Source organism: Chryseobacterium antibioticum (genome assembly GCF_012927325.1).
In the GTDB taxonomy this organism is placed as follows: Bacteria; Bacteroidota; Bacteroidia; order Flavobacteriales; family Weeksellaceae; genus Chryseobacterium; species Chryseobacterium antibioticum.
The window spans coordinates 112,683-154,990 of record NZ_JABBGI010000010.1 but is presented as its reverse complement, the minus strand read 5'-3'; the positions used below and the strand labels follow the sequence as shown (position 1 = coordinate 154,990).

Genomic DNA, 42,308 nt, shown 5'->3' with positions numbered 1-42,308 from the left:
CTTTTTCTTGGTTTGATAATGACAGAAGACTTTGCCGAAATTATGAATTGCTAATGGAAAATTCTGAAAATATGGTCAAACTATCAGCTATAAAAATAGTATTGAACAAAATTTAAACAGGCTCTAAAAATTGAGCAAATAAAAATGGTTAATTCAACAATATGCTATAGGTTTAATAATCAGCTAAAACAGAAATTACTTTTCTGCTGAAGCAAAAGATAAAAACTGAGAAGGGGAAATACCTGTAATTTCTTTAAATTTTGTGGAAAATGCGCTATGAGATACAAATCCACAGTCTTCAGCCAGAAAACTAATTTTATAATTACGGTAAACAGGATTTTCAGCTATCTTTTTGGTTATGTAGTTAATTCTTAGCTCATTAATGTAGCTGTTAAAATTTTTACTGTAATGGTCATTTATAATTCTTGAAAGATAGTTGGTATTAGTATTTAGTAAAGCTGCCAGAGCAGGCAAAGATATCTCCTTATCGCGAAATTTTTCTTCCTTTTCAAATATTTTCAGCTTTTGTAGAATTTCAATTTCCAGTTCAGAATTTATTTCCGGAGTTACAGCACTTAGATTTTCTATGGCTATCTCAGAAGGAGTTGATGTAGAATTATTGAGATTTTCAATATAATTTTGAAACTTCTTTTTTTGCTTTTTCAGATTCAGATAATAAAAAATAGTTATCAAAATAAAAATACCAATAAGTACAGGAATGATAATAGATAATAATGATATTTGTTTTTCTTTATTTTCTATTGTTTTTATTTTATTATTGTTTGTTTCGTTCAAAGCTTCTAGTAAATGTTTTTCACCTTTTTCTTCAAAAATAGTTGCACTATCGGAATATATCTGGGCTTCTTTCGTTTTATTTGCTTCAAGGTATAATTTTGAAATGCTTTTAAAAATAAAAACCTTTTCATAGTCCGAATTATGTTTAATTTTCAAAGCTATATGGCAAAGGTCTATCCCTTTATTATATTCTTTTTTGTGTGCAAAAGCTTCAGCGAGACCAATGTAAAATTTATATAAGTTGATTTTATCAGGGCTTTTCAGCACAATATTTAATCCTTTCTCGTAAAAATAAATGGCGCTATCTGCTTTTTTAGTCCCTCTATTATATATATCTCCTAATCCTAAATAACTAAGGGTGAGTGTTTTATTGTAATTAGACACATTTTTTATATTTTTTAAAAGGCTCAAGTTTTTTAAAATGTATTTTTTTGCCAGAGTATGTTTATCTTGATTAACATACATATTGGCTTTTATAGTATTGATTTTAGTTATGGCAGTATAATAATTATCTCCATTTAAAAGGCGAGATAGTTTAAGGGCTCTGGAAAGATCATGATCCATTTCAGAGTAAAGCCCTAACATTCCGTTCCATTCCCCCATACTGCAAGTAGTTTTTATTTTACATAAAGTGTCGCCTGATTCATTAGCAACATCATATGCTTTTTGTATATATTCTTGTGCTGTTGAATATTTACCTATTGAAATATTTGCGTAACCTAATGCTCGGTAGACATAAGCTTGATCTCTTAGAGATAGCTTTTCTTTTAATAATTTACTAGAAATTGATATTGTAAGAGAAGGGTTTGTTGTTTTAATCTCATCCAGTTGATTGATAATTGCTTCATTTTTAGAAACTTGGGAAAAAGTTAATTGGAAAATGATAACTAAGAAGAGGGAAATATAAAATCGCATCATATTATGTTTTTGTAAATGTATGTAATTTTGGAAAAATGAGATTTAAATAATTTGGACATCTAAATTTTAAGTTTAATTTTTTTCCCAATAAAATTGATAATTTTTTTCTTTAGAAGGATAAATTTAAATTAATTTTGAAAAATGATGAATTTAAACCAGATTTATACGAATCAGCGTACAGGGAACAATCCGCATACTAAAGCTTCAAGAACTGATTTTCAGAGAGATTTCGACAGAATTATCTTCTCGTCAGCGTTCAGAAGACTCCAAAATAAGACCCAGGTTTTTCCTCTTCCCGGAAGTGTTTTTGTACACAACAGGCTGACGCACTCGCTGGAAGTTTCGTCAGTAGGCCGAAGTTTGGGGAGTATTATCGGGGAATTTATCTTTGATGTCTATAAAAATGACCTTACGGAAGATTCAAAAAACTTCTATCTTCATAATTTAGGAAACGTTATTGCTGCCGCTTGCTTATGTCATGATGTTGGAAATCCGGCGTTCGGACATTCAGGGGAAGACGCGATTGCGAGCTATTTTGAACGAAATGAAAAGGACCTGAAGCAAAAGTTCAATGAAAAAGAATGGGCAGATCTGGTGAATTTTGAAGGGAATGCCAATGCCATAAGAGTGCTGGCGCAACGTCAGCAGGGAAAAGATGAAGGAGGAATTCAGCTCACCTTTTCTACACTCGCCAGTATTGCAAAATATCCGTGTGAAGCTGTTGCCAAGAAAAAAGGAATTATCCACAGAAAGAAATTCGGTTTTTTTCAGAATGAGAAAGATATCTTCCTTGAAATTGCAAAGGCTACAAATTTAATTGTAGAAAACGAAGAACCTTATATATTCAAAAGACATCCTTTCGTTTGGCTTGTAGAAGCTGCAGATGATATCTGTTATAATATTATTGATATGGAAGATGCCCATAGATTGGGGATCGTATCCACTTCAGACTGTGAAAACCTGTTTTTTGAACTGATCAGATCTGAAAGCAGTGATATGGAAAAGGTGAAAAATAAGCTGGCTTCCATCTCCAATGAAAATGAGAAAATCTCATACCTTCGTGCTAAAGCGATCAATGCTCTGATCAATAAATCGCTTGAGATCTACAAACATAATTTTGAAAACATTCTTCAGGGAAATCTGGACAATGGACTTCTTGATATCTACAAATCTGAAAACCGTGCTCTGCAGGATATCGAAGCATTCTCTATTGAAAAGATCTACAACCATAAGGCCGTGGTGGAAATAGAAAATGCTGGATATAACGTAATGTATGAGCTTCTTGATCATTTCATTCCTTCTATTCTGAAACCGGAGGATGACAGAAAATCGTATGATAAAAAAGCGCTGAAGCTACTTCCGAGACAGTTTGTTTATGAGGAAGGGACTGATTACCAGAAAGTGTTGGGGGTAGTCGATTTTGTTTCAGGGATGACGGACAATTTTGCTACCGATCTTTATAGAAAAATCAAAGGAATTGATATCGGAATGACGGTTTAATTTTAAATAAATCACTTGGTTTTAAATTTTTTTAACCACAAATTCCACTATTTTGCCCAATATATTAATGTCATTCGTGTAAAAATTATTGCAATTTGTGTTTTAGTAAACGCAAAGTTTTATTTTAATATCGGATAGTTTTAGTAATGTAAAGATCAAAATCAATCGAAGATTGATTCGATGAAGCAGTCGTTTTATGTAGTTGCTTCATCAATGGCAAAGCCATACTCCTTTGCTTATCTTAAAGTGAGAAGCTTTTTGTCTTAAAATTTTGCATCAAAAAAAGGGTTGATTTTTATACCCACAAATACCACAAATTCTTTCACCAATATCACTAATGTGCTCGAGATATTGGTGAAATTCGTGAAAATATTAGTGCAATTCGTGTTTTAATAATTTAAGGCAAAATAAGAAAGAATAGACATCATTACTGGCAGTTCGGACAAATTCCGGATACTGTCAGATTGATTTTGTGAACTTTGTAGGTTACAGGTAATTTAATCTTGGGTTCAACATCTTCCACACACGTCACCGTTTTACACTGCTCACAACTGAAATGCAAATGGTCGTGATGATGAATTTCTGTTGTACAGGTATGACATTCTGCATACTTTATGGTACCGTCAATATCTACCACTTTATGGATGATACCTTCATCCATCAATCTTTCAAGTACTCTGTAAGTCGTTACACGGTCGCAGAGTCCATCCAATAGAACCTGCAATTCCGCATGGGACAACGCTATTCCGGATTCGTGGATAAGCCTTGTTATTTCCTTTCTTGCTATTGTATTTCTCGACTGTTTCATGTTTTCTGAATAAATTTCAATATAATTAATGCCATATTGTTGCAGTAACAAATATAATCTTTATTTTTGAAACAATATTGCATTAATATGACTCATCAGGTCCTTAAATCAAATACAATAAAGAATATGATCAAGATTGAAAACGTAAGTAAATCGTATAATGGAAAAGAGGCTGTCAGAGGGCTGTCTTTATCAGTAAAAGGAGGCGAGATCTATGGCCTGCTTGGTCCGAATGGTGCAGGGAAATCAACCACGCTGAGTATGCTGTTGGGCTTCTTAAAACCAGATTCCGGGATAACATGTCTCAACAGTATTGATACCAGTACACATGCAAAAGAAGCAAGGAAGATCATCGGTTATATTCCCGAAAATGTCAATCTGTATCCTTATTTAAAGGGTATCGAAAATCTGTATTATTTCTGCAAACTGGCTGGGAAAAATTACAGTACAGAAGAACTCTCCGATATTCTTAGTATGTGCGGACTGCAAAGAGATTCACACCAAAAGAAAACCGGAACTTACTCCAAAGGCATGAGACAGAAAGTGGGAATTGCCATAGCGTATGCGAAAAAAGCAAAGGTGTATTTACTGGATGAACCTGCCAGTGGTCTGGACCCTTTGGCCAGTAATGAACTTTCCTCTTTGCTTAAAAAGCTCGCTGAAGAAGGAGCTGCGATATTAATGGCTTCCCACGATATTTTCAGGGTCAGAGAAACATGCAGCCGTATCGGAATTCTTAAAAGTGGAGTATTGGTCAGGGAAATGAATACTTCCGGGGTAACCGCCAATGAGCTGGAGAGAATATACCTGGATTATATGCAAAGCTGATTCAGCTTAAAAAGCAAAGATACATTCTGCCAGATTCATGATGAACCCTACTCCCGAGATTCAGACAAAAAAATTTTACTAAATAATTTAATGCAACAATAGTGCGTTATTGGAATTAATTGTTATTTTTGCTACAATGTTGCAATAGTAATTTGCGAAATACTTCATTCCGGTTCCATCATCCATAGGAATTGGTGTAAAGTTTAATCAGATACAGCTATTCATAGCTGAAAAGATCAAAAGTGAATGAATGACGAATTTAAAAATGACATTTTTAGTAGCTAGGCATGAATTTAGGGCATTCCAGGAAAACGGACTGAAAATATTCGCCCTGTTTTATATTCTTGTCTTATTGGGAGTCTGGGTAAGCAATTACGCACAGCTTAGGACAACTTCGGCTAAAAACAGGGAAGCTAAAGAAGTCGTGGACAGAGAATGGAAAGGCCAGGACCGCAGCAATCACAGTGCGGCGCATTGGGGAACTTTCCTTTTTAAACCTGTAAGTTATCTTTCCCTTCTGGAATCGGGGACTGCTGTTTATTCTGAAAATTATTATAGAGTTGAGGCGCACAAACGCCCACAGATACATTCTAACAGACTGCCGGATCTGGAAGCCTTTATGAGAAGACCGGACCTTAATACTGCATTCTTTTTTCAGTGGCTGATGCCGTTATTTGTTATTGGTTTAGGATTTTCGTGCATCTCTTCCGAACGTGAGAACGGTTTTTTGAAACTTCTGTCCGTACAGGACGCTACGTTGGGACATCTGGTTACCGGAAAATTCATGGCCCTTTATCTGGCAGTTCTGTTATTTACTGTTCCTCCATTGGTCATCATCATGGCGGGTTTTATATTTGAAAGTGAACCTGTCAGTCATTTGATAAGGGCACTATGCTGGTTCGGTTTATATGCGGTTTATTTCTTTTTGATTTCCGGGGCTGTTCTGATGATCTCTGCATTCAGTCGCTCGTCCTGGTCCTCACTCATGACCGGTATCACGCTATGGATCCTGTGTGTTCTGCTTATTCCAAAATTCAGCAGTTCGGCAGCAGACGGTCAATATCCTCTTCCGTCTTATCACGAGTTTGAGCATAACATCAAAACAGGATTTGATAAAGGATTGGGTAATGACGGACCGTATCCCGAAAGATCAGAAACCTATCTGAAACAATATCTCAATCAGTTTAATGTAAACAATACCAGCCAGCTGCCTGAAAAAATACGTTTTGCTCTTGATCTTATCCAGGCCGAAGCTTATGAAAATAAAGTGAACCGATTTTATTCCCGGCAAGTAGAAGAGCAATTTGAGGAGCAGCAACAGTTGATGGATTATATGGGAATTATCAATCCGTTTATTGCAGTACGTCAATTATCTATGGGCCTTTCCGGAACTGATGTATACCATCATATTGATTTTTTCAACAAAGCTGAAGTCTACAGAAATGATATAATGAACAGGCTGAACAGAAGAGAGTTGCAACTTGCTATTTCTGACAAAGAACGAATAAGTAACCGCGATTTCTACCGCAGTCTTCCTGATTTTCAATATGAATATCCGTTTGTAGGATCTGTGATCAGGCAGCATATGACAGCGGTTTGGTCCCTGTTGTTTTGGATGATACTATTAATTCTATCCTTTAGATTGATTATTAAACGAAATAATTTTTTCAGCTATGAAGGATAAGATTATGCTGTTACTATACGAATGGAAACATATTTCCAGACAACCCGCCGTATGGATCCTGTTTTTCTTCTTCTTTGTGATTGGCGGCTACGCCATTTATTCAGGGAATGTCTTGACTACAAAGAAATTGGTGGCCATTGAAGAAGTGAGGAAAGAGTCTGTCAAAGATTATCATAATACACTGCTGGCTTTTACGGATACAGCAAGTGTTGAGAAAAAACAGCAGGCTGAAAATGCCGGAAATCCCTATGTCATGGATTACAGATACCCACGTATTGCTTATGATCATCCTTATCCTCTAACTGGTTTGGCTTCCGGAATAAAAGATCTCACTCCGGTTACAGAAAAGGTGAATTATTATACGGATTATGCTGCTGTTGACAGAGAAATGATCAATCCTTCCATACTTTTTGAGGGACGTTTGGATCTTGTATACGTCAATCTCTATTTGATTCCTCTCCTGATCATTGTTTTGGTTTACAACAGTATTTCTTCTGAAAAAGAAAAAGGAATCAGTAGTCTTTTGATCGTTCAGGGTGGGACATTGAAGCATGTACTGCTTGGAAAACTATTGATCCGTTTAGTAATAGTTTTTTTGGCAGCCTTAATCATGAACGCTTTAGGAATGGTTTTTTCTCCATCCGGACCTCCATCGGGGAATGATGCTTTTCTCTGGTTCTTTTTGCTTCTTTCATATGCTGTACTTTGGATATCCCTTTGTTTTGTGATTATTTCTCTGGATGGTAACAGTGTATTCAATCTATTTACAGGCATCGCATTCTGGGTTTTCCTGATGTTTTTGCTGCCGCTTGTCATCAATAAAACCGCTCAGCTGAAGCATCCTTCTGATCTTAAACTCCTGGACCTTGAAGAAAAAGACAGACAGATCAGTGATGAAGTCTGGGCAATGCAGTCTAAGGTGGTTGTCGACAGTTTTTACAGAAACTTTCCGAGATATGCTTCGGCCTATCGTTCTTCAGATACTCTAGATAATCAAAATGATGCTTTTTTTGCGGGCTATTATTATATCAAGCAAAACCACATGAAAGCGGTTATCGATTCTTTATGGGAGGGAGATAACAAAGCAAATCAAACGGCATACAGATTAATCAGATATAATCCTGTTCAAAATACAGAACATCTTTTTACTCTTTTAGCCAGAACAAGCCGCGCGGATTATTTGGATTATAAACAGGACGTTAAAAATTTCCGGCAGATATGGCAAACCTATTTCTATGACCGCGTTTTTTTTATGAAAAATGGTAAAAGAACACTGTCTAAACTCTCCCCCGAAGAGCTTAAAGCACTACCCACTTTTAAAGCTGAACATCATGAAGTAAACAGAGCAGATTTCATATACGGAATATCAGGACTGTGGATGATCAGTATGATTTGTTTCACCGGAGGATTATTAATGAACAGAAAATTTAAACAATAAATATTGAAAAAATGAAGAAAAATTACGTCATGCTGACCACTGTCCTTTTGGGTACGTTTTCTTTGATCCGAGCGCAGGAAAAGAAAGACTCCTTATCTGCTGAAAATATCGATGAAGTCGTATTAACCGCCATGAAGCAGATCAAAACAGACAGTCTTTCCGGAAATTTGAAACGGAATGATAAGCTGCTGGAGATTCCTCAGAATATAGTTAGTATCAAAAGCAATCTTCTTCATCTTCAGGGGGCATTTGATGTGCAGGATGCACTTAGGAATGTGAGTGGAATCTACATCGGGGATGCTACCGGAGCTGGGAATATTTTTGCAGGGACTTACAATGCGCAGTTGAGGGGTTTCAGCCCTGTCAGTACTTTCAGGAACGGACTTCCGTCTTTTGCGGGAGGGCTTTCACAGGAAGATGTAGCTTTAATAGAACAGGTGGATGTGATCAAAGGTCCTGCAGGCTTCATCAATTCAATGGGTACCGGAGGAGGGGCTTTAAATATCAATACCAAAGCTCCGCGCTCCAGCAGGATCGCTGAAGCCAATATAGCAGGTGGAAGTTTCGGATTCTACAGGGCTGCTGTGGACTTGGGAAGTGAGGTGAAAGAAAAAGGTTTTTCTTTTCGATTCAATGCGGCCTATGAGTCTCAGGGGTATTATGCTGATTATGCAAAACGCAGGAAATTTGTTGTGGCACCCGTAATTCAGTATAATATCAGTAAAAATACGTTCTTGCTTGCTGAATGGAATATGATCCGGGGAAGAGCACTGGAATCGAGCAACTTTATTCAGTATGAAACGGAGAAGACCGTACAGAAACATCCATGGAAAGCCAACTATCAGGGTGATCCGAACCTGCCGACATCTAAACTTGACGAGCATTACGGAAGATTGGTATTCAATCATCATTTTAATGATAAGTGGAAAATAGTTTCTCAATCTTCTATTAAAAGTACTCCATTGGATCAGTGGAGTATTTTGGGAGGAATGGCCAGCTACACGCCGCCTATGTTTGATGATGAAGGAAATGCTCTTCGTTCTAGCTTCAGAAATAAGCAAAAATATCTGACTTATAATACGCAGTTATTTGTAAGTGGAAGTTATAACATCAGTCCGAATATCATCCATACGGTACTTACCGGAATGGATTTTAACAGCAGTAAAAGCAATACGGAACATATTCAGGGCGCTAATGAATTTATTTTTAACCGTAACCAGCTGAACTATGGAATAGACCGCAAACTTCTTACCCAGCCTGAGGCAGATGGTCAGATTGATTACACAACGTCGAAGGACAAAACAGTGGGAGGTTACATTTACAATAGTTTTAAATTCTGGAACCGTTTGTTTATAGATGCCGGATTCCGGTATAGTAAAAATACACGGGAACGTTATCTGAAAGGCCCTTATACGCCTGACGGGGAAAATAAAACCTACAGACACCATGCATTCAATCCAAGGGTTGGAGCCACTTATCTGATTCGAAAGAATTTTGCTGCTTTCTTTTCCTACGACCAGAGCTTTGATCCTATGGCAGGAACAGATCCGCAGGGAAAAGAGTGGAAACCTCTGGAAAGTTATAACACAGAAATTGGATTAAAAAAGGACTGGTTTGATGGGCTGCTGTCTACTTCTGTAAGTGCGTACCGGATTATCAGGAACAATTCATTCTCTCAAAATCCGGCTACCGGCATTATGACTCAACTCAATCAGGTAAGAAATAAAGGAATCGAGATCGATGTGATCGGTTCTATTTATCCGAACATTACTTTGACGGCGAATTACTCATATATTAATTCAGTGTATTCAAAAGATCCTTATGCATCAGAGCTGGTGGGGAAGAGGTTTTCAAGTGTACCGAGACATCAGATCAATACCTGGGTGATGTACAAATTCCAGAAAGGAAAACTGAATGGACTTTCTTTTGCGCTGGGCGAAACTGCTGCCCTAGTACGCGAAACTGACGTTCCGGGAGTTCGTATCCCTGATTTTATAAAACTGGATGCCAGTATGATGTATCAATACAAAAAATGGTTTGTTCGCGGAATATTCGATAATCTTCTGAATAAGAGGTATATCACTGATGGAAATGTACAGACAAGATACAATTCCGACTGGACTTCAGTAGTAGGAGAAAACTGGATGTACAAAGAAAGCAATCCGTTCAATTTTAAATTGCAGTTTGGGATAAAATTTTAACCATTAAATGCAACTTTGTTGCAATAAAACACTTATCTTTACAACAAGGGAAAGCCGAAACCCTTAAACAGTAGGCCAAATTAAAAAAATGTTTTATTATGGAAAACAACAAAAAGTTGAAGCTAAACATCGACGATCTTAAGATCGAAAGCTTCGTAACAGCTCTGGACAAAGATCTGTCCAAAAAATTACAGGGTGGTTTAGGAATTTCTCCGGCAGGAGATCATGATCACCCGACTCATACTATAAAAACTCAGGACAGACTTCACGTTTGCGGAACTGTTCAGTGTTAATGAGACAAAGAAAATGTCAGGGCTGCTTTATCCGTAAAGCGGCCCTTTTTTATTGTATCCGAAAATCTTAAAACCTTTGAATGTTTAAATTTTTAACCACAAATGCCACCACTAAGCTCACGAATATCACAATTATGGTAAAGATATCATGCTTTAATAACGCAAAGATGAGAATCAATCCTTGATTGCTTCGATTAAGCTGCCGGATAAACTGCATGCCTGGTCCTTTCAATCAGAAAAACATTTTTAGTATTGTAGACTGTGATAGCGGCTTCGGAAGCTGTAGCGTTAGAAAAATAAATATTGTGAACGTTAAAAAAAATCTTCTGTTCGAAGCGCAAACTACTTTCGAATCGAATAACCCATATTGAATTCGCGCAAGTTTAGAATTTTTAGAGAACAAAATTTATTTTTAGCGGAAAATTCCAGCCTTGAATTTTTCGTTCTTTTGTTTCAAGACAAAGGGACATTAAAAAAAATTTTTTGTTTGTGAAATATTCTCCAATTTTTTGTCATTACACAATTCTTATAAAAAAACTTTTCAGCAACTCGTGAATCTGCTCCGATAACTTTTCTTGTATCCTCTCCTTTTCTCCTTTCGCATACTGAAAATATTCTGTCAATTCTTCTATGCTTAATGGGTTTTCCAACAGCTGAAGAATCGCCGCAGGAAAAGGCTCCGGCAGAAGATGAAACATTTCCTGATCGGTACTGTAAAAAACATTCATATATTTTCCAGCCTCAGAGTATTTGTTATTTTCTTCCTTCCAGTTTCGGTGGGTTTCATGCACATCAATAAAGGGATTTCTGACAAATCTCTTTTTCCTGAGATCACTTTCATTTTCCTGAAATTCTGTCAATTCCTTTTTCAATATCATCAGTCGTGTTTGAAAACACAGAGCTCCTTTCTGCCTCTTCCGGATATCAATTTGTACTGTTTCTAATTGATGAATGTCTGAAACATAAAAAGCATCCCCTTGCGGTAAACTGCCAATGATTTCCAGTAGGGTTTTTCCAAATTCTTCAATGGTCTGAGAATGATAAACGAATTCTCTCACTGACATGAAAGTCTTTAAAGTTTCAAGTGTTTTGGGGTAATAGCGTTCAAAAAATACCTTTTTGATTTTAAAATCTTTCAAAACTTTATCATTTGCAAGCTCTTCCTTATCCGCTGGGAGTTCCGGATGAAGAATGGAATTGAACGTTTTACCTTTTACTATAATCAATAAAGAAAGTCCAATGCCTGCTGTACCTGTCATCAGTCCGAGGTCTTCCGTATTTTGAATTCCCCATTCAGAATGGCCATGCGCTCTGCTTTTCTTTAAACCTTCAAAAACAATTTCCGTAGCAAGCTCTACAGCTTCTTTATCGTCAAATGCTTCGTGATACTGCAACAGAAAATCAGAGAGTCCGCCATAGCCGCTGAACAGAATATGATTCCGTTTAGACCTTGTTTGAATATCATTTTTACATCTTTCAAATATCTTTTTACAGTCCTGTTTATACATTGGATTTCCGGTCATCCTGAATGCTGAAATTCTTGCACTTCCGATCCCACAAGCTCCGTGCGCCCATGCATTGATGTCAAAATCTTCCTGAAGGAAAGTGTTTTTATCCCAATTGAAAAGATTGGATAGGCTGTTTTTAGATTCTTCCCATCTTAAATCCATCCAGTTGTTTTTGGACGGATCATAGTAGAGATCTTCGTACCGGAGCGCCTGTTCAGCCAGCCAAATGAATTCTTCATTCTTAAAGTATCTTCCAAGCTGGAGCAGACAGAAAGCAATTCCTGCATTACCATGCGAAAAGCCACATAAAGAATCCATTGAAAGATGATTACTTCCCCATCGAATTCCGGTTTCTGCAACGAAAGATTTTTCCACAAGGGTAGTGGCCAATATTCTAATGTCATCAATCAGTTTCTGATCTTTTGTAAAATCATAAAGAGTAACCACGGCAATTAAGATCCCGGAGATGCCGATCAGCATATCTTCCGTCTGTTCTGCCAGTATTTTAGGTCTGTACTTTTCATAAAGATCCGAAGTGTACTGAAGGTAAGAAGTTTTTCCTGTGACCCTAAACAGCTCTAAACCTAAGTAAGTAATGCCGCTTATTCCATCATAAAGACTGGGGTTTGAGATCTTGTGCTCTTTTAAATAATGATCTATTTTTGAAAAAGCACCTTCTGCTACAGCCAGGTATTTCTCCTTTCCGGTATTTTCATAGAGTGCTAGGAAAAACCAGGCAATCCCTCCGGTTCCATTCCATAAAGAAGGATTGAATATAAAAGAAAATGCTTGTTTATCGTGGTCACGGGAGATGGTATCCCAATAGAAACCATCTTTATCCTGCTTCATTCTTGACAGAAGGAATTCGCTTATTTCATCCAGTCCTGATTTCAGGGTATTAAATTCTTGGTTGTTGATCATAATCCTTGAGTAGAGGGAGGGTTTTCATGAGTAAAAAAAGCAGATAGGATTCTTCAGCATTGACGATTCCAATGCGGTTATTTGTCATATGAATAAAACTGAGCAGCGCTTCATCTACAGCATCTGATGGTAGCTGAGAGTGAGTGTATTCTTTCCAAACCCTATAATTTGTTTCCAGAAATTCTTGTACAAATGGACCTTCTGTGTTATCTAATGAGACCCAGAATGCTGAAAGGTTTTCACGTAATAAAGTTTGGTACGTCTCAAACTGCTGTTGAAAAGCTGATAGTATACTCTTTCTGTTTTTCTCCTGTTCCTCCGGATTTTCAGAGAAAGGTAGCGGAAGCCAGCTTTGAATAAACCTGTCACATAGCTGCTGGCTGTAGTGCGGAGATAATCTCATCCCTTTAAAAAATAGGAGATGGGTTTTCATGGCAAAAAGATATCTTTCAGAAGAGATCAAAGGACTGTTCTGTACTAAATTACCCAGAATAAACCGGGAGGATGCACAAAACTGACTTTCAGCATGTGCAATGGTATCTGCATTGCCGTATCTTTCTGTTTCCGGGATATATTGAGCTTCTTTCGATATCAGATGAATTCCGTTAAAGTCTTCATAAGCAGCGATGAAATGTTTTAAAATAGAAAGAAACGCCACAGATTCTTCGCCGGATAAAAGTATTCGCAAACGGATATGATATCCGTTTTCAAAGTACCGTATATAGAAAAATTTCACCTCTTTTTCCAATTTTTCCTGTATATCATGAACAGATGGGTGCACAACTTCCTTTAATAGAAGGTCTGCATCACCGGTATGATATATGTAATAAGAGTGCCAGCGTTCTTCCATTATTCTAAAAATTATACCATTGGATTAAATGTTCAGCCACCCTCTCTTGGGATCCGTCCACAGATGGTAGGACCTCTTCCATATAAATGTATGACCCGGCTCTGTTTAAAAGTTTGTTGAACAGATTAAAAAGTACTGGCTGTTCAAAGCCTATAAATTGAGGTTTGTAATCATCCCTGGTCCCTGCCATCTGCCCGGTAGATTGATCTTCAGGGATATATGGAGATTGTAAATAAAGAAATACAGAAGAAGGCAGTGCATTGTTCAAAAGCCATTGATGGAAACGTAAAAAATAGCTGCTGCTGTTTTCATCCTTATCTTGTCCGGGAATACTATTTAGATTTACCAGCCATCCTTTACGCCGGAGAACAAGCTTATTTTCAAAGATAATTCTTGGAAACATCCGGATACTTTCATCCGTAAACTGTTTCGGACAATGGTGGTCAATGACTTTAATGATGGGGAAGTAGCTCACATAAGTACAGGGATTGAAAAGTGACATAAGCTGGTAAAGATTGGACCTGTTGGTAATTGTTTCCAGGCACAGGTCAAATGCATAAATCTCTTTTTTTAGAACGGTGTCCATCAAACAGAGTGTGTCATTATATTCATTATAGCCTACAGATATCCGGTCTAAAGAAATCTGTTGAGACTTTTTCATCTGCGTGTTGGAAGCCGGCATTTTCACTTCATGATCAAGTAAGGGCGGATGAACATTGGCATTAAAACTGGAATCATCATTCAGTTCAATGAGCAATTGATCAGGAAATAACCGTTCGTTATATTTCCTTTGGATTTCGGAAATTTCAGCATGAAATAAATGAAGAAACCTGCCGCTCATTTTGCCCAATCCCTGCATCAGCCCGTTCACTACAGCTTTTGTACCTGTTTCTGAGTGTTCATCGAAAAATTGCAGAAATGAAGCACCAGCCGGAGATGAATGATTCGACACAGGGAGGTGAGCCAAATCCTTTATCTGAATTTTTATTTCGTCGGACTGCTGTTTTTCCTGCTGAAGATCTTTCCAAAAAGCTTCAGACCAAGAATCGCTTTTGTCCAGCTGACTTTGATCTTTTATTTCACTTTCAGATTCATTTTTGTGACGGTAATATTCATGATAAAAAGTCACCAGAGGAACGTATTGATCTTTGCTGTATCTGGAAATAAAGAAATTTTTAACACTGGTTTTTTCCTTCCCCCGGATATCGAAGACGGTCAGACGATTGGTGAGATCGGATAACAACTGGCCAAGCTCATTGACCGTATTTTCATTGACTTTATGGATTTGATCAGTATAGGTGTCCTCATAGATAAATCCTTCCTGACGGTAATCAACAGGGAGGTAAGGCAGCTTTTCAAAGCCTTCTCCGTTCCTGTATTTTTCAAGGATGTTATCAAGGATGTTTTGTATTTCATCTTTAGGGAGTTTAACGATCCCTGCTTGATTTTCAAGATCTGCAAGAGTCATGTCATAGAGGTTTGATGTTTTTTTCAGCAGAACTTCCCGTTGGGATATCTCTGCTGCTCCAAATTCTTTTTTTGCCTGTTGAAGGTTAAAAACAAGTTGGTAGAGTTGTCCGGCTGCCTCATTATTTTCTTTATGCTGACCAAGAAATGCTAAAAGGTGAACATCCCAATCAGGATCAATCTCGGAACACAGCAAAGTCAGTTCTAAAAATCCCGAATCAATCAGTTTTAAGAGATAATGCTGTAATTCTGAAACGTTTGTTTCGATATGGCCGGAGAGCAATTCAATGAATGAAAGGAGTGAAATATTTTCCTCCGACCCGTTGATCAATTCTTTGATGCATTGGTTAACGTTTGTTGCCTGAATTTCCTGAAAGACCTCAATATTCGCGCAATTCATCAGAAAACTGAAGCGGCCATCGCTTTCCGTTATGCTGCTGTTGGTATTGATGAGCAGTAAGCCTTGAAGGTCAGGATGTCTTTCCATCAGCTTTTTGATACGTTTCAACAGTTTATTATTCAGTCTTATTTTAGAGACTATGATTTCCTGAACTGCCGGAAGATGGGGCTGATCATCAGGAGTCATTTCGGTAATACCCAAATACGTAAATGTGCTGAACGGAGAGGTTTTATAAGCCATACGGGTAAGATAACGCAGGACACTGAATTCAATGCGCTCCGTATCTTTACTGATTGATTGCACGTTGGAATGGCTAAAACTGTCCAGTTGTTCATACAGATCTTTACTCGAAAGCAGAACCCCGTTTCTGAATGAATATTGTTCGGTTAATTTTCGAATATTCTCTCTGTGTGACCATAGATGCTCATTAAAACTTTTTTCCCAAGATTCACTGAATTCTTTATATTTCAAACCTGCATTCAGCCATTCTTCCCATGATTTTTTAATCATATTAAAAGTTTCTGCGGGTATTTTTTGTGCTAAAACCTTTGTGTTTTGCCGTCCGTTGTACACCGAGCGTTTCAGATTCAACAGCAGTTTCCGCTCCTGGTCATCAGAAGATTTTTTGATCAGTATGTAGAGTTCATCACATAGCTTTTCATTAGAGTTTTTAAGATGCCCGACAGCCATTTGCCTTTGATTCAGATGACTTCTGATTTCCGGGATTTTCAATGCATTTAAACTTTGTACGGGCAGTGCGGCAAACCGTGTAAAAATATAAGGTAAAATAGTCAGGCTCATGTTCAAAATTTATTTTCCGAGTTCAAGTTGATTTTTAACTAAATTGTAGTAAGCACCCTTTGATTGTGTTAAGGTTTCATGCGTGCCCTGTTCAACAATATGTCCTTTATGCAGAACTATAATATGGTCTGCATGAACTACCGTGCTCAGTCTGTGGGCCACGATGACAACCGTTCTGCCTTTGAAGAAGCTGTTGAGGTTTTCAACGATCATTCTTTCATTACTGGCATCAAGTGAATTGGTGGCTTCATCGAGAAATATATAATCCGGTTCGCGATAAATCAACCGGGCGATCAGCAGGCGCTGCTTCTGTCCTTCACTCAGACCAATTCCCTCACTTCCGATCTGGGTTTCATAAGAAAAAGGGAGACTTTCTATAAAATCCTGCATGTTGACCATGTGACAGGCTTTTTGTACACGAAGCATATCTTTTTCCTGACTTCCCAACCAGATATTTCCGGCTATTGTGTCTGTAAACAGAAAAGAATCCTGCATCACGGCTCCGCATTGCCTCCGTAAGCTTTTTGCATTGATCATTTTCAGATCCTGTCCGCTGAAAATAATGATTCCCTGTGTTGCATGGAAAAATTTCAGGAGCAGTTTCAGGAGCGTTGTTTTTCCGCTTCCGCTCATTCCTACAATAGCTGTTACTTTTCCCGCAGGAATTTTTAGTGATATATTGTTCAGTACATCAGGTGATAATTTCCCATAGCGGAAACTTACATCGAGTAATTCAATGGAGCCTGAATTTCCTTTGAGTACATTCAGGTTTGAATAAGCATCTTCCGTCTCTTCATTTTCTACTTCAGAAATACGCTGTAAACTGAATTTAGCGGTCTGCATGGAACGGATAAAATCTGACAGCTGGTTTACCGTACCGTTTAATGAACCGTACATATAGGTGATGGCAAGCATGGCCCCGAGGGTCAGACTTCCATTGATCACGAGAGAAGCGGTTAAAAAGGTGGTCAATACGCCTGTCGTTTCATTGATGAAAAGAGCGACACCCTGAATCCTCTGATCCAGTTTGAGGTTTTCCATTTTTACCTTATAGGTTTCTTCCTGCATGGTTTTCCATAGCTGGTTTTTTTCCTCTTCGGCTCCCGTTAGTCTTATTTCTGTCATGGCTTCAAACGTTTCTATCTGGTGGCGCTGAGCATTCGCAAGCAGGCTGAAAGTCCGCTGATCCAAACGTCTTCTTTTTTCTTCAAAAAGATGGGTCCAGAGCACGCTTACTGTACTGGCGGCCAGAAATAGCGTGAAAAGTTTCCAATTATAATAACATAATAATCCACCATTAACCATAAGAATGATGATGGAAAGCCCAGCACTTACACAGTTTTTGGTAAGAAATTCCTCTATACGCTGATTGTCATAGATCCTCTGTAAATTATCGCCGCTGCTTCTGTATTCAAAGAAAGAAAGCTTAAGCTGCATAAGCTTGTCTACAAATTCATAAATGAGTTTTATACTGATGGTCATCCCCAGTTTAAAAAGGATCCTGCTGCGAAAGAAGTCCGTTAAGATCCTGCCTGTAAATAAAACCAGCTGTCCTGCACAAATCAGGGATAATATCCCAACATCTTTTCTGGAAATGGCCCGGTCTACAACAGCCTGGGTTAATAATGGAATCGCCAATGTCAAAAGGGTAGCTGCTAAAAGAGCTCCGATCACGAATGAAATACTTTTGTGATCTTCTATCCTTTTTAATAATGAAAATAAGCTCACCGTTGGATCTGGCTGATCTTTTATATGGCTAAAAGTTTCAGTCTGTTCAGTAAAGATGGCGATACCTTTATTTCCTTGTCCGGGAGTGTTCCAATGCTCCATAAAATCATGGATGGTATAGCGCATATTTTTTCCCAGTGCGGGATTTCCAACGTAGGCATGTTTTTCGGTCAGATTCCACAGAACCACAAAATGATTATGATCCCAATGAAGGATACAGGGTAATGGGGCTTTTTCCAGCAATATGTCCAGGCTCAATTTTGCAGCGAGAGTTTTGAGACCTAGTTTTTCTGCCGCATGGGTAATTCCGGATACTGAGGTTCCCTGACTGCGTACATCACAGAGGTCACGTAAATGATTTAATGAGAGTTCTTTTCCATAATACGCCGTAAGCATTTTAAGGCAGGTTGGTCCACAGTCCATGGTGTCCAGCTGCCGGAAAAACGGGTACTGTTTTCCTGTAAAGTAATGGCTGATTCTTCTTATTGTTTTATTCTCCATTGTGGCTCATCGTACGTTGATGTCTGCTTGGGTATAAAATTAATAATTGCAGCGTTGTTGCTAATGCAATAATGTTGCAATTTATAAAAAAATAACGATACCCCGTTTGTGTTTTTTAAATTAATTCTGAAGATTGTGAGTCATTCAAGCGTAATGAGATAAGAATAGGATAAGAAAGAAGAATTTGTTTTAAAGCCCAAAAGGCTCAAAATGGGAAGGTAGAATAGTATAGACCAGCAACATAGAATAATGGCCCTTAAAAATCAGTAAGAATGCTGAATAGGGTTGCTCTGAAGGGTTTAAAATAAAAACTCCCGGAAATTTCCGGGAGTTTTTTGATATTATTTCTTGGTTTTGGAAACCTCTTTGATCAATGTGTATTTTATGGAAGATCCGTCAGCTGGTGGATTGGCGATCTTTTCTGTTTTTACTTTCAAAACATATTCATAGCCAGGCTCATATGTAAATCCTTCAATGTTCGTGTAGAAATTGGTCCAGCTTTCTGAGGCCTTTTCTTTTACCTGCAAACATTTCATGGGTGCTACTCCGGTACAGTCTGCGGTCTCAGGTCCTACGATGAACGTTTTTTCGTCAGCTCCGGCTGTGTTGGCCGTAGTGGTACATTGGGTCATTGCGAATAGTGCTACTGCAGGAACAGCTCCTTTTAGAATGGTTGCTATAATTTTCATAAACTTTATTTTAAAGCTTAGTTCGCAATTACTATGCCGAAGTTTTTGATGTAATTTATCTACTGTTTTTTAGTTTTTAATGATTTAATTTAAGCTCTTCTAAAAATTTAACGAAAGAGTCCAAAAATCAAGATAAATGATGAATAACCTTGGTCAAGATGAAAATTACAAAATCTAAAAACTTACCTTTTTTATTACAAATGCTTTGAGATTACCTATTCTATTGATCACTTCTTCTCAGACAAGCCTGAAGAATTCATCTATAAAAATCTTTGATTTTTTAAACTTAAGTGTACTTCTAAACGTTAATTATTCAACTTAAAAAACTCAAGTTTCAAAAAACTTTTGAGTCTTTTGTGGTTTAAAAAAGATATTAATTTGAGGCTTCAGGATTCTCAGTTTCCTTTGGTGCAGGAGCAATTCCTCTGAATTTCTGCTTACCAATCAACAGCTCAAAAAATAATCTGAAATCTGAGATCAGCGACCATAGAGGATACTTAAAAGTAGCGGGTTTATTTTTTTCAATAACTAGATGGCTGAACCATGCAAAGCCATATCCGAAGATGGGAATGTACCATAGAAACCTTTCCTTTCCAGAACTGATCACATACCAGATCACTAAAAATACCAGAAGAGTTCCGATAAAGTGAAAGATTCTGGTTCCTGTTTTACTGTGTTCCGTAAGATAGAACTGATAAAATTCTCCGTAGGTTTTTATTCTTTCAGACATGGCCAATTAGTTTATAGTTTCTGTTAAGATCTATGCAATAATGCTGCCGATTTGAAGAGAAGCGGAAAGGTAAAAAAGCAAAAAGGCAAATTGCTATTTGCGAATTTGCCTTTTAATATATTGTATCGTATGTAAATCACTATTTTGAAACCGTTTCTTGCCTAAGTTTACTGTTTCGGTATCCGTAGCAGAAATAGATGATAAGACCCAGAGCGAACCAAAGTCCGAACCAGAACCAGTTTTCATGGCTCATTCCTGTAAGAAGATATAAGCAAGAGCTTAAACCAATCAGAGGAATCAGAGAGAAGTTTTTAATAAAGGTAAAAATACATAGAACCAGATTGATCAGGATGAAAACCAAAATAGAAGCTCTGAATTCTCCTTCTTTAGGATCATTCCAGTCTATTAAATTATTGAAAAATTCCGGTTGCCAGATATAGAAACCGATTAATCCACCGATAAAAATAACCGGGAATATGATTTTACCATTAATATAAGGAAGGTGAAATCTGCCTTTGATCTTTTCTTTGGCAGGAAGCATTAAAACTCCGGCACAAACCAGTACGAAAGCGAAGATCGTTCCGATACTTGTAAAATCGAGAATAAACGTTTTATCTGTAAACAGGATAGGAACTCCCACGGCAATACCTGTAATAACGGTAGCAAATGAAGGGGTTTTATATTTCGGATGTACAGTCTTGAATTTCTCAGGCATCAGCCCGTCACGGCTCATCGCGTACCAGATTCTTGGCTGTCCCATCTGGAATACCAATAATACCGTAGTGATGGCCACAATAGCAACGAAAGAAACCACAAGTTCCATCCATGCTACGTTAGCATTTGATTTTTCGAATATGAATGAAAGCGGATCTCCGATACCGTCGAACTTCCTGTAATCAACCATTCCTGTCAGAACCAATGTTAAAGCAATATAAATTACCGTACAAAGAACCAGGGAAATGATCATTCCTTTCGGAAGTGTTTTCTGAGGATCTTTTGTTTCTTCAGAAAGGACACTTAAGGCATCAAACCCGATATAGGCAAAGAATACCCCGGAAACCGCACTCATAACTCCTGCAAAACCGTTAGGCATGAATGAAGCAACGTGTGTTTCTGGATTTACAGGCGTCCAGTTCTCTGTATTGATGTAAGCAAAGCCAATCAGAATCACTAAAACAATAACCGCCAATTTTAAAATAACTAAAGAATTGTTGAAGTTTTTACTTTCTTTTACTCCTACATAACAAAGCCATGTGATAAGACCGTTGATCACCAATGCAGGTAGGTCAAGAATGAACTTTAAATTACCGATTAAAGGTGCCGTATTCCATGCACTTAAAAGTTCTTTATTCTCCGAGCCGTTCTGGAAAGCTTTTCGGGCTTCTGTATAGCTGCAGGTAAGATAATCCGGAATATGCATTCCCAGACGTTCTAAAAAGCTGGTAAAATAATCCGACCAGGAAAAGGCCACGTAAATATTCCCGAAAGAATACTCCATGATCAGCGCCCATCCGATCACCCAGGCAATCAGCTCCCCGAAACTGGCATAGGCATACGTATACGCGGAACCGGCTGTAGGAATTCTGCTGGCAAACTCAGCATAGCATAATGCCGTAAAACCACAGGCAAAACCACAAATTAAATACAGGAGAATCACTCCGGGGCCACCTCTGAAAACTGCTTCACCTAAGCTGCTGAAACTTCCTGCTCCAATAATGGCCGCAATACCAAAAAAAACGATATCCCAAACACCTAAAACCCTTAAAAGGCTGGTAGATGTATCTGTTTCTGAATAGTTTTTCCTTCTGAAAAGTTGATTCATTCAATATTTATATTTGAGTTTGAAAAAAAGCAAATGTAATCATTTTTTATTTTGGTGTTGGCTGTAATCATAATATTTCGTTAAAAAGGCTGAGGTTCTCATGGCTAAATGCCTTTATTCTTGGTAAATAGGTATTTCCACATAGCTGTTGTTGTACCATTTTATCTCCAATGGCTCACTGGCATCTTTTATCGTTTCATCACTTACATCTTTTCCGGTTCCGCAGTTGATCTGCCAGCTTGGGTTTTTATTGACTCCGACCAATAGCACCAATTTGCTTCCTTTTTCTATTTTTTTGCTGATGAATATTGAATTTTTTATAGGAATCTGTTCTGTTTTACCAGGTTCAAGAAGCTGGCGCACGGCATTGTTTTTGGCATAGCTTGCTCTTACAATATGCGTTGATAATAAAAAGGTCTTGCCCTCTGGATTTACCTGATACAAATAGGTATCTGTATCAAAATCTTTCTTGTTAATGGAAACATTGAAGAATCCTGTCAGATTTCCGCTGATAATCAAATCTTTGCTTAAAACTTCGCTTTCAAAATAAACGGAATTAGTGGTTTTTACACTGTCAATTTTGCTTACCGAATGATAAGTCTCTTTTTGATCCCTGTTTTTAAAATCTACGGTCTGTTTAACAAAATTTCCCTGCGCAGGCTGATTGAAAACTGATGGAATGCCTTTATGATCCTGAAGATAGAATTTCATTGTCGAAGTATGCATTTTTTCCAGGGTTGGGACATGTTTCCATGTATTGGTGTTCATCACCTGGAAATTGATCCTGTCTTTTAAAAGATCGGGTTTCTTTCCATTCTTCAGAATATAGTCAAACCAGGAAAAAGCAAGATCATCGATACTTATCCTCGCTGCAGGATCGATCGGGTTACCATTCACGTAAGTAAATCCGAAACTTTGGGCACCACCATGGTCATAAGGACCCATCACCAGATAATGGTTTGCATTTTTGTTATATTGGTGATGTGCTTTGAAATAAGACAGCGCGCCTATCTGATCATCATCATAATATCCTGTAGTTGTCAGGATAGGAATGTTTATATTGGCAAAATCTTTTTTATAAGGAACCATTTTCTGCCAGTATTCATCATAACCGGGATGATCCAGCCATCTTTGAAAAATCTTATTCGGCTTACCGCTTATGGTATCCAAAGCCCTGAATGATTTTCCACTTTTGTACCATGCCGTATTAATAGAATCCCATTTTTTAGCATTGTTGAAGTCTGCTTCATCTGTAAGCTTATTGTTTGTCACATAATTGATCCACTGCAGCATATAGCTCATGAAAATATTGTTTTGGGCAGGGTAGTCTATTCCGACGCCTACCGCAACCTGCGGAACAATGGTTTTTAAGGCCGGATGCAGTTTCTTTACAGCCGCCCACTGGCTGAAGCCTAGATAACTTCCTCCGATCATCCCAACTTTACCGTTACTCCAGGGCTGTTTGCTAACCCAGTCGATCACTTCATAAATATCCTGTGATTCGTGTTCAAAAGGATTGTTTACATCATTGCTGTTTCTTTTGCCACGGGTATTCACCACAGCGCCCACATAATTGTAAATGGCCGCTCTTTTCCCGAATAAAGCATCAATGGGTCCGGCGTAGATATTATTGGTAAGAATAACAGGAAGGGGAGTGGTGTTTTCCTTTTTTCTGACAATAGTAATCGTCAGGGTATTTCCATTTTTTGTTTTCAGGTCCTTGGTTTCGGTAATGAATTTCTCCTGGTCTTTTAATTCTACCAATTGTACAATCTGAGGTTTGATGCCCGAAAAGGATTTATAATTCAGATAACTTTTACATAAAGCCAGAGCGGTTCCGTAGTCTATGCTGTCTTTATCTTTCTGCTTCTCCAGTGTTTCTTTTAGAAGTTTTCTGCTTCCGTTCACATCCCCGTCTACCGCGATCCCCACCTTAGTGATCAGCTTATCCGGAAGGCTTTCATACTTTTTATTGAATGCCTTTTGAAGAGCAACAGGAAACGTGATCTTTTCTTTTGCCTCCATCAGTTTGGCCATGCTATAAAATTCATAGGCGATAAACTTATTCCCGGCCATGTTATGAGCAGCAAATTCATTACGGTAATCCGATAGCGTGGTAATCGATTTTTTATAATCTTTGGCAACCATCTGTAAACGGAGAAGATTGTCTAAATAAGCTAATCTGTTGCTGTTTTTAAGTTTCAGAAACTGCGGTTGTGTCATCAATTTTGAGGCAAGCAAAGGCATTTGTTTCTCTAAAATGGTAGAGTCTGTGACTGCATTTTTTGGAAAGGAAAACTTCTGAGCCTGCATCAGGTTGACTAATATTAATGCTAAAAGTATTTTAATTTTCATGTAATGGTATGTTTTTAGCTGGTGTACAATGAGGATTTTATCAAAATATGTTTTTGATAATGTTCTATTGATATCTATTCACGTTTTATAATACTAAAGTAATCATTTTTTATCATCAAAGGGTGAAATGGAGTCAATTGTTAATTTATGTTATTAAACCTTTAAAACTTGCTTAAACAATAAGTTTTTAATATTTTCGTTAACTTATAAGACTAATCTTTTTATTCAGAAAAAGAATGAATTCAAAAAAAATACTTCTCTCAGCTGCAGTGCTTTATTTCGGGATTTCCGAAGCGCAACAGTCACAGTACTTTACACAGCAGGAAAATTACAGGTTCAATCTCGCAGAAAATCTTTATCAGACCAAAATATACAATGCTTCTCAGTTCGAATATGCAAGACAGTATTTCTATAATCAGAACTTGTCTAGATCGAGAAAAGAGGCAGCGCAGTTTTTTGATAATGTGATCGGGGTGATTCTTCAGAAAAACCATGCGGAGGAAGGACTGACTGCCTTCATGAAAGAATATCCAAATTCAGCTTATTTTGCTCAGGCTAATCTTCCGTTGGCAGATTATTATTTAGCTAAAAAAGATTTTGACAAAGCGTTGGAGACACTGAAAAAAGTGAACCAGTATCAGCTTTCGAAAGAAGAAAATACACAGTACATTCTGAAACTGGGGTATGCTAAATTTATGACCGGTGATACCAAAGGAGCTACGGATGCTCTGGAAGAGGCGTATAAAACGGCAGATGAATCCCAAAAAGGAGACATTGCTTATATGCTGGGGCATTTGTATTATTCAAGTGGTCAGAATGATAAAGCTTTTCAGTATTTCGATTCTGTAAAAGATCAGCCTAAATTTTCTAAACTGGTGCGTCCTTACTATGTACAGATGTATTATAATGACAAGAATTATGATCAGGCTATTTCTGAGGGAACTGCTTTATTGAACGAGGATCTTTCGGATTCTTATAAAGCAGAGGTTCATAAGATCATCGGAGAGAGTTATTTCATGAAAAATGATTATACTTCGGCTTATCCGCACCTGAAAGACTATTTAAGTGTACAGCAGAACCCGTCTGAAAATGACCTTTATGAAATGGGGTTTGTGGCGGCTCAGCTTAAAAAATATGATGAAGCGGTTTCTTATTACAACCAGCTTGTCAACAGCAATTCAGCGCTTGCTCAGAACGCTTATTATCAGTTAGGAAATGCATATCTGGCGGTGGATAAAAAACAGGAGGCTCTTTCGGCATTCCGTTCTTCTTACCAGATGAATTATGATGCTAAAGTTAAAAAATTAGCACACGAACAGTACGCAAAACTGAGTTACGATATCGGAAACCCGTTTGAAAGCTCTTCTACGGTAATCCAAAGCTATATCAACGAAAATCAGAATGATGCCAATGCGCCGGAAATGAGGTCACTTCTTGTGAAATCATATTTATATTCCGGAAACTATAAAGAAACGCTTAACGCGATCGACAGACTTCAGAATTCTACTCCTGAGATCAATAAAGTGGACCAGGAGGTTTCTTATTTGTTGGGAACAGAGGAATTCAACAAAGGAAATTATGATGAAGCGGAAAGGTATTTCCTGAGAAGCTTAGGATTTAACATCAATAAAGAATTTTACAACAGAGCATTATATTGGTTGGGACAGGTGTATTACCAGAAAGGGAATTATCCGTCGGCAATTGCCCGTTATGAGAAACTTCTTACTGAAACCTTCCCTGAAAAACAACAACTACCGTATGATTTAGGATATGCTTATTTTAAAGCTAAAAAATTTGATCAGGCACAGACGTATTTCAAACAATATCTGAGCAATCCGAAACCAGAATTTAAAAATGATGCGGAACTTCGTCTGGCAGATATTCATTACGCGAATAATGATCTGAACGAGGCGATTGCGATCTACGATAAAAATGAAGATGCCACCGATTATACTTTATATCAAAAAGCAATGGCTTTAGGATTTAAAGGCGACACCCAGGCGAAGATCACGAATCTGAAAAATCTTCTTTCTAAATATCCGGATTCAGAATATTATGATGATGCCCAGTATGAAATGGGAACTGCGTACTCCGCACAGGATGATTTTACGAATTCCAATGATTATTTTGCGAAAGTGATCAAAACCTCTTCGGATAAAGATCTTATTGCGAATGCATCGATTTACAGAGCCCAGAATTATATCGACCAGAATCAAAGTGACAAAGCACTTTCTGAGCTTAAATCTTTAGGAGAGCAGTATGAAAATACGGCTTATGCGGAGAAGATCGTTCAGGCTGCGAAACCTATTTTTACGAAAAACGGCGATGTTTCCGGATATGAAAGCTTTGCGAAAAATATCGGGGTGAATGTGGATGCTGCTGAAATCGATGAGATCAATCTGTCTACAGGTAAGCAGTATTTCACGAAGAAAGACTACAAAAACGCTATTTCTTACTACGAAAAATATTTAACGCAGAATCCTACCGGAGAAGGCCTTTATCAAGCTAAATACGAGCTGGGAGAAAGCTACTATCAAACCAATAATGCTACGAAAGCGCTTCTTGTTCTTCAGGAGGTAGCATCGGTACAAAACGACTATCAGGATGATGCGCAGACCCGTCTGGCACAGATTTTCGTGGCTCAGGGTAATACGGCGGAAGCTAAAAAGTATCTTGAGAACATCAAAAACTCTTCAGACATCAGCATTAAAAACTATGCGAACGTTGAGCTGATGAAGGTATATGCCGGTGAGAAAAACTTCTCTCAGGCTGAAAAACTGGCTGATGCAGTGATCGCGAATACGAAAAACTCTGCTGCAGTTATTGAAACAGCGAAAGTGATTAAGGTGAGAAGCTTAATGAATTCAGGAAAAGATAAAGAGGCACAGTCAGCTTATACTTCCCTTGAAAAATCATCCAATACATCGGTTGCTGCAGAAGCATTGTATGCAAAAGCTTATTATCAGAATAAAGGAAAAGCATTCAAGTCTTCCAATGAGACCATCTTTAAATTAGCCAATAACTATGCCTCTGAAGATTATTGGGGAGCAAAAGCTTTGGTACTGATGGCTAAGAACTATGTTGGACTGAAAGATAATTACCAGGCCAGTTACACTTGCGACCAGATCATCGAAAACTACAAAGATTTTCCTGAGATTGTAGCAGAAGCAAAAGAGGTTAAAAAGCAGATTAAAAAGTAAAATGTATAAAGTATAATGTACAAAGTACAATCCGATACATACATTATACATCCGACATTATACATGAATACAAATATTGAGCAATGAACAGAAAAATTCAATTATTATCCATATTATTTTTAGGGTTTTCGCAGTTTGCGTTTTCCCAGATCAAGGAGGAAAAACTGATTCTTAATAAGAAGCGGGAACCGGAGGTGAAGAAGATCGAGAAGAAGAAGACTTCTGTGGAAACGATCAAGAATTATCCGCCGGAAGAGAAATCCCAGAATCCTGTGAAGTATACCATCACGGATGTGCCTGCGGTTTCGGATTTTAAGACGTCCACTATTCAGGGACAGGATGTCACTCCGAAATTTGAGGGAACAGCTCAGAATAACTATTTACAGTTTGGGATGGGGAACTTCGGGAAGATTTTAGGAGATGCCAATATTTCCAAAACCCTTGATAATAAGCTTGAAGTAGGAGCGGATTTCCATTTCCTTTCCACTTTAGGGTTGAAAAAAGAATATGATTGGGATTCTAAACAAAGTTCTACATCAATTGGAGCGTACTTAAATTCATATGGTGAAAAAGGAAAATTCAATCTGAATGCTCAGTATGGATTGGATAACAACAGATATTATGGAATTTATGCGTTGACACCTGCTGCAGATGTAGATTTGAAGCAGAGGGTCAGTCAGTTTAAAGTGAATGGATATTATGATTTTTATTCCAATGAAATTTTAAATGATGTAAGGGTGAAATCCTCTTTCCTGAAAGATCATTTTGATGCACAGGAAAATCAGGTTTCCATTTTGGCCAATCTTTCGAAGCATGCGGTTGAGATCGGTAAGTCAGGAATTAATCTGAATGCAGATTTAGGCGTTGGGGTGGAAGCGGTGAAAACAGATTTTGCCATTGTCAACAAAAACTCTTCCAATTTCTTTAATACGAGCCTTACTCCGAAAGTAACGTTCAGAAAAGGAGACTCCTACTTAATGTTAGGTTCCGGATTTTCTTTCCTGAATGCTAAAAATTCTAATGATGCATTGGGTGGAGAGGTGAAAAATAACAAAACCTACTGGTTTCCACAGGCTGAATTTCAGGTGGCTGCTGCTAAAGAATTTAAATTCTATGGTGGGGTAGATGGTGGTCTTAAGCTTAATACGTACGGAGATCTTCTTCAGGCGAACCCATTCATTCTTTCTGACCAGTTTTTAAAGCCTACAGAGACGCAATATCATTTTTACATAGGTTTACGTGGAGATATCGACGAAACGTTCAAATATGACTTCTCTGCCGGTTACGGAAAAATGAGAGATATTATGTTCTTCCAGGGAAACAACCTTTTCGACAACGTCTATACATTGAACCGTTCTGCCTACAATTTTGCGAATACATTCTCTGCTGTGTATGATGACGGAAATGTAAGTGATATTAAGGGAAGCGTACAGTATTTCCCGCTTGAGAATCTGGTTTTAGACGGAGAAGTAAGATTTACGAAGTACGATCTGAAAAATTACGAAGATATTTACAACGTTCCTTTAGTGAATGTAAGCATCGGAGCAAAATATACCATGCTTGATAAAAAACTCCTGTTAGGTTTCAAAGGAATCTTTGCAAGTGACAGAACCACAAACTCTTTCGCGATTGAAGGGGTAGCCAATCCAAACCTGGTTTACCAGTCTACAGAGAACAGAAATGATAAAGTTGGGGGCTATGCAGATTTAAATCTTTCCGCAGAGTACAAATTTCACAAAAATTTCAGTATTTTCGCACTCGGAAACAATCTTCTGAACTCAAACTACCAAACGTATAAAGGCTATAAAGTCTTAGGCGCACAGGTTGTGGGAGGAGTGAAAATTACATTCTAATAAAAGTAATGGGTGATTGGTAATCAGTAATAGGTACACAATTGATTACCAATTACTCATATAAAAGGCTGCGTAGTTCAACTGGATAGAATATCAGATTTCGGCTCTGAGGGTTGGGGGTTCGAATCCCTCCGTGGTCACTACTGTCAATCGCTTTCCCACAAAGGGATTGACAGCTTTTTAACTTTTTGGAAGCGTATTAATTAGTAACAAAATCAGTAACAATTAATACGTATGAAAAATCTAAACTTCGGATGCAAACGCTCCGATTTCCTTGTAACCACATCAAAAGATGATTGGTTTATCCAGTGCCGTTTTTACGAGCCTGATAGAGAAAAGCCATTTACTTATCGACGAAGACTAAACCGTTTCAAATCTGAGAAGGAGCGGAAGACAATTGAAAAAAGTCTCTTGAAACAAATGACTGAACTTCTGGATGAAAGAGACTACAATCCCAGAACGAAAGAGTATATGTTTGAGCGGGGAGAAATTAACTCTCAATTATTTTCCGGAGAAGCATTAACGAAGATCCTGGAGAAGAAAGAATTTACTCCGGAACATCGTAAAAATGTTGAAGGCGATCTAAATAAATTCCTGATTGGGTTTGAAAAATTAAACCTGAATTACCTAAAGATAAAAGATGTTGAGTTGCTGCACATAAAACAGACTCTGGAATCTCTTGATCTAAGCAATTACAGTTACAATAAGGCTAAAATACATCTTTCGTCGTTGTTCACTGATTTGGTGGACGCTGGTTGTCTTAAGGTGAATCCATGTACCGGAATTAAAGCGAAAAAACACATTGTCCAGAAAAAGGAGATATTTTCTGATGAAGAGTTAAAAGCAATTGACAAGCACATATATGCTGAACATAATCACTTTTATAATTTCTTTCAGATTTTCTTTTTGTCTGGCTGTAGAGTTCCAGAAATTTTGGGCTTGAAAAAATCTGATGTGAATTTAGAAAAAGCGGAATTTACAATAACGCTTAAAAAAGGTGAACTGTATGTTAGGGAAAAGCGCGCTATAATTCCGAACGCTCTGGCATTTTGGGAGGATCAACTGGAAAATGCATTATTTGATGATGATTTTATTTTCTCATTCTTCTATCAGCCGGGGCCAGACGAAATGCATCGAACGTATGTTTATAAATTCTGGAGGTTCAAAATAATGCAGCCACTCGGAGTCAATAAGGCAATTTATGCATTAAAGCACACCTTTCTTGATAAGGTAGAGGAGGCTCATTTCAGCGCGCAAATTATGGCAGGGCATAGAAATGATCAGACCACTGCAATTTATACAGTAGGGCGCGAAAAACGAAGACTAGAGGCTCAGAAGAAAATTCAAATTAAAACATTTTAACAATATTATATGTCAAATATAGAGCCTCGAATTATCGGGGCTTTTTTATTTCTTTCTTATTCCCAACCATTCACCAGAAATAACATCGTGTTCAAATTTCAAACCTACTGGAATAAATTCGACAATCTCACATTCGAGAACATCGGCTATTTTCTGCAATCTACTAATAGGCGGTTCAATCACACCAGTATTATAGCGACTTAACGTAACGGTGTCAATATTTGTTTTTTCTGCCAGTTTTCGCATTGTTAAACCTTTTCTTTTAGCGACTTCTTTTATAAGTAGATGCATTCTTTTGTTTTATACGTGCAAAATTAACATTTAATATTAATAAAAACAAATAATTAACATTTAACGCTTATTTATAATCATTATAAATTAACACTAAATGTTAATTAATATTTTGAAGATTAACATTTAGTGCCTATATTTGTACCATCAAAACGAAACGATAACAATTAAAACAAACATTATGAACGCTACAGCACAACAAGTAATTGCTTATACAAACGAAAGATTAAACGATTGGTATAAAGAAGCAAAAGAGTACGGCATAAAAGGCGTCGCCATCGCTTTCATGTACAATGGTCAAATTGTAATTGATTATGTAGAAAATGGCGTAACAGCAAGATTTTCGCTAAATCATTTTGAAGGTGAAGCAATTGGTTATGTTTTCAATGTTTGGTCAGAAGAAGCCGAGAACCCCAGAAATAAAAGCGGTTGAAGTATTGAAGAAATCACCTACTAAACTTATTAGAAAAAGAGTTAAATTTATAAAAGCCAAATAGTATGAAACTTAATGAAATAACCCCAGAATTGATAGATGAAATGTTGTCAAAATACCCAATTAGAGGCATTCTCACATTTAAAACCTTACAAAAGGTAGAAACTATTATTGATAATAATGTTAGTTTTCATTCGGGTAGAGGTTGGTTCTACTTCTCTAAAGAAGATCTTAAAGAAACAGAAAGACACTTTAGAGAAGAATATAAAGACGATGTAATTGAAATTAAACAGACAAATAAAGGCTACATATATTGTTTTACTGGCATTAATACGATTGCGTTTTTTTGCAAAAAAGGCAGACAGGGTACCTTAAAGGCGAATTATATATCGATGGACTTTTCAGATGGTATAAATAGATCTGATAGACATGGCTTTCTTCTTTCAAAAGGGGTAGAATGCTTTGTTAGAAAATATATTATACCATTTAAAAATGGCGAAATGAGATTAGGTCATTGGCACGAAGAATACATTTCGGCAACAGATAAAAAACAAAATTAAAATGAGAAGCATCGCCCAACGTCACCGAACAAAAGTATCAAGACCTGCAAAGACTATTGCCAAAAGCTCAGCAATCGAAAACAAACCGCTTTACCTGCCTATACAGAAAGTCTATTTTGACCAAATAGAATCTGGCATAAAGAAAATTGAATATCGAGATGATACACCACATTATCAATCAAGGTTCTTAAATAAAAACGGTGAACTACGAAATCACAAAGTATTATTGATTCAAGAGGGCTATCATGACGATGCAAGACGTATGTTGGTCGAAATACTTGATATTGAACATAAGCAGCAATTTGAAACGCATTTAGGCCAAATCATCGAAAGAATAAACTTCTAAAAGTTAAAGTTTGTTAAATTTAATTATACATATTGTGTAATTATTAATTATAGACTATCTTTGAAGTATGAAAAATGAGAGACAAACCAACTCATTAAAAAATAATAATTATGGCAACTACTTTCAACTTACAAAACTTTCTTTCTCAAAATAGAGAATTCGTTATTGAAAAATATGAAGAGTTAAAGAATGAGCCTAGTTTTAGTGGTATTTCTTTGAAAGAATTCATGATGAGAATAATGAGAAATCTTTCTCTAAATGCCAAAAGCCAAAAGACGGCTGAAAGTAAGTTTAGAAGCATTTTGTGTAACATCTATGAAGAAGAAACCGAAATAGAGGTTATAAGAGATAGAGACCAAGAATTAAAAAGCAAATATCAAAATACTGTTTTTGCTCAAAATCTTGCTTTATAATTAAAATAACAAAACGCTATGTCAAAATATTATAGCATCAATGGATTAAAAGTAAGGGTCTCTGATCACGAAGCAAATACAGCACTAAGAGGCACCAGCGACATTTACTTGTATGTAAAAAGTGCAGATAATCAATTACTATCTATTGTAGATCAATTAGAAAATATTTGCGATAAAAGAGATTTGAACATTGAAGATTTTAATTCAATTTTAAATGAGTGGGCAGATGGTACATATTCTAAAGATGTTTTTATTGGCCAAGTTGAAGACGATGAAGACAATGGCACATCAGGCCAAGTAACAGAATTAAAAACTAGTTTTGATAATGAAAACAGATTAAAATTAAAAGATTATTCTTTAGTCAACACTATACCGGGTTCAAAACTAAGAGCAGAGATAAAACAGTTATCAGAAAAGACAGGTGTGTCGCAAAGTTTTATAAAAAAACATTTCAATATCAGATAATAAAAAAGGCGACTTTCGCCACCTTGAATGTTTTCACAACGGAATAATATAGGCATTGCCTATCTTTCTATTGAAAGCCTTATTGCGAATTCTTAATTATTAGTAATTCACAACTCATCAAATTACATATATCAAATATGTTTTCAATAAGACAATATTACGAAAATAATTTTAAAAATTCACAACTCACTTAATCACCTAAATGAAACAATCATTTAATATGATGTAGCAAATTTACAGAAATATCACTTAAAATGAACGAAATTGAGAAATTTATTTTAATTTCAAAAAAGAAAGCAAAAGAACTTGCGCCTATTTTGAAAACGACAGAAGCAAGAATATCAGAATACAAAACAGGCAAAAGAGGTATAAGTGTTAAAAAACTTCGTGAATGGTGTGAAATTCTGAATATCGAAATTCGAGACTGTTTCTAAACTTAATTTACCGAAATGTAAAAATTCAACCACTCTATTTTTTAGGGTGGTTTTTTCGTGTAATAAAAACGGTTTTTAAACCACATAATTATTAAAGTGTCACTTTATATGTGTGGTTTTAACTTGCAATAAATCAAAGTTATAAATATATTTGCGTGTTATGGTATTTTAATATGAAAAAACAGCCTGAGTTTATTTTACAACGACAAGTCTGCACTTATTTACGAGCGCAACATAAAGATGTTTTATTCATGTCAGATACTATTGCAAGTGTAAAACTTACGGAAGCTCAAGCAACAAGAAACGCAAGTATTCAGAAGCGAGGTTTTAAAACTCCGGATCTTATCATTTTTGCACCTCGAGGAATTTATCACGGTCTCTTCATAGAACTGAAAACAAAAACACCATACAAGAAAAACGGAAGTCTTCTAGAAAACGCTCATTTGAAGGCTCAGGAAGAAACAATTAAGAACTTGCGCGAGTTGGGATACTATGCAGATTTCCGCTGGACTCTGGAAGATGCAATAAAGCTTATCGATTGGTACCTAAAATTAGATGCTGATGAGGTTTGAAAATAAAGATAGTTTGTGTTCAAAAATCTTGTACACAACAGAAAGAGAAGCCAGCGATGTAATTTATAAATGTAAGCACGCAAGCAGTAGAAGTAAAATTCCAAAGAGGAAATATTACTGCAAAGAATGTCACGGATGGCATGTAACAAGTCAAAAGAATAAATCAAAATTTCAATAGATATGAAAAAATACAACGACACGGTAATAGGTGATATTATAGCACTAACAGATTACGACGGAATATAAGCAATGGCAGCAACAGTAGGAAATAAATATTATAAACTTCGTTCAAAAGACGGAAGGAATAAAATATTTGAAAATGCAGAAGACCTCAACACTGAAATAGAAAAATACTTTCAAGAGAAATCAGAATCCTTTATTAATAAACCAGACATCATAAAGTCAGGAGACTTAGCAGGAGAGAACATACAAATCAAGATAGATGATTTCCCCACTAAAGAAGAGTTGTCAATTTATTTAGGCTTTGCTAAATGGGAATCTTTAAAAAATTACAAGGAATACACGGAAGATTTTTTGGAAGTCATTACATGGGCGGAAACAGTTATCTATAATTGGAAGTTAAAATACACCGCAATTGGTGTACTAAACGCAAACATTATTGCCAGAGATTTAGGTATTGCAGATAAACAAGATTTAACCACGAACGGTGAAAGTATTTCATTTGGTTCTTTCCTTAAAAAATCGAATCCAATTAGTGAATAATACTGATGCCATACAAGAAAAAGCAATAGCACAGATCGACACATGGAGAAATGACTGGTGTTTGTTCGCTCGTGAAGCTTTAGGTGTTAATCTTGATCCTGAGCAGGAAAAGGTTTTACATTCCGTTCAGGTTAATCCACGAACATCAGTTGCAAGTGGAACGGCAAGAGGAAAGGACTTTGTTACGGCAGTTGCTGCAATGTGCTTTATGTTCCTTACTCCAAGATGGGATGAAAAAGGAGAATTGATTGCAAATACAAAAGTTGCCTTAACTGCTCCTACTGATCGCCAGGTTAAAAATATTATGATGCCCGAAATCTCAAGGCTTTACAATAGAGCGAAGAAAATCATGGGTGGTTTCTCCGACATCAGTAGGTTGAATGCTTATGATATCAGAACTGATTATGAAGAGTGGTTTCTTACTGGATTTAAAGCCGACGAGCATAATCATGAAGCATGGTCTGGTTTTCACGCTGTAAATACAATGTTTGCCATTACTGAAGCTTCAGGTATTTCAGATGATACATTTAATGCAATTGAAGGAAATTTACAAGGTAATTCAAGGATATTACTCGTTTTTAACCCGAATACAACCGTAGGATATGCAGCAAAGAGTCAAAAGGGTGACAGATGGGCAAAGTTTCGTCTTAACTCAATGGATGCTCCAAATGTAGTAGCAAAGAAAGAAATTATTCCCGGACAAGTAGATCATAATTGGATTGCGGATAAACTAGAAAACTGGTGTACCAAAATAAATGAGAATGAAGTAAGAACAGAAGAGGATGATTTTGAATATGATGGTCAGTGGTACCGACCGACTGATGTTTTCAGAATTAAAGTTTTAGGAAAATTCCCGAAAGTATCTGAAGATAATCTTATTCCGGAGCAGTGGGTAGAAATCGCAAATAAAAGATGGTTAGAAGCACAGCAAAAAGGCTACCAACCATCCGGAAAGAGAGTAGTAGGTTCTGATATTGCCGGAATGGGTAGAGATAATACAGTTGATTGTCACAAATGGACTGATTATGTAGAAAAGTTTGACGTTTTCAATTCTGCAGGTGTAGCAGATCATATGGCCTCAGCAGGAAGATTGAAAAATCTACTAAATCATAAAGAAACTTTTGTTTCTATTGATACAATTGGAGAAGGTGCAGGAGTATATTCTCGTCTTGTAGAACTGGGAGAGGAAGAAAGATCAATCTCATGTAAATATTCAGAGAGAGCCACTCAGAATGATAAGCCACTCAAAGATATTACAGATCAATATGAGTTTCTGAATATGCGAGCGTATTTATTTTGGTGTGTTCGTGATTGGCTAAATCCAAAGAACGGTTTTAATCCAATGATTCCGCCAAATGATATTTTCATAGAAGAGGCAACCGAAATAAAATGGAAATTCAGAAGTGATGGTAAAATACAGATAGAAGCAAAAGAAGATATTAAAAAGCGTTTAGGAAGATCACCCGATTTATTTGATGCGCTGGCAAATACTTTCTATCCAATACCTCCGAAAATTAATAATAACCTCAGTCGAATAGCATCAATGATATAATGAATGAATATTTTAACAACCTCAGCAACATCGGTGAAAAAATCGCATATCTCAAGGATAACGGTTTAGAACTTCCCAATATTGAGCAATTCAATAATGAATGGGATGAGAGCAAGCACCGGATCATGACTGATCTTTACAATTACCCGAATCGTACGGTAGAATATGAGTACACTGATGAAGAAGGTAAAAAAAGAGAAGGGAAGCGTATCGAATATTTAAATCGTATTCCTTTGGCGTACCAAAAAGAGATTGTCGCAAATGCTGTTACTTTCCTTTATGGTAATCCCGTTAAGTATACCAATAATTTAGAAGATTCAGCCATGTATGATGCTTATCTGAAAATTCTGGATAAGGAAAAGATCATCTTTTTAGATAGGGAAATAGCCAAATCAAACGGAAGATTCACTCAATGTGCTGAACTTTGGTGGGTAGCCGATGAACCGAATCAATACTATGGTTTTAATTCTCAATTCCGACTAAAAATAAACATTCTCACACCGGACAAAAACAAGATGTACCCTTACTTCAATGAGCAAGGTGATATGATTGCCTTTCTTCGGGAATATGAGAAAAAAGAAGGCGGTCAAAAGGTGAAGTATTACGAAATCTACACAGCTGATACAATCGCTATTCTGAAAGATGGAAATGGCGGTGTTGAGTTGGTCTCCGAAAGTGTAAATTCTATTGGTAAAATACCTATTGTTTTTTATCAGTTCTCAGATGTTGAATGGTCAAAAGCTCAAAAGGCCATTGAAAGACTTGAAGAGATCCAGAGCGATACCGGAGAAACAAACAAGAAATTCTCATCACCAATCCTTGGCTTACATGGTGAAGTAGTAGGAAGTTTCAGTAAAGACCGAAGCGGAAAGGTAATGCAGTTTAAAGGTGATAATTCCAGAGGTGAATTTATACAGCCACCGAATGCAAGTGAATCATTAAGCAACGAAAAAGAAGATTTGGAAAGTATTCTCTACAAGATGACCAATTCAGTCAATATTTCGCCCGAAGCTTTGCAAGGAATGGGCAATATGCTCGCCACCGAAAACGCAGCATTTCTTTTCATGCTTCCACACCTCAAAGTAATGGATAAAATGTCTGTTTATGTGCCGGCATTGAAGCGTAGAATGTCAATTGTGAAATCATTTCTGCAGTTGATGAATACAAGTTTCAGAAGTTCCGATTTAGATGCAGAACCAGTGATTACACCATACATCATAAACAACCATGCTCAATTCTTAAGAGATTTAATGGAGCAAAATGGTGGATTACCATTGAAGAGCCAACGTTCTACAATGGAGGAAGCAGGCATCAAAGATATTGATTCCGAGATTGAACAAATTAAGGCTGATCAAGAATTTAAAATGAGTAACGATTTATTATGAAAGCAAAATTTGACGGCTTAACCGAAAAAGAAAGAGAAGTGATTAAAGAACAAGCTCAGAAAGCTATGGAAGAATATTTTGAAGCCTTACGTCGTTATAATGAGCTGTACGAAGATACATACAAACAGGATAAATTAACCACTACAAAATCAGTTGATATCTTACAAAGTAGAATATTAGAACTTATAGGTAAATTCTGTAATCCAATACTTAATTTCATTTCTAAATACTTGTAATGACCCCGGACGAAAAACATATAAAGCGAATAAACAAATACCTCACTTCAATCAATGTTTTGTACAATGATTTAGTGAGGGAAATCGCTTTGCTTGTGGTGAATTTAAAAGTAAGTGAGAAGCTATTCAGATTCAAGGATTACAGCAGGATAACAAAAGCAGTCAGCGAAGCATTAATGACCTACAACAATGGTCTTTTGTCGAAGATTAGAACCTACACGGAATATGAATGGGATTTTGCCAATCAGAAAGTAAATGATTTGCTTACCGATAATATGAATGCAATCAAACCAAAGATTCCTACTACTGCCTACGATTCCAAAATGAGAGAAATCTCAAAACAATCTCAAAACAAAAAAGCACTTGAAGTATTCCAAGAGAGAAAGAACGGCAAATTTACCGTATCGGAAAGAGTTTGGAATATTACCAAGCAGGCCAAAGAAAACCTTGAATTTGCTATAGATGACGCGTTCAAAGAGGGAATGTCTGCTCAGGACCTTGCACGGAAAATAAAAGGGAACCTAAATAATCCAGACGCATTGTTTCGTAGGGTCCGGGATAAGCACGGAAATCTGCAGTTGAGCAAAAATGCAAAAGCTTTCCATCCCGGACAAGGTGTCTACAGATCCGCACATAAAAATGCGATGAGGTTAGCCGCAAACGAAATCAATACAGCCTACAGACAATCCGAACAATTAAGGATTCAGGGAAATAACGATGTAGTAGGTCAGAAAATCAATTTAAGCCCTCAACATAAGGTTTATGATATGTGTGATGAACTGGCCGGAAGCTATCCGAAGGACTTCAACTGGTCCAGCTGGCATGTTGGTTGTAAGTGTTTCCGAACTATGATCCTAAAATCACCTTCGGAACTTATCACAGAAATAAACAACGGTCAAAACCAATCACCCGAATCATCAGCTAACTTTGTCTCAGGTGTTCCCGATAATTTTAACTCATGGCTCTCAGAAAATCGTGAGACATTAGAAAAGAGAAAAAGTAAGCCTTATTTCTTAGAGGAAAATAAAAAGTTTGTGAGTTAATAAATTTGTCTAGACATTATTTCTTATATTTTGAACATAATTTAATTTATGGACAATACTCTACGAGAATTACTTGAAACAGCTTCCGCAATATTCATTAAGGCTAACGAATCATACCTTTTTGCGAAATACTTTGATACTGCTAATAGTGATGCTGAAAAGTCAGTAATTAAAAGACCTTCAATACGCTTTATTCAACATTCTTTATGGAAAAACTGTATTATTGAATTAGATAAGATTTTCGGAATAAGTGGAGTTAAAAATGATTATTCTTTCATTAATATTTTTACCTATATACGTATAAATCAATCTGCTTTATTTACGGAAATGTCCGATTATACGATGCTGTATCAGAAATGGACAGAGTTACGTAAATCTAAGCAACCTTTAATAGTTCAGATAAATAACCTTAGAAAAAAACTTTATGCACATACTGATAAAGGTAAAGAAAAACTGTTATCTGAAATAGATATTAGCTACATTGAAATAGAAGAACTTCTAAAGGAAACACTTTCACTTATAAAAGAAATTTATGTTGTTTTGTTTGATACAGATTACGATTACAAGCCTATTTTTTATAGAAATGTAGAAATTGTTCAAACAATTGCTGAAAAGCAGAAACTAACAAGGGAGGAAAGGGTAAATCAAATATTAGGCAAAAATCCCCGACCGTAGCCGAGGATAAAACTAATAACCATGAAACTCAATTAAACATGAGTAGGATTTTTTAATCTTGAACATTGTATTTAAGTAATACTTTAAAATCATCAGGGAATTCAGCTAATACAATCTTATCCCTTACTTCATGCATACTGTTTAAAATCTTTTCCTCAGGGTCAAGTAGCATTAATTCTTTTCTAATATCTGAATTTCTCCATAGCCCTTCAAACTCAAACTTGCATTGTGTTTTTTGCTGATTTAATAAATCTTGAAGTTGCTCAATTGTTAATGTGATTTTCATAATTTATTTTATTAGTTCTGGGTTAGAATGGAAGACTAAATATTTTCTTGAATAAAGATTTGACCATCAATAAAAATTCTTCTTTTGGTTACTTGCCATTCGTGATTTTCGGTAAAATGTTCTATTGGTTCATTTGTTTTAAAATCTTTCCAAACACCATCAAAATAAGCGTAATCTTTCAACATTCTACCAATGTGCTGTTTTTCCCAAACGCTTACTTTATTCGAGTGTTTAGGCTGCTCATGCAAGCAAGAATAAAATTCCCATTTACTACTTAATTCTATTAAATGTACTTTGGTGATGGTTTGAAAATCTTTGACAGTTTTAAGTTCTGATCCCTCGAAAATATCTTGAAGTGACATGCCTGTATCCCTAATATTTCTGAGCTCAGTTGATTCAGTGTGAATAATGCCATTCTGTATTTTATAGAACCTACCAGAACGATTGCCATTACTCTGAATCACTTCAATTGTATTTCTTCTTACAATCTCTCCAAACAATTCTTCTGTATAAACTTCAGTTACCCACCCATCTAGTTGTGGTTCAACACCGAATTTATCGGTAGCCCATCCAGAATCATCTGTCACAATATTAAATTTTACTAAGTCGCCTATCATAAATTTTTGTTCTCTACTCATAATGCTTTTAATTTCTAATTACAAAAGTACATAATATTATGTACAATTACATAAAAACATGTACTTATTTAAAATTTATTTTATCTTTGCCTTATGACAGTAGAGGAATACTTGAAAACTAATAAAGCGGTTAATATATCAGAGGTGGCAAAAATCATGTTCCCAAACAATAAGACTGCACCTCTATATCTTACGAATAAGCTGAATAAAACGGCAAATCGAACATTCACTAAGAAAGATTCATTGAGTGCTTTAAAAGCCTTGCAATCACTTTACGGAAGTATCAATGAATTAACTATTGAGTGATTATTCTTTTGTATATTCGGTAAACAAAAAAATTAAAATATGGAATACAAAATTTTAGAGCATCACTCACCTAATGGGCTAGCCGGAGATGTTAGTTTTCATTTAAAACAAGGATGGAAACTGCATGGAAATTTATTTGTACATGATAATAAGTTTTATCAAAGCATCTTTAAGGACAAATAATAAATCACCCCGCTAAAAAGCGGGGATTATCATATGACCTCAAAAGAATACACAGAATACGACCGCCTCACCCACGAAATGGAGCTACACTTTATAGCTCTCACGCCTCAATTTATGGAATACTGTGAGAATGTTATTTTTGGTGAGGAAATCGAGGATCTCCGGTATTACTGCTTTCACTTCTACAATGATAACTACCTTTCCCATCTGTTTCATAAACTATCTCATAGAATAGAACGGTTATTCAAGCAAGTAGACCCAGTGCAATTTCCGGATCTTTCAAACGGATTTGTTAATCTCCTTATTTACCTAAAAGAACCAATTGCTAGAGAAAACGATACAGAATACAAAGCTGAGAATTTTGTTTACTGGCGAAATCAGATATTGCAAGATCCTGCTTTAGCTTATAATGGAAGTTTTAGGAAGTATTTGCAGGTTTTATAGGCTTTCCGAGCAAACCATCAAAAAGAGGTCTTCAGTCGTATGTTTGTAATCTAACATTCAAATTTGTTAGTAAATAATATGGAATTCCTAATAAGGGGCAAGGTATACCCCGCAATTGTCAAGAGAGTAAGAGGAAAAATGAAAATATTTTTCAACACAGACAGTGATTATTATAGCCATTTTGGATTCGATCTGCCAAATTATTGTTGTAGTAGAATGAAATGCAGATGGAAAAGCCTTAGGGATTGGAAAGAAGACTTAGTGGATCAAAGATTCAAAAATGTAGAGATACTTCCAAAGTAAAGACAGCCCCTTAATTGGGGCTTTATTTTTGTTTTATTTCAAAGTTAATTCTTTTCCTTTAAGTGCGAAGAAAAGGTTTTGGAATTCGTGTACATATTGGATATGATCTACTGGAAAGCATTGAGAAGACATAACAGAATCATATCCACATAGATAAATTTCTGCTTCATTTGATTTTAGGTCTACTTGCACACTTCTATAATCCCCGTCTTTCCATTCGTACGTGGTCGATTCTTTCATTTGATCAAAACCAAATTTAAGCAGCCAATCTTCTGTTAATTTAACAGGCTCAACGTCAGAATCTAAATTAACTTCAAAATCATCGTCTAATTTTGAGTAATAGTATCCAGATTCTTTATTATAGAAAA

38 protein-coding genes and 1 tRNA gene (1 of these 39 only partly in view) are annotated in these 42,308 nt (G+C 36.6%); 25 read left to right on the top strand and 14 right to left on the bottom strand.

Annotated elements, in window-relative coordinates; all coding sequences use genetic code 11:
• Window positions 1-195: 195 nt before the first annotated feature.
• Complete coding sequence (locus tag HHL23_RS09740) at window positions 196-1,713, bottom strand: helix-turn-helix transcriptional regulator (RefSeq protein ID WP_169234617.1); 1,518 nt, start codon at window positions 1,711-1,713, stop codon at window positions 196-198.
• 144 nt (window positions 1,714-1,857) lie between these two features.
• Between HHL23_RS09740 and HHL23_RS09735 the strand changes: the two genes are divergently transcribed.
• Window positions 1,858-3,213 carry a deoxyguanosinetriphosphate triphosphohydrolase gene (locus tag HHL23_RS09735; RefSeq protein WP_169234625.1) on the top strand — a complete coding sequence of 452 codons (1,356 nt, stop codon included), beginning with the start codon at window positions 1,858-1,860 and terminating at the stop codon, window positions 3,211-3,213.
• A 427-nt stretch (window positions 3,214-3,640) separates the two neighbouring features.
• On the opposite strand, the gene HHL23_RS09730 is transcribed toward HHL23_RS09735, so the two are convergent.
• Window positions 3,641-4,021 (bottom strand): Fur family transcriptional regulator, encoded by a 381-nt coding sequence (locus tag HHL23_RS09730; RefSeq protein ID WP_169234616.1) that lies wholly within the window; start codon window positions 4,019-4,021, stop codon window positions 3,641-3,643.
• 126 nt (window positions 4,022-4,147) lie between these two features.
• Between HHL23_RS09730 and HHL23_RS09725 the strand changes: the two genes are divergently transcribed.
• The 5 genes from HHL23_RS09725 (at window position 4,148) to HHL23_RS09705 (ending at window position 10,465) form a co-directional block, all read left to right on the top strand.
• Window positions 4,148-4,849, top strand: a complete 702-nt coding sequence (locus tag HHL23_RS09725; RefSeq protein WP_169234615.1) for an ABC transporter ATP-binding protein — start codon at window positions 4,148-4,150, stop codon at window positions 4,847-4,849.
• A gap of 250 nt (window positions 4,850-5,099) precedes the next feature.
• Window positions 5,100-6,533 carry a DUF3526 domain-containing protein gene (locus HHL23_RS09720; protein ID WP_169234614.1) on the top strand — a complete coding sequence of 478 codons (1,434 nt, stop codon included), beginning with the start codon at window positions 5,100-5,102 and terminating at the stop codon, window positions 6,531-6,533.
• On the top strand, window positions 6,523-7,971 hold the full coding sequence (locus HHL23_RS09715; RefSeq protein ID WP_169234613.1) for an ABC transporter permease subunit: 1,449 nt from the start codon (window positions 6,523-6,525) through the stop codon (window positions 7,969-7,971). Before HHL23_RS09720 ends, HHL23_RS09715 begins: the two co-directional genes overlap by 11 nt.
• Window positions 7,972-7,982: 11 nt before the next feature.
• Window positions 7,983-10,172, top strand: a complete 2,190-nt coding sequence (locus HHL23_RS09710) for a TonB-dependent siderophore receptor (protein WP_169234612.1) — start codon at window positions 7,983-7,985, stop codon at window positions 10,170-10,172.
• Between the two features lie 98 nt (window positions 10,173-10,270).
• A complete protein-coding gene (locus HHL23_RS09705; RefSeq protein WP_169234611.1) occupies window positions 10,271-10,465 on the top strand; it encodes a pinensin family lanthipeptide in 195 nt (64 codons plus the stop codon).
• 515 nt (window positions 10,466-10,980) lie between these two features.
• On the opposite strand, the gene HHL23_RS09700 is transcribed toward HHL23_RS09705, so the two are convergent.
• From HHL23_RS09700 to HHL23_RS09665, 8 genes are all read right to left on the bottom strand, one after another.
• Entirely contained in the window at window positions 10,981-12,894 is a 1,914-nt protein-coding gene (locus HHL23_RS09700) for a lanthionine synthetase LanC family protein (protein WP_169234610.1), read from the bottom strand.
• Window positions 12,872-13,744 carry a thiopeptide-type bacteriocin biosynthesis protein gene (locus HHL23_RS09695; RefSeq protein ID WP_169234609.1) on the bottom strand — a complete coding sequence of 291 codons (873 nt, stop codon included), beginning with the start codon at window positions 13,742-13,744 and terminating at the stop codon, window positions 12,872-12,874. The genes HHL23_RS09700 and HHL23_RS09695 overlap by 23 nt, the downstream gene beginning before the upstream one ends.
• A 4-nt stretch (window positions 13,745-13,748) precedes the next feature.
• Window positions 13,749-16,412, bottom strand: coding sequence for a lantibiotic dehydratase (locus HHL23_RS09690; protein WP_169234608.1), 2,664 nt, complete (start codon window positions 16,410-16,412; stop codon window positions 13,749-13,751).
• A gap of 9 nt (window positions 16,413-16,421) precedes the next feature.
• Window positions 16,422-18,641, bottom strand: coding sequence for a peptidase domain-containing ABC transporter (locus HHL23_RS09685; RefSeq protein WP_169234607.1), 2,220 nt, complete (start codon window positions 18,639-18,641; stop codon window positions 16,422-16,424).
• A 341-nt stretch (window positions 18,642-18,982) separates the two neighbouring features.
• Window positions 18,983-19,330 (bottom strand): DUF4377 domain-containing protein, encoded by a 348-nt coding sequence (locus HHL23_RS09680; protein WP_034747440.1) that lies wholly within the window; start codon window positions 19,328-19,330, stop codon window positions 18,983-18,985.
• A gap of 373 nt (window positions 19,331-19,703) precedes the next feature.
• Complete coding sequence (locus tag HHL23_RS09675) at window positions 19,704-20,060, bottom strand: DUF962 domain-containing protein (RefSeq protein ID WP_169234606.1); 357 nt, start codon at window positions 20,058-20,060, stop codon at window positions 19,704-19,706.
• A 139-nt stretch (window positions 20,061-20,199) separates the two neighbouring features.
• On the bottom strand, window positions 20,200-21,882 hold the full coding sequence (locus HHL23_RS09670) for an APC family permease (protein WP_169234605.1): 1,683 nt from the start codon (window positions 21,880-21,882) through the stop codon (window positions 20,200-20,202).
• A 114-nt stretch (window positions 21,883-21,996) separates the two neighbouring features.
• Window positions 21,997-24,237, bottom strand: coding sequence for a CocE/NonD family hydrolase (locus HHL23_RS09665; protein ID WP_185194867.1), 2,241 nt, complete (start codon window positions 24,235-24,237; stop codon window positions 21,997-21,999).
• Between the two features lie 236 nt (window positions 24,238-24,473).
• Between HHL23_RS09665 and HHL23_RS09660 the strand changes: the two genes are divergently transcribed.
• The 4 genes from HHL23_RS09660 (at window position 24,474) to HHL23_RS09645 (ending at window position 30,652) form a co-directional block, all read left to right on the top strand.
• Window positions 24,474-27,437, top strand: coding sequence for a tetratricopeptide repeat protein (locus HHL23_RS09660; protein WP_169234604.1), 2,964 nt, complete (start codon window positions 24,474-24,476; stop codon window positions 27,435-27,437).
• A gap of 83 nt (window positions 27,438-27,520) precedes the next feature.
• Window positions 27,521-29,290, top strand: a complete 1,770-nt coding sequence (locus HHL23_RS09655; protein ID WP_169234603.1) for a TonB-dependent receptor — start codon at window positions 27,521-27,523, stop codon at window positions 29,288-29,290.
• A 66-nt stretch (window positions 29,291-29,356) separates the two neighbouring features.
• Window positions 29,357-29,430: transfer RNA gene (locus HHL23_RS09650), tRNA-Arg, on the top strand.
• 94 nt (window positions 29,431-29,524) lie between these two features.
• Complete coding sequence (locus HHL23_RS09645; RefSeq protein ID WP_169234602.1) at window positions 29,525-30,652, top strand: tyrosine-type recombinase/integrase; 1,128 nt, start codon at window positions 29,525-29,527, stop codon at window positions 30,650-30,652.
• A gap of 45 nt (window positions 30,653-30,697) precedes the next feature.
• On the opposite strand, the gene HHL23_RS09640 is transcribed toward HHL23_RS09645, so the two are convergent.
• Entirely contained in the window at window positions 30,698-30,943 is a 246-nt protein-coding gene (locus HHL23_RS09640; RefSeq protein ID WP_169234601.1) for a helix-turn-helix domain-containing protein, read from the bottom strand.
• A gap of 181 nt (window positions 30,944-31,124) precedes the next feature.
• Between HHL23_RS09640 and HHL23_RS09635 the strand changes: the two genes are divergently transcribed.
• The 13 genes from HHL23_RS09635 (at window position 31,125) to HHL23_RS09575 (ending at window position 39,780) form a co-directional block, all read left to right on the top strand.
• The gene (locus tag HHL23_RS09635) at window positions 31,125-31,376 is read left to right on the top strand and encodes a hypothetical protein (protein WP_169234600.1); all 252 of its coding nucleotides are present in this window, start codon (window positions 31,125-31,127) and stop codon (window positions 31,374-31,376) included.
• 65 nt (window positions 31,377-31,441) lie between these two features.
• Complete coding sequence (locus HHL23_RS09630) at window positions 31,442-31,936, top strand: hypothetical protein (protein ID WP_169234599.1); 495 nt, start codon at window positions 31,442-31,444, stop codon at window positions 31,934-31,936.
• A 1-nt stretch (window position 31,937) separates the two neighbouring features.
• Window positions 31,938-32,282 carry a hypothetical protein gene (locus tag HHL23_RS09625; protein ID WP_169234598.1) on the top strand — a complete coding sequence of 115 codons (345 nt, stop codon included), beginning with the start codon at window positions 31,938-31,940 and terminating at the stop codon, window positions 32,280-32,282.
• 110 nt (window positions 32,283-32,392) lie between these two features.
• Window positions 32,393-32,695: a hypothetical protein gene (locus HHL23_RS09620; protein WP_169234597.1), complete on the top strand. Its 303-nt coding sequence runs from the start codon at window positions 32,393-32,395 to the stop codon at window positions 32,693-32,695.
• A gap of 18 nt (window positions 32,696-32,713) precedes the next feature.
• A complete protein-coding gene (locus HHL23_RS09615) occupies window positions 32,714-33,160 on the top strand; it encodes a hypothetical protein (RefSeq protein ID WP_169234596.1) in 447 nt (148 codons plus the stop codon).
• 254 nt (window positions 33,161-33,414) lie between these two features.
• Window positions 33,415-33,594: a helix-turn-helix domain-containing protein gene (locus tag HHL23_RS09610; RefSeq protein WP_169234595.1), complete on the top strand. Its 180-nt coding sequence runs from the start codon at window positions 33,415-33,417 to the stop codon at window positions 33,592-33,594.
• A gap of 251 nt (window positions 33,595-33,845) precedes the next feature.
• Complete coding sequence (locus HHL23_RS09605; RefSeq protein ID WP_169234594.1) at window positions 33,846-34,166, top strand: hypothetical protein; 321 nt, start codon at window positions 33,846-33,848, stop codon at window positions 34,164-34,166.
• A 249-nt stretch (window positions 34,167-34,415) separates the two neighbouring features.
• Window positions 34,416-34,889, top strand: coding sequence for a terminase small subunit (locus tag HHL23_RS09600; RefSeq protein ID WP_169234593.1), 474 nt, complete (start codon window positions 34,416-34,418; stop codon window positions 34,887-34,889).
• Window positions 34,882-36,441 carry a hypothetical protein gene (locus HHL23_RS09595; RefSeq protein ID WP_228464691.1) on the top strand — a complete coding sequence of 520 codons (1,560 nt, stop codon included), beginning with the start codon at window positions 34,882-34,884 and terminating at the stop codon, window positions 36,439-36,441. The genes HHL23_RS09600 and HHL23_RS09595 overlap by 8 nt, the downstream gene beginning before the upstream one ends.
• Window positions 36,441-37,826: a phage portal protein gene (locus tag HHL23_RS09590; RefSeq protein ID WP_169234592.1), complete on the top strand. Its 1,386-nt coding sequence runs from the start codon at window positions 36,441-36,443 to the stop codon at window positions 37,824-37,826. The genes HHL23_RS09595 and HHL23_RS09590 overlap by 1 nt, the downstream gene beginning before the upstream one ends.
• Window positions 37,823-38,062 carry a hypothetical protein gene (locus tag HHL23_RS09585; RefSeq protein ID WP_169234591.1) on the top strand — a complete coding sequence of 80 codons (240 nt, stop codon included), beginning with the start codon at window positions 37,823-37,825 and terminating at the stop codon, window positions 38,060-38,062. The genes HHL23_RS09590 and HHL23_RS09585 overlap by 4 nt, the downstream gene beginning before the upstream one ends.
• Window positions 38,062-39,105 (top strand): hypothetical protein, encoded by a 1,044-nt coding sequence (locus tag HHL23_RS09580; protein WP_169234590.1) that lies wholly within the window; start codon window positions 38,062-38,064, stop codon window positions 39,103-39,105. The genes HHL23_RS09585 and HHL23_RS09580 overlap by 1 nt, the downstream gene beginning before the upstream one ends.
• A gap of 48 nt (window positions 39,106-39,153) precedes the next feature.
• Entirely contained in the window at window positions 39,154-39,780 is a 627-nt protein-coding gene (locus tag HHL23_RS09575; protein ID WP_169234589.1) for an AbiU2 domain-containing protein, read from the top strand.
• A gap of 52 nt (window positions 39,781-39,832) precedes the next feature.
• Here HHL23_RS09575 and HHL23_RS09570 read toward each other — a convergent pair whose 3' ends face one another.
• Both HHL23_RS09570 and HHL23_RS09565 read right to left on the bottom strand, forming a co-directional pair.
• Window positions 39,833-40,066 carry a hypothetical protein gene (locus HHL23_RS09570; RefSeq protein ID WP_169234588.1) on the bottom strand — a complete coding sequence of 78 codons (234 nt, stop codon included), beginning with the start codon at window positions 40,064-40,066 and terminating at the stop codon, window positions 39,833-39,835.
• Window positions 40,067-40,101: 35 nt separating this feature from the next.
• Entirely contained in the window at window positions 40,102-40,704 is a 603-nt protein-coding gene (locus tag HHL23_RS09565) for a hypothetical protein (protein WP_169234587.1), read from the bottom strand.
• A 345-nt stretch (window positions 40,705-41,049) separates the two neighbouring features.
• Between HHL23_RS09565 and HHL23_RS22915 the strand changes: the two genes are divergently transcribed.
• Window positions 41,050-41,193: a DUF1737 domain-containing protein gene (locus tag HHL23_RS22915; RefSeq protein WP_169234586.1), complete on the top strand. Its 144-nt coding sequence runs from the start codon at window positions 41,050-41,052 to the stop codon at window positions 41,191-41,193.
• 33 nt (window positions 41,194-41,226) lie between these two features.
• Window positions 41,227-41,637: a hypothetical protein gene (locus HHL23_RS09555; RefSeq protein WP_169234585.1), complete on the top strand. Its 411-nt coding sequence runs from the start codon at window positions 41,227-41,229 to the stop codon at window positions 41,635-41,637.
• A 336-nt stretch (window positions 41,638-41,973) separates the two neighbouring features.
• On the opposite strand, the gene HHL23_RS09550 is transcribed toward HHL23_RS09555, so the two are convergent.
• A protein-coding gene (locus HHL23_RS09550; RefSeq protein WP_169234584.1) for a hypothetical protein crosses the window boundary here: on the bottom strand, window positions 41,974-42,308 show its 3' portion. The gene runs 94 nt beyond the window's last position; 335 of the gene's 429 nt are visible here — the last part of the coding sequence; its start codon lies off the right edge, out of view — the gene reads right to left on this strand; its stop codon occupies window positions 41,974-41,976.

Excerpts from the sequence above, each read along its gene's own strand:
- HHL23_RS09725 (WP_169234615.1), top strand. The coding sequence starts at position 4,148 with ATGATCAAGATTGAAAACGTAAGTAAATCGTATAATGGAAAAGAGGCT.
- HHL23_RS09580 (WP_169234590.1), top strand. The coding sequence starts at position 38,062 with ATGACCCCGGACGAAAAACATATAAAGCGAATAAACAAATACCTCACT.
- HHL23_RS09625 (WP_169234598.1), top strand. The coding sequence starts at position 31,938 with ATGAGAAGCATCGCCCAACGTCACCGAACAAAAGTATCAAGACCTGCA.
- HHL23_RS09695 (WP_169234609.1), bottom strand. The coding sequence starts at position 13,744 with ATGGAAGAACGCTGGCACTCTTATTACATATATCATACCGGTGATGCA.
- HHL23_RS09600 (WP_169234593.1), top strand. The coding sequence starts at position 34,416 with ATGGCAGCAACAGTAGGAAATAAATATTATAAACTTCGTTCAAAAGAC.
- HHL23_RS09620 (WP_169234597.1), top strand. The coding sequence starts at position 32,393 with ATGGCAACTACTTTCAACTTACAAAACTTTCTTTCTCAAAATAGAGAA.
- HHL23_RS09575 (WP_169234589.1), top strand. The coding sequence starts at position 39,154 with ATGGACAATACTCTACGAGAATTACTTGAAACAGCTTCCGCAATATTC.
- HHL23_RS09670 (WP_169234605.1), bottom strand. The coding sequence starts at position 21,882 with ATGAATCAACTTTTCAGAAGGAAAAACTATTCAGAAACAGATACATCT.
- HHL23_RS09555 (WP_169234585.1), top strand. The coding sequence starts at position 41,227 with ATGACCTCAAAAGAATACACAGAATACGACCGCCTCACCCACGAAATG.
- HHL23_RS09610 (WP_169234595.1), top strand. The coding sequence starts at position 33,415 with ATGAACGAAATTGAGAAATTTATTTTAATTTCAAAAAAGAAAGCAAAA.
- HHL23_RS09590 (WP_169234592.1), top strand. The coding sequence starts at position 36,441 with ATGAATGAATATTTTAACAACCTCAGCAACATCGGTGAAAAAATCGCA.
- HHL23_RS09665 (WP_185194867.1), bottom strand. The coding sequence starts at position 24,237 with ATGAAAATTAAAATACTTTTAGCATTAATATTAGTCAACCTGATGCAG.
- HHL23_RS09615 (WP_169234596.1), top strand. The coding sequence starts at position 32,714 with ATGTCAAAATATTATAGCATCAATGGATTAAAAGTAAGGGTCTCTGAT.
- HHL23_RS09720 (WP_169234614.1), top strand. The coding sequence starts at position 5,100 with ATGACGAATTTAAAAATGACATTTTTAGTAGCTAGGCATGAATTTAGG.
- HHL23_RS09635 (WP_169234600.1), top strand. The coding sequence starts at position 31,125 with ATGAACGCTACAGCACAACAAGTAATTGCTTATACAAACGAAAGATTA.
- HHL23_RS09685 (WP_169234607.1), bottom strand. The coding sequence starts at position 18,641 with ATGGAGAATAAAACAATAAGAAGAATCAGCCATTACTTTACAGGAAAA.
- HHL23_RS09640 (WP_169234601.1), bottom strand. The coding sequence starts at position 30,943 with ATGCATCTACTTATAAAAGAAGTCGCTAAAAGAAAAGGTTTAACAATG.
- HHL23_RS09705 (WP_169234611.1), top strand. The coding sequence starts at position 10,271 with ATGGAAAACAACAAAAAGTTGAAGCTAAACATCGACGATCTTAAGATC.
- HHL23_RS09585 (WP_169234591.1), top strand. The coding sequence starts at position 37,823 with ATGAAAGCAAAATTTGACGGCTTAACCGAAAAAGAAAGAGAAGTGATT.
- HHL23_RS09565 (WP_169234587.1), bottom strand. The coding sequence starts at position 40,704 with ATGAGTAGAGAACAAAAATTTATGATAGGCGACTTAGTAAAATTTAAT.
- HHL23_RS09655 (WP_169234603.1), top strand. The coding sequence starts at position 27,521 with ATGAACAGAAAAATTCAATTATTATCCATATTATTTTTAGGGTTTTCG.
- HHL23_RS09630 (WP_169234599.1), top strand. The coding sequence starts at position 31,442 with ATGAAACTTAATGAAATAACCCCAGAATTGATAGATGAAATGTTGTCA.
- HHL23_RS09605 (WP_169234594.1), top strand. The coding sequence starts at position 33,846 with ATGTCAGATACTATTGCAAGTGTAAAACTTACGGAAGCTCAAGCAACA.
- HHL23_RS09690 (WP_169234608.1), bottom strand. The coding sequence starts at position 16,412 with ATGAGCCTGACTATTTTACCTTATATTTTTACACGGTTTGCCGCACTG.
- HHL23_RS09680 (WP_034747440.1), bottom strand. The coding sequence starts at position 19,330 with ATGAAAATTATAGCAACCATTCTAAAAGGAGCTGTTCCTGCAGTAGCA.
- HHL23_RS09660 (WP_169234604.1), top strand. The coding sequence starts at position 24,474 with ATGAATTCAAAAAAAATACTTCTCTCAGCTGCAGTGCTTTATTTCGGG.
- HHL23_RS09645 (WP_169234602.1), top strand. The coding sequence starts at position 29,525 with ATGAAAAATCTAAACTTCGGATGCAAACGCTCCGATTTCCTTGTAACC.
- HHL23_RS09710 (WP_169234612.1), top strand. The coding sequence starts at position 7,983 with ATGAAGAAAAATTACGTCATGCTGACCACTGTCCTTTTGGGTACGTTT.
- HHL23_RS09570 (WP_169234588.1), bottom strand. The coding sequence starts at position 40,066 with ATGAAAATCACATTAACAATTGAGCAACTTCAAGATTTATTAAATCAG.
- HHL23_RS09730 (WP_169234616.1), bottom strand. The coding sequence starts at position 4,021 with ATGAAACAGTCGAGAAATACAATAGCAAGAAAGGAAATAACAAGGCTT.
- HHL23_RS09715 (WP_169234613.1), top strand. The coding sequence starts at position 6,523 with ATGAAGGATAAGATTATGCTGTTACTATACGAATGGAAACATATTTCC.
- HHL23_RS22915 (WP_169234586.1), top strand. The coding sequence starts at position 41,050 with ATGGAATACAAAATTTTAGAGCATCACTCACCTAATGGGCTAGCCGGA.
- HHL23_RS09735 (WP_169234625.1), top strand. The coding sequence starts at position 1,858 with ATGAATTTAAACCAGATTTATACGAATCAGCGTACAGGGAACAATCCG.
- HHL23_RS09675 (WP_169234606.1), bottom strand. The coding sequence starts at position 20,060 with ATGTCTGAAAGAATAAAAACCTACGGAGAATTTTATCAGTTCTATCTT.
- HHL23_RS09740 (WP_169234617.1), bottom strand. The coding sequence starts at position 1,713 with ATGATGCGATTTTATATTTCCCTCTTCTTAGTTATCATTTTCCAATTA.
- HHL23_RS09700 (WP_169234610.1), bottom strand. The coding sequence starts at position 12,894 with ATGATCAACAACCAAGAATTTAATACCCTGAAATCAGGACTGGATGAA.